Raw genomic sequence first — 57,671 nt, 5'->3', positions numbered from 1 at the left:
TCTCTGGAATCACCATATGTCAGCTCAGACGCCTGTCATCGGCAGAAACGACCCGATGCTTTTCAAGACTTTCATCAGCTGAGCTCAGTGAACGTCAGTTCTGCCCACACAGCTCCAATCAATCCATTGACCTCAACGCATGGGGTAGCCGATCATGAGATTTAATCTTCGCTCTATCTGCACTGGGATAGTGCAATCAATCTCTTGTCGGCGCTTTATTGAAGTAAGGCTTGATTTTTATTTCTTGTCTTGATGATGAATTATTCATGACTTGCTGGCCTTGCAGCAATTGATGTTTCGGTTCAAGCAGTCGGTCTCGTTGGCTGGACCGTTGGTCAAACTGGTTTCAGCCATGGTCACATGATTCTGTTGGATTGCATTGTTGTCTGAAGAATTGATGATCCAGTGTAGACAGGGTGGAAATTGATTGGATAATCAATCCATTCGTTGTTTTGCTTTGAAGAATCAGCCATCTGTCTCTCCGCCCATGCAGAAGCGGCTCGATACAATCGATTCCCTTATTCAGCAAGGCTACACGCTTAAAAGGAATAATTGGTTTGATATTCAATTCAAAAACAGTTCTGGAATCAGGGTGAATATATTTCTCCCCTGGAGATCGCCAAGTGGTTTTTCCTGGATTGCCTTCTGGTTTGCGGGTGTTGTTTGTTGTCAGATTCGTGAATGGTCCTATTTTTACTGGCTTGCGATCGTCACTTCTCTGGATGTTATTTTTGCCAGTCTGTTTAATAGTGATTCAAATAATTTCGCCGGTTTTGTGTTGAGCTTGATTTATGCCAGTTGGTTTCCTTATATGAGATATCTGGCAATTGAAGAAGAGAGGAAAGAGTTTCCAGTTTTGAATTCGTTTTTTATGGCCATAGGTTTGACCTTTATTGCAATCATTCCAGCTGCAATTCTTGCTGCGGTTTTGGGTGTTGAATAGTGATTAATGCCCTTTAGTTTGCAGCATAAAAAATACTCCTGATCCTGCAATCGTCTTCTGTTTGATTGTGTTTTTGATGGATCGAATGTTGTTCACAGTCAAAAAGATGAAGGATTCATGGTTTTTGCTTCTTCTGCCCTTGCGTAAAATCAGAATTCGGCCTTCTTCGGGTCCACTGCAGTATCTGTGTCTTTAAAGGTACGACCGGTTTCTTGATTGCTCTGATTGGCTTGGTTGCCAGGTAGGCAGTTGTTTGCGAATGGATCCAGTGAGGATCAATGCGAGCGATTGATCTTCCTCTAAAATCGAACGGATTGAAAGATCAAATTGTTTTGCAGATTCCCGTGTTGCTGCCGTTTGCGTTGATCCCTTTTCTTCTTGGTCACGGAGGGGGTGGTGGAGGCGCTGATTACTCCAGGCACGCTTATTCCGTTTGGGCTGAAGAGCATGCCGAGCATCGCTGTGACGCCTACAGGCAAGGTATGGACTGGGATGAAGCTTTTGCTTACGCCAATCAATCTTCAGGGCAGGCCTGGAGAGCAGTATTTGTGTCTTACCCTGAGAAGATGAAAGCTTACAATGCTGCAATCAAGCGAGATTGCAAGATTCTTCATGTGAAAAAATGGAATCAGAAAGTAATCAAATGACAAGTATTTTGCTCGTTTTTTGTTACTTGCTTCAGATTGAACTTAATCGTTTTAACTTTACAACCGCTCTATGTCGAGAACCCCAGAACTGATGTGGTGGCTGAGTCATTCTGTTCTGCTTATCTCACGGTAATCATGGCTTTAAAGACAGTTTTCCCGTGGTGAGCCGTTGAGGCCACGGTTGCTCTCAGCGCTGGTTTTTCCTCATCTGGTGTGGCATTCCAGGTTGGCCGTGATCAGAATCTTTGGAAAACAGAATCGGCGCGCTGATGTCTCCTTCGGTTGTTGGTTATACCCTCGATCGTCTTTCGGCTCTCGGCATAGGGCATGTCTTCGGAGTTCCCGGCGACTACTCCTTTCCACTCAACGATGCTGTGGAGGTGCACCCTCGTCTTCAGTGGGTTCCCTCATCCAATGAACTGAACGCGGCCTATGCCGCCGATGGCTATGCCCGTCGTAACGGGGCTGCGATTGTCTGCACCACCTATGGCGTCGGCGAACTCAGTGCACTCAACGGCCTGATGGGTTCGATGGCTGAACGTCTGCCTGTCTTTCACCTGGTGGGTTCACCCAGCATGCGCATTGTGCGTCAGGGTCTTGTCTGCCACCACACGCTCGGGGATCAGATCTATGACCGTTTTGAATTGATTTCCGCTGCTGCAAGTTGCGTCAGCGCAAGGCTGACGCCTGAGAATGCAGTGATCGAGCTGGAAAGAGTGATTGATAAGGCGCTTGAGGAATCCAGGCCGGCCTATCTGACTTTCCCGATGGATCTGGCTCTGATGCCGATCACCGGCAACCCGATCAATGGATCTCCCATCGGAGCCATCAAACAGCACGACAGCGTTGTGTCAGAGCTCGACGCTGTACTCGACCTGCTGGAGTCACGGATCAGAGCCGCCAACCAGCCAGTTGTTCTGCCAACAATCACTCTGCGCCGATTCGGCCTGGTTGACGCACTGCTGGAGTTTCTCGAGGTGACCGGTTTGTCGTACGCCACCACGCCAATGGACAAAGGCATTCTCAGCGAGGATCACCCCGCTTTTATGGGGATGTACAACGGAGGTCGATCCACTCCCGCTGCTCTGCAGGGCGTGATCGAGCAGTCCGATCTGCTCATCGATCTGGGTGGATTGGTGATGGATGACCTCAACACAGGTCTCTGGAGTGGTCAACTCGACAGCAGTCGCATGGTGGCTCTGCACGCAGACTGGGTACAGGCAGGTAACCAGGTTTTCACCAGTGTCAGCCTCAGCGATGTGCTTGCTGGGCTGACAGCGCGCTTTAAACAAGCACCGAAACAGCAATCACGTTGGGGCGATGAGCGGTTTGTTGAACCTGAGCCCCTGCTGCCGGTGACAGGGGACGCCGGGGATCCCACGAGTTCGGTAGGTTTTTATCCCCGTCTGCAGCGTTTCCTGCGGCCGACAGATCTGCTGGTGTCTGACACGGGCACCTGCCTGCTGAAGCTCAATGCGCTTCGATTGCCACCTGGAGTGGCAATGGAAAGCCAGACGCTCTGGGGTTCGATCGGCTGGGGTACACCTGCTGCTCTGGGATGCGCCCTTGCAGATAGCGATCGTCGTGTTGTGCTGGTTAGCGGTGATGGTGGTCATCAGCTCACCGCTCAGGAGATTGGTGTAATGGGATTCACTGGTGTTTCGCCAGTGGTGATTGTTTTGAACAACGGTCTGTACGGGGTGGAAGCGTTGATCAGTGAGTCGGGCCACGCTTACAACAACATCCCCGTCTGGCGATATGCAGACATTCCAAAAACGCTGGGTTGTGAGGGCTGGTGGTGTGGGAAGGCGTCTTCATTGGCAGAGCTTGACCGGGCGTTTGCTGCAATTAACGAGCATTCAGGTGCGGCATACCTCGAGATCCTGATACCACCAGAGGAAAGTCAACCTTTGGCGGAAGAGGTCATTGAAACAATGCATCAGACGCATACACCGAAATCAAACACGCCTGTTTGAAACATGCTGTGTTCGCTTCATGGGGGCTTATCACTTGCATCACCGCGGAATCCGTAGAAGCACGAACTCCACTCAGGTGGGGTGATCAGCTCTTGGGTTTAATGTCGACAGGAGATCAACCAAGGCGCAGTAGAGACTGCGCTGTGTCTCGACAGATCAGCTTTCGGGCCCGAGGATCGATCGGTGCTTGCTCAATCCAGCGTCCGGCCAGTTCGATGTCTTCGTAGGGGTAATCCGTGGAGAACATGATCCGTTCCGGCCCGAGCGTGTCGATCGAACACTGCAGAGAGCCGTCATTGCAGACCCCTGAAGTGGTGATGAAAAAATGTCGTTTGAAAACAGCGCTGGGTGTGGTGCTGATGTCGTTGCGATAGCGAGTTGTCGCATATCGACTGTCCAGTCTCCAGAGGTAAAAGGGCAGGTTCTCCCCCATATGCCCGAGGATCACTCTGGCGCTGGGATGTTTGTCGAAAATGCCCTTCACGATCAGCCGCAGCGCATGAGTGGCGGTGTCGATTGACCAGCCCCAGGTGGCCCCATCAAGTTCCTTCACCATGGACGATGGCTGGTCTGTCGGAAGCCCTGGGTGCAGATACAGCGGAATGTCGAGCTGTTCAAGTGTCATCCACAGCGGCTTCATTCTCTGGTGGTCGAGGTATTCGCCCTGAGTGCTGCCATTGACCAGAGCGCCAACGAATCCCAGCTCATTCAAGCAACGCCTCAGCTCTGCACAGGCGTTCTCCACATTGAGCAGGTTCAGCGCTGCAAATCCGCGGAAGCGACGAGGTTGCTGCTGGATCGCCAGGTGCAGAGCGTCATTGCAACGACTGGCCAAGGCCGAGGCTTCAACCGTGTTTTGTATTGTCTGAATTCCAGGTGCAGTCTGAGACAGCACGGCGATCTCGATCCCGGCTTTGTCCATATTGATTAGCCGTTGTTCAGCGAGATCGGGAAGCAGTTCTTCGATCCTGCTCAACTCCTGCGGATCGAAGTACTCCACGTCCTTTTCCGTGGGCAGCAGCTCCTGAATGGAGAAGTGTTCCTCAAGAGCGATCTTCCTTGTTGTGGTCTCTGAGACTGTGATTGAAGTCTGCGATTGTGGATGGCTCTCGTCCATGATCAGTTCCTCTGATTCCTCTCCACTTGCCGCCAGCCCATGGTTCGGTGCGGTGATGTCATGCTGATTTTTCTGGAGGATGTCCTGTTGATAGCAGCGTTGCCGATCAAGGAATTATCGAAGCAGACATTCAAAGAGTTCTATTGTTCTGTTGCAATCCTCCAGGTTCAACACGCCGTTTCGCCACTCACTTCTGGTTTGTTTCAAAGCAGCCTCCGCATGCCTGTAAATGGTTGGACAATGGAGTGTGAAATGAGTGGTAGTAAGAGGCATTCAATCTGATTATCAGCAATGGCCTGACTACTGATGCAGCTAATTTTGAGTACCCGTTTACAGCTGTTTCAAGAATTGTTTATCAGTTGTCTTTGAATTCCATTCATTGGACGTGAATTTGTGGTTGTTCACTTTTGCATCAGTCTTTATGCCTGCACTTATCAAGAAAACCTTCAAGAGGTGATTGCTTTCAATAGTTGTCTGTTTTGGAACTATCAGACTCCGTAGAACCCCTGTGTGTTGTTCATCACTGCAGAGGAGGCATCACCTGAAACTATTGCCAGGAGTTGGTCTTTATCGAAGTTAGTGCCGACCTAGACCGCTTCCACGAAGCCGTCTGTAAAGATGCCGAGACCGGATTGGCCGTGAGCAGAGGCTTGGTTGATGGTGATCTGGCTGGTGTCTGCACCCAGGATTTTGATCTGATCAAAGGCGTCTAATTCAGAAATAATGTCGGCCTTTTCACCGTTGGGATTGTTGCCGGATTTTCCATACCAGAAGTTTTCAAGCAACTGATCGGACTTAATCACAAGTAGATCTTTTTCGCCGTCGTTGTTCTCCAGATAGGTGTTCCAGCCGAAGTCACCCCATAGCTCGTCGCTGCCGGTTCCACCGGTAATCACATCACGACCGTTGCCGCCGCGGACACTGTCATTTCCAGCGCCTGCCTCAATGACATCCCATCCTGATAGGCCGAAAATCCTGTTTGCACCATCACCGCCTATCAGCAATGAGCCGGCTATTTCCACCTCTTGTGAAGCAGGCAGGACACCTGAGTCGAAGTCGAGAGGAGTGCCTCTGATTTCAGGTTCGTTGCTGTTGATGGTTGCATTGACTGTTAAGTCACGGCTCCAGCCCGGGACATCAACAAAGAATGTTTCTTTGGCTGGTTCGCTTCTTACGGCAGGGGCAGCAATTGGGGCAGTCGACCCGCCACCACTCCCACTACCACTACCACTACCACTACCACTACCACTACCGCCACCGCCACCATTGCTTCCAGAAGACGATGTTGGTCTGGGATTGGTAGGAGCTGTTGGTGCGGGAGTTGGCTGGCTGCTGAAATCGTTCTCTGATGCAGTGATTTCAAAGGTGTTGTTGGCACCGATGGAACCACCGTTGCCATCGACGACGGAATAGGAGAGAGAGACGGTGCCAGTGAAGTTGCTGTCAGGAGAGAAAGACCAGGTGCCGTCGTTGTTGTTGGAGAGAGAGCCGTTGGTTGCAGCAAGGTTTGAGATGAAGAGTGTGTCACCATCGGGATCAGAGAATCCTTGAAGGAGGGCGTCTGCTGTCAGGGTGACGATGGAATTTTCTGTTGAAGATGAGAGTGACGCTTGGGCTCCGCTGAGGATTGGGGCGTCATTCATGGCAGTGATTTCAAAGGAGTTGTTGGCACTGATGGAACCACCGTTGCCATCGACGACGGAATAGGAGAGAGAGACGGTGCCAGTGAAGTTGATGTCAGGAGAGAAAGACCAGGAACCGTCGTTGTTGTTGGAGAGAGAGCCGTTGGTTGCAGTGAGGTTTGAGATGGAAAGTGTGTCACCATCGGGATCAGAGAATCCTTGAACGAGGGCGTCTTCTGTCAGGGTGACTTTGGAATTTTCTGTAGAAGATGAGAGTGATGCCTGGACTCCGCTGAGAATTGGTGGTGAATTCTCAGTGCCCCAGATGATCTGAAGAGCGGCCAGATCAGCTTCTGAAAAGCTGTAGTCCCAGCCATCGGGGCTGATGTTGTACGACATCACTGTGTCGTCCGTTGACCACCTTGGATCTGTCGGTTGTTCGTTGGGGTGGGAAAGTCCTAAAGCATGTCCTATCTCGTGAATGATTGTGTTGGCATTGAACGGGTCACCAGCTCCGGAAGCGTCATTTCCAAGGGAGTCATCATCCGTGTCCCTCCAAAGCACATGCCAGCTCTGTCCCAGATTGATGACTTGTCCGACTATGTCTGTACCCCAGTAGTCCCATTCGTTGACTGAGAGGATCGTGAGGTGTGAATCTTCAAGGTTATCCGTGTTCGCAAAGTTAAGATCTATCAGCGGGTCTAATTCGATAAATACGTTGTTGATAAATGTTTCTGCGTCGCTTAAGTGGTCCCATGTCTGCAAAGTAGTACCAGTTCCCAGGTAGTTATCCACTGTTGAAACTTCATCGTAAATATAGTAGTAAAGAGTGTCTGAGTTTCCAAGATAGCTGTTGGTAATGTCTCCAAAGCTGTTGCTAACCAGTGCTGTTGGGTTGAGTGAATCTTTGGCCGAGCTTTTTCCATTGATCGATGGAGTTTGTTCTGTTCCGTTTGTGCTCTCTGTAGCGCTTCCTTTACAGGTTGCGCATTGGCATTTTTTTCGTGTGGAGTGTCGCTGCTGTCCGTGCTGTCTGAAGCTATGCCATTTGGCTCTGGTCTTGGCTCGTAGCCATGTGAACTGCCAGCGCCATTGCGCAGGATCGCTTCGCTGAGGCTGGAAATCTGTGCCATCAAGCCCTCGCTAACTGCGATTATTCCTGTATTAGCGCCGTTTTGGCCTGGAGAGCTCCTTTTGAGCTGAGATGTTTGATGTGTTTGTCCGTTTGTGCTGCCTTTAGAGAGTCTTGACTTCAAGTCTCAATCCACAACCCTGTAAGGCTGATCAGAGAGTTAGCACATTCCTCTAAATGGGTTTAGTAGTGTTTGCTTGTTTGAAGATAATTAAAGTTTTTCGAATTGATGTAGTCGTAAGCTATTTGGCGACAGGATTCACCTGCTTTTTTAAGAGTTGATAGCTTGGCTTAATTATTGCTCGAGGCTTTTATTGTCAATTATTATTGCACTTGATTTTAAAATACTACTCGCTAGCATTGAAAGCCGAATGGTTTTATTTCAGCATTCAATTTCATCAAGATCGAAATCATGGGCTTTGTTCCTGTAAGAGGTGATTTGAGTTGTCTTGACCAATCTGAGCACAACTGTTGGCATCCTGACGAAAGGCTGAAGCCGATCAGCTAGTGGTTGTTGCATGGTCCACCCCTGGAAAAATCATGGACACGAATCCTCAGAGGAGTCTTTGGTCAATGGATTGAAATAGATGAAACAATTGTGGTTCAGGTGGCCATCTCTCCGCTCAGCAGCACTTGATTGCAGTGGCTTCAAAGGAGTGATCCATGAGTTATCTCTGGTTTTTATGCAACTTTGCGTGATTGTGTGTTCTCTCTTCTGGAAGTCGCCGTCTCAATAAATATTCCTGGTCTTTTCAAAGGTCTGTCTTGAGGGCTCTGGCGTGATGATCAAGATGTCTGTCAATCACGCTCGACACAAAAAAATAGCTGTGGTCATAGCCCTCATGGATCACCATTTCGAGACTCTGCCCGCTTTTGAAACAGGCACGGCGAAGGTCTTCCGGACGCAATTGCTCTTTCAGGAAGGGATCAGCTGAGCCGATGTCCACCAGCAGACAGTCATCTCTGAGGTGACCGTCCTCAAGCAGTGCAACAGCATCCCATTGACGCCAGCTGAGCAGTTCTTCAGATGATGTTCCGAGCAGGTGGCCGAACGCTTTACGCCCCCATGGGCACTGACCTGGGTGTGCGATCGGAGCCACTGCAGACACCGACCGGTAGAGATGTGGGTGACGCAGACCCAGCACCAGGGCACCGTGGCCTCCCATGGAGTGGCCAGAGATACCCAGTCGCTGATCGTCAAGTGGAACCTCAGTGCAGAGCTGTTTGATCAGCTCTTCAACGACAAAGCTGTGCATCCTGTAGTGCGATGACCAGGGCTGCTTCACAGCGTCCACGTAGAACCCGGCACCGTGTCCGAAATCCCACTGACTCTCAGGATCGCTGGGGACGTCATCCCCGCGTGGGCTGGTATCCGGCATGACCAGAGCAATGCCGTGCGTTGACGCGTGTCGTTGCGCACCTGCTTTCTGCACGGCGTTTTCGTCGCTGCAGGTCAGCCCTGAAAGCCAGATCAGGACGGGGACGGGTTCCGGCTTCGGTCCCAGTGCCTGCTCCGGAAGAAAGACGCCAACCGTTGTGGAGCCTTTCAGCTGCTGGGATTCCAGTTTGTAGCGGCGTTGCTCTCCTGCGAAGCAACGGTGACAGCTGATCAACTCCATGGTTCTGGTCGTGGCGCTTAGAAATGAATGACGGATCGGATGCTCTCACCCCGATGCATCAGTTCGAAGGCCTGATTGATGTCGTTCAGTTTCATGGTGTGGGTAATGAAGCTGTCCAGGGGGATGTTTCCTTTCTGATAACTCTCGACATAGCCAGGGAGCTGGCTTCTGCCCCTGACTCCCCCGAAGGCAGAACCCCTCCAAACACGACCGGTGACCAGCTGAAACGGTCGCGTGCTGATTTCCTGGCCTGCCCCTGCAACGCCGATGATTGTCGATTCACCCCACCCCTTGTGACACGCCTCAAGGGCAGCACGCATGACATCGACGTTGCCAATGCATTCGAAGGAATAATCAACACCTCCATCGGTGATGTCGATCAGAACCTCCTGGATCGGTTCTGAATGGTCACGTGGGTTAATGCATTCCGTCGCCCCCAGCTGCCGGGCGATGCTGAACTTGTCCGGGTTGAGGTCGATGCCAATGATCCTTTCGGCACCGGCTTGAACGGCACCGATGATCACGGCGAGACCGATGCCGCCCAGTCCGAACACAGCCACTGAGCTTCCCTGCTGCACCTTGGCAGTGTTGTGTACTGCCCCGATTCCCGTTGTGACTCCGCAGCCCAGCAAGCAGACCTTTTCCAGCGGCGCATCCTGATTGATCTTCGCAACCGCTATCTCAGGAAGCACTGTGTATTCGGAAAACGTCGACGTGCCCATGTAGTGATGAATCATTGAACCGGCATGGGAGAACCGACTGCTGCCGTCGGGCATCATTCCCCTGCCCTGAGTGGCTCGGATCGCCTGACAGAGGTTGGTTTTGCCTGAGCGGCAGTAGCTGCATTCACCGCACTCCGGTGTGTACAGGGGAATCACGTGATCTCCGGGCGCGACTGAGGTCACGCCTTGCCCGATCTCCATGACCACAGCGCCGCCTTCATGGCCAAGCACGGCAGGAAACAGGCCCTCCGGATCCGCGCCTGACAGGGTGTAGGCATCGGTGTGACAGACCCCTGAAGCCACGATTTTCAGCAGCACTTCACCATGTTTCGGTGGTGCCACCTCGATTTCGGTGACATCGAGTGGTTGGCCGGGTGCCCATGCCACAGCAGCTCGGGAGCGAATCATGGGTTTCTGCTCGTGATCTCTTCATCATGAGCCTTGGCTTGTGTCCCGTGTTGCTGTGAGAAGAAGCACCGATGCCCACCAGCGTCCGCCGGGATGCTCTTGCACTGCTGTCGCAATGATGAATCGATTCGGGCGAGCTATACGGAGTTCTGGGAGCTGAGGTGATGCATCTCTCCTGCACAACTCATATTTTTTCAGTGCCCTATGGACAGCACCTCACCACCACAGCATCTGTTGCGTCATAACCGCAGAGAGTTGATCACTCTCGCTTTCGGAGCAGGGGTGCTGGCTCTGCTCAACTTCAGCGGCATGCTGCCGTTTCTGCTGGAGGGAAAAGCGGCGTGGATTGTTGCAGGCCTGGTTCTTCTCGGCGGAGTCGTTGTGCTGCTCTCACAGCAGGTCGCCAATCAAGCCGAACTGCTGGCAGAGGCCCTTGGCGAGCCGTACGGAACTCTTGTGCTCACGTTGTCGGTGATCGTGATCGAGCTGTCTCTGATAGGCAGCACAATGCTCGCCGGAGAAAAAAATCCCACCCTCGCAAGAGACTCGATGTTCTCGGTGCTGATGATTGCGCTCACCGGCATCACCGGACTGTGTATGACATTGACTTCATGGCTCTCCAAGCAGAGGCTTGGCTCGGACGGATATCTTTCTGAGGAAGACTTGTCTGGCCCGAACATGGCGGGCTCAATGGTTTTCTACAACCTCATCAGCACAATGAGCGTGTTGGTGCTGATCATTCCCAACTTCAGCACCGACACGGCGGAAGGCAACTTCAGTCTGCCAATCAATGTCGTGTTGACAGTGGTTTCGGTTGGGGTCTACTCCATTTTTCTTGCGAACCAGATGGGTCCTTACCGCTGCTTTTTCATGGACCCGAGTGATCGATTCACCCAACAAGATGATGACATCTCAGGAAGCGCAGTCATCCATCGGCCATGGCAGGCAACAGGTCTTTTGCTGTTGAGCCTCGCCGTGGTGGTGCTGATCGCCGAATCGATGGGGCTGATGATCGAACGGGGTGTCAATGAACTGAATCTTCCTGCTTCTCTGGGAGGAGTTCTTGTGGCAATGCTGATCCTGATGCCTGAGGTGCTTAATGCAATCCGTGCCACTCGCCGAGGGCAGCTGCAACGAGCTCTCAACACCCTGTTTGGATCCGTTCTGGCCACCATCAGCCTGACGGTGCCGGCTGTGTTGGTGATTGGAGAGATCACCGGGACCAAGGTGATTCTTGGACTTGAACCTGCAGCAATGGTTCTCCTGACGCTCACTCTTTTTCTGTTGCGTCCCCACCCCAAGGTGCTCGGCAGTGAAGGGTTGATGCTGTTGGTGGTGTTTCTGTTCTGGCTGGTCCTTGAACTGATCTGAACAACAGTTGGGTTTCTCTTGAATCCTGACAAATTCAGAAAGTAGGCTCATCATAAATCAAGATATGAATTCAAATTGTGACGCAATCTGTGCAATTACCGGCAGGAGCGATTGTTGTGACAGGAGCTTGCGGGGGTATTGGCAATGAACTTGTAAATATGTTTGCTGAAAAGGGTAGGGAGGTTGTGGCGATTAGTCGCCCAGGTAAAGAAGTTAAATTGCGCAAAAATAATGTCTCGCCTATTCATGCCCTTCATGCTGACCTTTGCGACAAGTCTTCAATTGCTGGCCTTGCAAGTCGGGTGAAATTGGTTCTCCAGGGAAGAAAAATCTCCGCTTTGGTCAATACTGCTGGAATCGTGACTCCATTGCAGCCATTGAAGGATTTTAACGCTGAAATGCTAATGGATAATTTCGCCGTCAATACAATTGCTCCAGCAATTTTAGCGTGTGGGTTGTCTGGGGAAATGGTTGATGGAGCACGTGTTCTGAATTTCTCTTCGCGAGCAGCCCTGCTCACCTTGCCTGGGCTCTCTGCGTATTGCATGAGCAAACATGCTTTGCGTTCGATAACCAGGTCTTTGCAATTGGAGTTGCCTGACCATATTGCGGTTGGCTCACTGATTCCCGGGGAGGTGGATACGGGAATGCAAGGGGATTTGCGAATGCCTGATGCTGAAGTGTTCCCTCTTGTCCAATTTTTCAAAAAGAATGTTGGAAGTTTGATTCCGGCTGCAGTTGCTGCAAATTTTATTTGCTGGGTTCTTTTTTGCACTGATTCAAAAGAGTTTGCGACAGATGATGCTTGGTATATCTATGACAGCAGTCATCATCAACAATGGATTTGCCAGGGTGATTCGTTCGACTATCCTGAGCCCTGAAGGATGGATTCGGTCTTCCAGGTATTGAATAATGTATTGACATAAGATCGATATGCGTTTCAAAAGCTGTTCCGTGTATGTCGATCAGTCGGTCCATCTTCTGCTGCAGATTGTCAGTGGCTCAGTGAAATGCAGGCTGGCTCTAGTGGACTTTGATGCCACTTTGGGCCTCTAATTGCAGCGACTTCAGAGAAGCGATCTCTCACTGTCTTCTGTTTTTCGCATCATTAGAATGGAGCTGTATGGTCGAAGTTTGCGTCACACTGTGATGCTTCTGGCTTTGCTTGATGTCTTAACAGCAGCTAAGTTAGCTGCTCAAGAATGGCAATCCAGCTGGTGGGTATTTTAAAAGTTTGTCAACTTCGGGTTTGACTTCGTTGCGGTAGATTGCCATTCAGGAGACGCAATAATGTCGGCTGTAATGGCTTTGGCCAATCGTTCTCCTGCGATAACGTCACTTGGATAGTGCATTCCGCAATAGACTCGGCTGTAGCCTCCCTGGCGGCCAATTTGTATCAGGCGTTCGCGCCGCTCAGGCATTAAATCAGCAAGTAGTAGTGCTGTAGATGCGTACCAAGTGGAATGACCGCTTGGAAAAGAAAAGCTGGATTCTAATGGCAAGCAGGGTTTGATATCACTATGAGAGATAAAAGGCCTTGGTCGCTTATATTTATCCTTCAGGTCATCTTTTACATTATTAACAATCTTCAGGAATGACATTAATCCTTTTCTCGGAATTGGAGCGGATTTAGTCGTATTCCCCCCTATTGCTGCGTCAAATTAGCCGACATAGCGATTCAGAAAAAGCCAAGAGTGATTAACAGCCTGTGGATAACAAGTGCGCTGGTCCCAACGTAAAATCACCAAGTCATCACGTTCAATGTTACCACCTGCTTTCGGGGCAGGCCCAACAATTGATAGATATCGATCGGCCGATAACTTCAAGCCATCTGCGGGATTGGCTGCAACAGGAACTGACCAGAGAACCAAGCTCAAAGGAATCGTAAGAGCTGAATCGAAACGCATCGTAAACACTGAATTACGACCACTCTGAACAATAAAACGATAAAAACTATGGTCTATAAAAAATGTTAAGCAGGTCGAAGGTCTTTTTAGTGGATCTTCGCATTTCACGGTCTTACCAAAATTCCAGTGAGAAACCCAACATTCACTGCCATTAGTGCATCAAGTTGCGGACTGATCTAGTTTCCCTGACCAGTTTTGCAATCTAGAGCCTCGAAATACTGTGAGATTGAGAGAGTAGCTCTCGAGTTGTTTTCGGTTTGTCGTGCAACTGTGCATGACTATGGGAATCGACTCTTTGTTTCTCAGCTCAGCGAACTGTTTAGATTTATATGAACCCCAACGTTGAGTGTCTGTCACGATTTTTGGCGCTGCAAAACTGAATGTGATCACTGGCAGGGTCATACAGGGTGTAATTGGCCCCAGATCCAACACCGATCACGCTGCGTCTTGGCACCGGCTGTTCGTGCAACTGTTCACGAGTGTGATCTTTCACTCTTGATCGAATCTGCCCTCCGGTGAGCTGCAGTCGGAATTGACGTCCACTGCGCGCAGTGAACAGTCGATTGACATCCAGGCGTGTGAGTCTGTCGAGAAGGATCAATGGTGAGGTCGTTTCATCGAGTTCGTCGCCCACATCCGCTGAACTGCCGTGGATCAGGCCGCAGTCCAGTTCAATCAAGCCGAATTGCAGCGAAGCAAGCCAGTTGAGGTGGTCTGTATTCACTGTTTGCAGCAACCGCTGAACCTCAGAGTCATCGGACTGTCGATGTAATTCTTCGGCTTTGGCTTCTCCGCGGTAGCCATGCAGCGATAACAGTTGCTCTTCCTGCCAGCCGTAAATGCAATGGGGTTGTAGATCACAGCGCTTGGGTTGGCGAAGTCGCTTCAACAGTCCATCACATTTGGGATGCGGGCCGATCATGTCGCCCAGGACAAACAGATGCGCCGTTCCGCGCTGCTTCTGCAGATCGGCCTGGATCTGCTCATAGAGATCGAGGTCTCCACCAAGACCACTGACCAGTGCCCAGCGTTCCATCAACGTTCACACACGTGGCTGGCATCTTCCGCAAGTTCTGCGTACTCGAAGCCATGGCTCAGGCGCCAGGCGAAAACCTCGGGTAGACCAGCTTCAACGATGGCTCGGCAGGTTTTGGCTACGTCGTATTCCACTTCTCGGACAGTGACCTCGCCGCTGTCGTCGTGATGGACCACATACGTTGCTTTGGTTGAACCATGCCTGGGTTCGCCGACTGAGCCGGCATTAACAATGCGGCGCATCGGCAGAATCATCTCCTGTTCGCAGTGGGAGTGATTGCCGTCCTTTTGCAACGACACACGGATAGCCCCATCGCTGAGCTCTCGCACGTAGGGCTGATGGGTGTGCCCGCAGAACAAGGTGTCCGCTCCTGCGGTTTCAACACGTTCAAGTGCTGCAAAGGCGTTCATGTCTGGAAGCAGGTATTCATGCTGACTGTTGGGGCTGCCGTGCACAAACAGCAACCGGTCTCGGCGGAGGGTCATGGGCAGACTCGCCAGGAAAGCCTTGTTGACATCTGTGATGCGCTCAGCGGCCCAGTGGTGAGCACGGTGACCACGACGCTCGGCCAGCTGAGATGGGTAACTGCATTCGCAGGCGTTGAGTCCGTCGATGATGTCTTCATCCCAGCAGCCCTGACAGGTGGGAATGGAGCGTTCACGCACCAGCTCAATGACTTCATTGGGCTGTGGGCCGTAGCCCACCAGATCACCCAAACAGGTGATGTTGTCGATGCCTTGTTGGTCGATGTCAGCCAGCACCGCTTCGCAGGCTGCGAGGTTGGCGTGCAGGCAGGAGATCACTGCGTGGCTCATGGTCATCGGTTGGATTGATGGGCGAGTTGTCTGTTTCTGAGGGGGGCCTGATGCAGTTCCAGGACGTCGTCTGTGAGCAGGCAGTCGACAATCGTTGACTGAATGCCGGCGGGGTTCAGTGCTCTGCCCTGAACCACAAGGTGTGATGTGCGGTTCGGCCTGCCTGCCGGCGCTTCCACCCTTTCCAAGGGAAGGAACTGAGAGCTCTGCTGGCTCATCATCCAGTTGCAGAGGAATGCTCGACCATCTGGGAGATTCATCAGCGCTTTGGCCCGATACACATCGCCGTAGGCGCCATTCACGAGTTCAAACCAGAAGCTGCTGAGGCTGTTGGGATCCCAAACACAACCTCGAAGATTGTGATCCCAGGATTCAAGACGTTTGAAATCCAAGACGTCCTGTCTCGGGAGTTCTGGATCCAGGCCGAAATGCAGTGCGCGATCCGGACTCAGATTGAAGCGCTCCAGTTTCTGGAGGATGAGTGAATCGATGCCGTCGGATTCGCTGTTTGCTGGCGGTTGGAACTGCTGAACCTCAACCAGCACCAGTAGGGGCCCTGTTGGCAGCGAAGTATTCGCCGATGTTGCAAGGTCTACCAGTTGAGGGATCTGGTCTTTCAGCCAGGTGCTGTCGATGCCTGCGTTATGGCCTTGTTCAAGACCCTCTTGCTGGGATCCGCTTAAGCGGAGATAGGCACAGCTGCCAGTGTGTTTCAGGAAGGTGTCGCGGATCCAATTGGTTTTTCCGCAGCCGGGAGGGCCTGTGATCAACCAGGTGTTCTGCATGGCCGGAGAGCCTCAGGCCTGGGTGAACACAGGCCTGGGAATGGGAATCATTCTCACTATGCCAGATCAAATGAAGCCTGCCATCGAATCAAGCGTCGTGGTCGTTCAGGGCTTTTGCGGTATCAGCGCCATGCCTGTCTCTGCCAAGGCCTCACCACACGGGCTGTGGTGAGGTTGTTTCTGTTGTCCTTGACCTTTTGCAGGGGCAGGCAGAGCCAGCTTCTTCAGGACCAATCATTCGAGATTTAATCCATAGATGTTTGCAAATTCATCCTGGAACGGAGACGTTTTCAGCAGCTCGCTGATTCCCAGTTCATCCTGCCAATCGGTGATCGATCTTTCCCATCCCTCTTCCCAGCGAGGCGAGAAAAGTTCAGGAACCCTCTGGCCAATTGCAATGCCAAAACCGATTGCATCCCAGATCAGCCTGCGCTCACTTGGTTCGTAGGCGCCGCGCAGCATCCACGATGAAAGAATTCCAATATGAAAGGGGCTTGATCCAGTGCTTGCATAAAACGCGGTTGCAGCAGCTTCACCGGCCACTGTGATCGGAAGTCCAAGAATCGTGTGGTGAATTTCATGCAACCGCGCAGCTCTGGTTTTCGCGAAGTCTTCATCGGTTTGAGGTTCTGGTATCTGCGATTGATCAACTAAAAAAGAAATCCCAAGCTTCTCCAGGCGACGATGCACGCACCAACCAAGGCTCCCTTTGGGCATCGCAGCCATTTGCTCAAGATCTGGCCATAAAGGTGAAGGTCGGTTGGCCAGTAGCCCCTGAACTTTTGGAGTGGCTAAAATCCGTTCAATACAGTCTTTCTCCAGTTTGGTATTGCCTGGAATTCCAAAATATCGGCCGTGTTGAAAGATTCTTTCAGGTTGCTTTGCTGTCTGCAGAATTGAAATTCCTAGCTTTGTGACACCCTTGGAAAATGATGAGCGTACGTAGTGCTTTTGGTCTGTAGTCATCCGTTGATGCAGCTCTGCAATCAATGTCGCTGGAATCCCGGAAGATTTCCCCCCCCGAAAGGGTGATTTGCTTCTGAGACTTTCCTGAGTCAACAGGGATCTGCTTGACCAGTCGTGAGGCGTCAGCCGTGGCGCCAAAGACGAAGCCCACACCTGCGGTGAACCCAAAGACGATCAAAGCTGTCCCTGGTGGCCGCTGCTGCCAATCTGGAGCCCCTAATTGCAAAGGCTCAAGGGGGTTGATCCCTTAGTTGTCCCTTGATTTTTGTGCAACTGGGCGTGATTGTGGGCAAGTGCTAATTCACAGACTGTATTGCTGTCAGTATTGTCCTCGTCATTACTTTTGAGGTCGGGGCAGATGCCATCGACCCGGCAATCTCAATGGCCGTTGTTTGTTGGCAACAGTAATGGCTCAGCTGTCGTGATTACTCTGACCCTGATGTGGGTGGTGTGTTCCACAACGCCTATGGCCATGGCTACGTTTGGCGCTTGTCATGTCAGCGCCATGAATACAAGGCCAAACAAAGTACCTTTTCACAGAATGAGGACTTGTTAGCGCTCTTAAGTCTTGCCCGGATTTGGATTATTCATTGATCAATCAAGACAATTGGTTGCTTTTGATTGTGATCAGCCAATGGGTGGAGTGATCCAATCCAGAGTTTAAGTTCACTCTTCGCCTTCAAGTGTGACAACCACCTTTCCGATCTTGCCGGTGAAGCGGAAGGGGACGTCGTAATCCTTTGTGAGGGGCAATCCGGCATCCCTACCAACATCCAGACCTTCGGTCATGGAGAAACGGGTCGGTACCGTTGCCGGAATATTTCCTTTTGCCACTTCCTCGCCGTTGAGGAGAAGGGTGACTGTTGCTCCTTTTCCAACTCCTCCTCCCTCGTAGTCGAAATCGGCCACGAGCGTGTGGTCACCTGCGGGGAGCACATTTTTGCCCTTGATCGTGTGCTTGTGCTCCGGGTAGTGAGAAAGCGAGTACTTGAAGGTTGGCTTGCCTTCGAGCAGCATTAAACCCCAACCGGCAAACCAACCGCCCTGGGTGATGATCATCCCCTCGGCACCACCTTCCGGGATGAAGAGTTTGGCAGTGATCTTGAATGAGGTGTTTTTCACGCTCACTGCTGCTCCTTCGGGGATGCGGAAGGTGCCGTCGTAGTACACGAACTCCTTCCTGCCACGGTTTGGTTCCGGACGGTTGGCTGGGTCGGCCCGCTCGATGTAGCGGTCGTCGAGTGGAAAGACTTGGTTCTTCTTTGCTTCCGATATAAAAATGGCACGAAGTTCCTCAAGCTTTTCGGGGTTCTCCTTGGCCAGATTCTTAGACTGACTGAAATCCTCTCTGAGGTTGTAGAGCTCCCACTCGTAGTCGTTGAACGGATCAGGATTGCTGGGGCCCCTGCCCTGCCAAGGCAGTCGCTTCGGAGTGCTGTTGGCTATCCAACCCTCATGGTAGATGCCCTGATTCGCAATCACCTCAAAATACTGGGTCTTATGTTGCTCTGGTGCATCAGGATTATTGAGCGTATAGAGCAGGCTCTTGCCGTTCATTGGCACCTGCTTGAAGCCATTGATTGTTTCTGGCTCGGGAAGGCTCGCAGCCTCAAGGATTGTGGGTACGATGTCATTAACATGACCGAATTGGCTGCGGACAGCACCAGGATCCTGAATTCGGTCGCCCCACATCAAGGCCATTCCAGTGCGTGATCCTCCCAAGTGGGAGGCAATTTTTTTGTCCCATTGGAAAGGCGTGTTCATCGCGTGCGCCCAGCTGTGGGAGTAGTGATTTTCGAACCACATGCCTCCGAATTCATCCAGATTTTCAAGCATGTACTCGGGCCGATCGGCCACCTTGTTGCCCATGGTGGCAATCTCACTCGTCATTCCGATGCCTGTGGGATCCTCCGCGCTTGAGCCATTGTCTCCCATGATGTAGATGACAAGGGTGTTCTCCAATTCGCCCATCTCTTCGATGGCATCAATTACACGACCCACCTGATAATCGGCATGCGCGAGCGCAGCCGCATAGGCCTCCATACCTCTCGCAGCAATCCGTTTCTCATCAGTATTGAGTTCGTCCCATTTCTGGTAATCATTTGTGAAGGGATTGAGTACGGCATCGGCAGGAATGATTCCCATCTCCTTTTGCTTGGCGAAGGTCATTTCTCGCTGACGATGCCAACCGTGGTCAAACTTCCCCTTGAACTTGTTTAACCATTCTTTCGGAGCGTGATGGGGGGCATGCGCAGTACCCGGTGTGTAATAAGCGAAGAAAGGCTTATTGGGCCAGACGGATTTCTGTGTCCTCATCCAGGCGATTGCACGGTCCGCCATCGCCTCATCAAGGTGGAAATCCTTCTTCCCTAGATAAGGCTCGATGGGCACCGTGTTCTCATAAATCGGCGATCGGTACTGGTGGGCATCGGCGCCAAGAAAACCGTAGAAATATTCGAAGCCCAAGCCTGTTGGCCAGAGGTGGAAGGGGCCTGCGGGCGAAGTCTGCCAATCCGGAACATTATGGTTCTTGCCAAACCAGGAAGTGCCGTAGCCGTTGGCGGTGAGAATCTCACCGATGGTGCCGACACTGCGGGAAACTAAACTGTGATATCCCGGATAGGGCGTCGAAAACTCCATGATGATGCCGGTGGAGGCGACATGGTGATTGCGTCCCGTGATCAGTGCTGCCCGCGTGGGGGAGCAGACCGCCGTGGTATGGAATGCGTTGTAACGCAATCCTTCTTTCGTAACCCTGTCGAGGGTGGGAGTTGGAATCGGGCCGCCAAAGCTTGAACTTGCACCGAATCCCACGTCATCCATCATCACCAGCAGCACGTTCGGAGCACCCTTTGGTGCTTCGATCTCCTTGGGCCAATCAATAGGATCGCTTCCACCTACAGACGGAGCAATCTTTCCGAGTTCTTGGTACGGCTCGATCGGCAAGTGGCGTCGGTCAGGCCACTCGGTAGACAGAGCTGGGGCACATGTTGCACACCCCGCGATGGAAAAGAAGGCAGCAAGGGCGTACAGCAGCCTCAACCGTTCAGATATGGCTCGATCTCTCATTTTGTTGTGTCCCTATCGCGACTGAATTGATTTGTTATAGATGTGGCGAATAATGTTTATGCGGTTTATTTCAACACTTTTATATCACCGAAAATTACATCCGAAACCGAAGATTCCCTTATGGCAGGACTTCCTGAGAGCGTTTTGCCTTAGCGGCATTCTCCAGATATCTGAGTGCTTCTGAGGGCATATCGGCTCAGGATCAAAGCTGACCTTGGTGGCCAATGGTGCCACTCAAAATTGGCTGATGGCAGTGGTTTTTGTGTAGTGGTCCCTGAGTTGTCTCTGATTTATCGTGCAACTGGACAGGACTATGGGCATTGACTTACTGGCTATCAGCTCAGCGCAATTCCGAGGTTTATCTGAACCCTGGCCCTGGTTGGTTCGGATCGCTCGGTAGAGGTTTGTCTTACCTGAGCGGCAATAGCTGCATTCAGCACACTCCGGGGTGTAAGTGGGAATCACATGATCTCCGCATTTCACCGAGGTAACGCCTTCTCCCACCTCAACCACCACGGCACCACCTTCATGTCCGAGGACGGCAGGAAACAGCTATTCGGGATCTGCACCAGACAGGGTGTATGCGTCTGTATGACAGACCCCCGTTGCCACAATTTTCAGCAGAACTTCCCCGTGCTGAGGTGAGGTCCCATCAATCTCAGTGATATCGAGAGGTTGGCCCGCAGCCCATGCCACAGCTGCTCGGGAGCGAATCATGGATTTAAGTTCAACGCTTCATTCATCATGTGCTTGTAAGTTCCACTGCGCATCCTTGAGATCGGGGCCTTGAATAACTTGATGGCCTGAAGGGAGGCGAGTGCAAACCCCCACACATAAATGCAGAGCTTCAGTAAGCCAATGACGATTCTGACTTTTCCTTCCATTGAAGGGTCTTCCAGCATCTGATCAAAGGTTCAAAGTCTTAGAAGGAGGCTCGTCTGGGTTGATCTATGGCTTTATCCGGAAGGTCAGCACAAATTTTCAACATGATCAGATCGCGCCTGACAGCACAGGTTGTTCTGGCTGAGCGTCAGTCGCGTTTCGGGATGAAATCGGATCGAGGCTGATCAGCAGTTTTGTTGCTGATCCGGTGGGTTGTGGAGGGATGGTCATGGTCACATTTCCCCCTTGATCCGGAAGGAAGTGAACACAGCCTTTAACTCCTTCAGGTGTTACAGCCCAGAGTCTGTAAAGCCTCCCTTTAGGTGCCTGCGGTAATCGATTCAATGTGAGGAGATTGCTTGCTTGTCCAGGACGAATGAGAACCTCACCATGAACGCTTTGCATGTTTCCTGCTGCCGTGGCATGAAGCTCAACTGCGCGATCACCAGGATGTCGAGCGATTGGGGCAATTGCGCCTCTCTGGTTTGCGATCTGAAGCTTGGATCGATAAAGCTCTCCACCTGTGAAAGCAAGACTTAAAAGTAAGACTCCGATGAACCAGCTCTGGGGATTGAAAGTCCTTTTTTGACGTGAGGAATGCAGTAATCGTTCTCTGACTGCAGCCGAAAGTGGCGGTGCAGAATGCGTCTCCATTCGGCTGTGAGCAGCTTTCAATTCTATTAACAGGTTTTCTTCCTCTGCTGAAATGGATTCATGCGCCAACAATTCTGTTTCCTCAGAACTGAGGTTTCCCAGAACTCTGCCAGCCAAGAGTTCATCTCGCTTAGTGAAGTCATCATTGGGTTGAGATGGTGAAGACATTGTTCAGCAATCCTCCTGTGAAGAAAGTGCGCTACGGAGTTTGAGTAATGCCCGACGACTGATCGTTTTGACAGTGCCCAGTGGGATTTGAAGTGAGGCTGCAATGTTGCTTTGACTGATGTCTTGGCGATAATTCATGGTGAGAATCTGCTGTTCACGTGGTGAGAGTTCTGCCAGAGCCTTTTCAAGCCGGAATCTGGCATCAATAGCTTGAAGATCAACAGGATCCTGTTGACCATGACCTGGCCTGAATCTTTCAAGGATTTGGCGACGATTGCGCCTCTTGTTAATCCTGTTGATACCCATCGATCGTGTCAGCATCAAAAGGTATTGACGAATTTCTCCGCGATTCGAATCGAAGCCACCACGCTGCAGCCTTAAAAACACATCATGAGTGAGATCTTCAGCCTCCTGTTTCTGGGAAAGGAGACTGAAGGCGAGTCGGTACACCGATGGTGCATGATCGTCGTAGAGGAGGGCCAGCTGCTCTGGGCTGACAACAACTGTTGAGCTCACATCTGACCCTGTAGCTGCAGATCCTGAATCCCCGTCAACAGATAGAACGCACCAAAAGCTAGAAGAACCATGGCACTGATCCCTGTGATCTGATCACCTCTTTCGAGGAGGTGGCGGCGAATACCACCGAGTTCAACACCTAAGCCTGCCAAAAGGATCACCATGCTGTATCCAATGGCGTACATGATCATTGCTACGACCGCAAGAGGGGGTGAGCCAGCAGCCGCTGCGCTGCTGAGTACAGCGGCAAGCACAGGACTTGCACAGGGGGATGTGACCAGTGCGAAGGTGAATCCAATCAACCAAGGTCCTTTCGGTAATTTGTTGACCCATCCTGGTGCTTTGATAACTCCCATATTGAGGCGATGCCAGGGAACGCGTGGTCCCCAACCTTTCAATTGCAGTGCCATGGCAATCACAATCACGCCAGCAGTGATGAACAATCCACCGCGATGATCAATGATCAATGTTCCTGCCAGAGATGTGAACAACCCAAGAATGCTGTAGGCCGTAATCACTCCAAGGCTGAACTCAATGACCTTGCCAGTGTTCGGACGTTGTTGATTCTGAGCCCCGAGATAAGAGAGCTGCACTGGAAGTAGGGCGAGGACGCACGGTGACACACTGGCTATCAATCCGCCTCCTAAAGCCAATACTGGCAACCCTAAAACAGCCCAGCCATGATTACCTGTCCATTGCGTAAGCCAGTTGGCATAGTTCTGACTGATTGATAGAACACCTGATTCAATTGCTCCTGCTGACGCGGCGATGACGGCTCCAGCCAAGGCGAGGAGTAACAATTGAGTGCGTCGAGAGCGCCAGAGGTTTTTCGTAGAAGATAACATTTTCTCTCAGCGATTAAGCATTGCACGTGTTGTTTTGATGGCCTTGAGGTAAGGATCAATTTTGGTTTGTGCACGAAACGTGTTGACTGCAGCACCGGTTTCTGGATTGAAGATGCTCACCAGACTGGTTTGACTCCGGTTGCTTTTGAAGAATTGGGATAAGCCGAGTTTCTCCGCCCGTGTTGCAGATTGCTTGGCGGCGGTTGGGTTTGAGACATCAAAACGCACCCAGTGCACTGAGTTTCCTTCCTTCTGGCGAAGAGAGTTCATCACTGGTTTGATGTTCTGGCAAGCGCTACACCAGGTCGCATAAACCTCAACCAGCACTGGTTTTCCTTGGAGAGATTTAGAGAGAGGGCTTGCTGCAATGGCTGGTTTTGTGAGAGAAAACGACAGTGGCGTCTCTAGTAGTGGTGCCAAAGACGCGACTACGGGTATCAAAGCAGCTCCAAGCAGATTGGAGAGCAGTGCATGCTGTTTCAAAGCGAGTTTTGAATCACTGAAGCTCCATACCGGCCAAGTCCTCAATCGGATTCAAAACCGGATCGATGTCATGCTGACGACAGCTCTACGAGCCCTATCGAGCCCCAGAACTTCTAGGTGCTGGCCTTGGATCAGTCTTTTGCAATGCAGGCTGATTCGGCCTGTATTGGATCGCTGATAGAAATGACCACAGCCGATCTGAATGGACCTGAATTGACTCAGCAGTTCAATTGGAAACCATCATCGAGCTCTGAGTTGATCGTGAACACTTCAAAACTCAATGTGATCACTGGCAGGGTCGTACAGGGTGTAATCAGCCCCGGATCCAACACCGATCACGCTGTGTCTTGGCACCGGCTGTTCGTGCAACTGTTCACGAGTGTGATCTTTCACTCTTGATCGAATCTGCCCTCCGGTGAGCTGCAGTCGGAACTGACGTCCACTGCGCGCAGTGAAAAGTCGATTGACATCCAGGCGAGTGAGTCTGTCGAGAAGAATCAATGGTGAGGTCGTTTCATCGAGTTCATCGCCCACATCCGCTGAACTGCCGTGGATCAGGCCGCAGTCCAGTTCAATCAAGCCAAATTGCAGCGACGCCAGCCAGTTGAGGTGGTCTGTGCTCACTGTTTGCAGTAACCGCTGAATCTCAGAGTCATCGGACTGTCGATGTAATTCTTCGGCTTTGGCTTCTCCGCGGTAGCCATGCAGCGATAACAGTTGCTCTTCCTGCCAGCTGTATGGGTTCCTTTCTCCCCCGATAGGGTCATCTAGGGCGGGTCTCGCCAGGAGCACTAGTCCTGAACTCCAAAGGAACAGCTGATTTGAGTGATGCCAGGCCATCTGAGTGCAACTGAGGGCATCTCGTCGGTGGACCAAAGCTGGCCCTGGTGGCCGCTGCTGCCACTAAGGAGCAAATGCTTGCAATCGGTTTAAGGGGGTAATCCCTGAGGTGTCTCTGATTTGTTGTGCAACTGGGCGTGATTGTGGGCAACTGCTGATTCAGCAACTGCATCCAGTTTTCGAATGGGGTGATTGTGCTGATCAATCAGTCCACACTGAAGAAGCAGGTATCCCAACATCGTTTTCCCCTACTGCCTCTCGACCTTCACTGTCATGATTGCACCGGGTGCTGGCACGTACGCACGAAGGACTCTATAGAAGTCTTTGCCAGTGGGAATTCCGTATGTAGTCCCATTAACTTATTCAATGGCTTACCAGTGGGTATGAGGTCATTATGGTCTTTGCTGTCGCTTCCGCTCTATTGCCTCACACTATTTATGAGTTGACCAACCTGGTGGAACATCGCGCCTTGAAGTCGGGAGCGTGTTTCAGCGTCAGCCGAAAGAGAGCCATTCTTCTGAGAGGGTGTTAAAGCCAAAAAAGATCAATTTATTTTATAATCTTGTCGCGAAAAATGCTAATAAAAAACCCACGGCATGGCGTGGGTTGGATGCATTGAGTTTGTAGCTGATGTTGATGAATTGTATGTTGTATTGAATCTATATTGTAGTGATGAAGATATCGTCAGAGACCACAGAGGATCCAGCAAATGTGAGGGAGGATTGACGCTCCACGCCATCAATGATTGTGGAGAAGGTGGCGACATTGTCAACAAGACTGACGCGAATGTTTTCTCCGAGAACAATGCGATCTGATGTGGATAAGTCCAAGACAGTGTCCGCAGATCCATCCAATTGGTCAGCTGTGTAGTAGAGAAGATCAAAACCCTCACCGGTGGTAATAATGTCACTGCCAGCGCCTGAACGGATCAAATCATCGCCATCTCCTGAATCAATGAAATCATCATTGGCACCGCCTCGTATGAAATCATTAAATTCACTACCCGTTATCTCATCAGCCCCCGCAGCAGAGTTGAAATACACACCATTAATTGAAGGACTGACTCCAGCTGGAGCACTCGAAGCGATGGAACCGCCCCCAGCTGTGGGTGTGTTGAGGTCAAGCGGAGTTGGCGATGCCTGAATTCGGTCAAAACTAATCTTGACCGAAGATTCATTGGTGACACCTCCTTCTACTTCAACAATGGGTTGGACCCCATCTGAGAAAGTTTCAGGAGAAACTGTGATGAATTGTTCGTCATCATCCTGAGGAGGGATGATAAGAAGTTCAAACGATCCATCAACATCAATTACGGCAAGGTTGTCACTATTGAATGGAGTCTCACCGTCAGCGTTATCCTGCACGGGAGAGTCAGGCAGATCGGGTGTAATTGGTTCGGGATCAGGATTTGGTGTTGGCTCAGTCTCAGGAGTTGGCTCTGGCTCAGTCGCCTCGCCATAGGTGAGATTGGGGGTCCAGCGGATGTCGGTGAGCGCATCACCGGCATAGATCTCGAGCTGATCGACGAGATTGGCCAGATCGGCGGCGGAGAAGCCGGCGGGTGTGTTGATGGTGAGGCTGCGCTGATCGTCGCTGAGGGTGATCCAATAAGGGGCTTTGCCGAGACGGAATCTCGTGGCATCGCCATCGGGGTCGTTGATCAGGGCGTCGATCGGGAGTGTGATCGCCTGCCGTGGACGGAGGACCAGAGGATCCAGTGCAGCTGGCTTGAGGTTTGGAGCAGCGTTGAGCAGCAGGTTGTGATCGGCGCGCAGTTGGGCCGCGATGGGCTGGTATGTGCTGCTGTCGATGGCGATGGGATCGTCCTGAGGGTTGATGGTGAGCAGCTCGAGGCTGTCGATGCTGATCTGGAAGTCGCCAATGATGATGTCTAGGTTGTCGGGATCGCTGGCGCTGTCAAGATCGATGACGAACTGGTTGGAGCTGCCATCGGCGATGGAGCGGGCCTGGTCGGTGAGGGGATCCGCGCTGCTGGTTGGGCTGCCGCCAAAGAGGATGTCACCACGGGCCGAGGAGAGGAGGATGTCGCTGTCAGTGCCGCCAAAGACGGTGTTGGCTGAACCGGTGGTGGAGTGCAGGCTGTCCTGACCGGCTGCAGCGTCGAGGCGATTGCCTGAGGCAGCGATCAGGGTGTTGTCTCCAGCGTTGGCGGTGAGGCTGAAGCCATTGAGGCGGGTGAGGGTGGTGGAAGCGGCGCTGCTGTCCGGGACGTTGAGGAGTGTGGGAGCGGAATCAGGGAGTAGTGCGGTTGCGCTGGCCAGATCCACGCCTTTCCAGTAGGGATCCCAATTGAGGCTGGTGATGGTGTCGATGTTGCTGTCGCTTTCGCCGCTAATGGTGGTCTCGCTTTGCTGGGTTTGCGGGCTGGTGGTGTCTGAGCTGGTGGTGTCTGAGCTGGTGGAGGAGGGAGGGGTCTTGTCCAGACTGGCCGTGCTGGTTTCGGTGTTGCTGTCGCTGTCACCGCTGATGGTGGTGTCTGAGCTGGTGGAGGAGGGAGGGGTCTTGTCCAGACTGGCCGTGCTGGTTTCGGTGTTGTTATCGCTGTCGCCGCTGATGGTGATGTCTGAGCTGGTGGAGGAGGGAGGGGTCTTGTCCAGACTGGCCGTGCTGGTTTCGGTGTTGCTGTCGCTGTCGCCGCTGATGGTGATGTCTGTTATGGGTGCGTCGTTATTGGTGGGCGTCCAAGCATCTTTCAGGGCACGCCAGTCGAGATCGGTGTAGATGTCTGGCCAGGGGCTGTTGGCGTCTGGCTTGGTGTAGGCCATGACGGTGTCAGCGGTGGTGGCACCGGATGTGGCGGTGCCATGGCTGTCGCCATCTGAGCCATCGAAGGGGTGCTCCATGCCAAGTGTATGGCCTATTTCATGCGCGACTACAAAAGAGAAGAGCTCTGAGTTGCTACTGAGCGTGTCGGCATTGAGAAGCATTTCGCTCCATTGTTCGCTGCCGTTGGTGTTGTTGAGAACGATGCCATGAACGGCGCCTCTGGAGCCGCTGTTGATGGCGGTGTCGTAGTAGATATCGAGGTTGGATGTGGTGCTGTCGTCTGTATAGGTGAGGTTGAAATCGAGTTGATCGGCAAGGGTGTCGAGCGTGCCTTTGATGACGGAAAGTTCAACGTCACTGAAGGGTTTAGTGGTGATGGATTTGTTGTCAGTTTCGTCATTGCCCGCTGCGATCGCTACGCCAGCTGCGCTGTTGTGGATATAAGCCTTGAGGCTGGGTCGAACAGCCGGATTGGCTGGATCAAAGAGAAAGGCGTTGTAGGCAAAGGCGAGCAGGCCGTTGCTGCCGGTGCTGATCAAATGATCGATGTGAAGGGTGGATGTGATGTCGCCGTCAGTAGCAGGGAGGTTGCTGCCGTTTGTGCTGTTGAGATCGAGAGCTGTGGAGGCTGGGCCGGCATTGATGTAGAGCTCAGGGTTGGTGAGCTGATCAATGGAGAGGTTTTGGACAACGGCGAGATCCACCGAACCAAGGGACTCGGAGTAGTGGCTGATGGTGGTGCGCATGGCGCCGCCGTCTGCGGTGGAGGAGAAATCGAGGTGTTCAGGTCCGCGTTGATAAAGCTGGAAGCGATCGAAGGAAGAATCGAAATCGGTGATCACCAGTGGCGCCGCCGGCGACGGGTGCTCCGGGCTCGTGAGCACAAAGATGTCGCTGTCGCTGCCGCCTTGAACGAGTGAATGCAAGCGGCCGTTGTCGGTTGATGCGGCGGTGGTGGCATTGATGATGGTGTCATCGCCGGAGCCGGTGATCAGGAGTTGACCGCCGGCATGGAGAGTGACGTTGTCATCGCCGCTGCCGGTGTCGGTGCGGGCGTAGTGGGCATGGAGAGCGATGGTGTCATCGCCGCTGCCGGCGTAGGCCAGATCGTTTTGGCCGGGGAAGAGGGTGTCGCCGCCGGAGCCGGAGAGTAGGAGGTTGGCGCCAAGGCCCGCCGCTGTTGCCGTGAGGATCGATCCGAGTTGATCGTCGGCAGCGCCGGTGGTGAGGATCTGGCGTGAGAAGGAGAGGCCGTTGGCATCGCCCTGGTCGCTCCAGATGTCGGGGTCACTGGTGCCGCGCAGGGGCAGATCGCGTGGATCGGTTGCGGGGTCGATCTCCTGGCGTCGCAGGGCGACCGACGCGTTGCCTGAGAGGAAGGAGAAAGTGCCGTTGGCCGCAATGGAATCGGCGGTGCTGAGGCTCCAGGTGTTGTCCTTTTGCAGGCCGGTGAGGCGCGAGGCGGCCGGCATCTCCAGCAAGGTCTCTGCAGTGATTCTGGAGAGGAGTAGCGCACCAACGAGATCGCCGGCTTGGGCGTGGAAGCTGGTTTGCCCCGGTGCAGCGAGGATCTGCTCGGCATCGAGGTTGACGATCAGATCGGAGAGGGGCTCGCTGGTGTTGGTGGCTCGGACCCAGACCAGCTCGGAGTTGTCGGGGATCTTGGCCTCAAGCCCCGAGAAACGTTGGGGATTCGTGCCCTCCAGGCCCGCTACCAGTAGCAGAGGCATGGAGGTAGCCTCCGCAGCGGCCTCGGCGGTGAGGGTTGGGAGCAGAGAGAAGGAGACCTCACCATTAACGGTCTGATCGCGGTCGTAGATCCCGCCATCGACGGTTGTGAAGGAGACGATCCGATCGCCGCGTTCGCTGAGGGCCTGCGGCAGATCCGTCGCAGGCGTCAAGGTGAAATCGCCTGAGCCTTGATCAGCATCCTCGAGGGTGATCCAGGCGCCGGCTTTGTTTTGAATCAGAGCGGTGCTTGCGCGTGCCGCATCGTCTGGCGCCAGCAGGGAGAAGAGCATGGGGGCATCGGCTTCTCCATTGGCATCGAGATCAAGGGATTGAGCCGTAATGTCGAGAGGATCGGTGTTGAACAGCGCCAGGTTCTGGTCTGCATCGGCCGGTAACTGGGCTGGGTCAACGGGTGTGGTGTCCTCGGCGATGAAGGCTGCCGTGGCGTTAAGTGCGCTCAGCGCATGGGTGCTGCTGCTGCGCGGGCCACTGGCCTGCTGGGGGAGGAGCGTGAGATCCAGCTGAACAGACTCCTGGAGGTTTTGCTGGAGCCAGGTGGAGGATTGTCGCTCCAACTCGCTTTGGGGGTTGAGCGGAACGGCAATGGTTTGCCGCAGTTCACCAGGCTGGAAGACCACCTCAGCGTGGAAGGGGGGAACGAGATCGGCGGTATCGCCGACGGTTTTGGCGATCAGGCGCGTGGTGCCTGTGGTGTCACCGCTGCGGGTGAAGGTGTAGGTGATCGAGGAGGCGTCACGGTTAACGGTGGGTGTGGAGGCGGCGATGGAGATGTCTTGATTGCTGCTGAGGAGCAGTTCGTCCGAGCTGAGTGTGGGCGTGCTGCTGAGCAGCGGTGGCTCTGTGGTGTCAGCGTCGGTGACCTGAGGTTGTGTGGGATCGGTAGGTGTGAGGTTGGTTGTGAGGCCGGGATCGATGGAAACGGAGATCCAGCCCGGCGCCATTAGGGTCTGGCCGCTTGCGGCTGAATAGAAGGAGATCCAGGAGGTGTCGGTGTCGTCGAGGTACTGGATGTCGGAGAGGCTGAATTCGGAGCTGAGGGTGACGCGGTCGTAGCGGGAGGCCACGGCGTCGGCCATCTCGGAGCGCAGCTCCTCAAGGAAGACCATGGCGTCTGTTGTGGCGCTGAGATCGGCAGTGAGCAGGGCCTGCTGATCGGCGGAGAGGGAGCCGGGCTGCTCACTGTTCTGCTCGCGCAGGGAGGTGATCCATTGCTGGCTGAGGTCCGCAATCGAGCTGTAGCTGTTCTCCACCAGGAGGGAGAGATCGATGAAGTTGCGGGCCTGAACGGTGAGGGGTGGCTCCTGGCGGCTGTCTGTGTTGGTTGTGTCGCCAGCGGGGAAATAGGCGGGGAAGAGAGTGGGGAACTCGGAGGCCAGGGTGTTCAGTTGCTGCTGGACGCTGTCCTCCAGGAAGATCTGCTCCAGCTCGGAGGGTGCAGCGCTGTCGCTGGTGTCGCTGGCGGTGCGGCGTTCGCTGAGCCACGAGTCGTAGGCATTGGATAGGGCGACTGGGGTGAGGAAGAGGTTGTTGGAGGTGTAAGAGGCGAAATCATCCGCCAGTTTGGAAATGATTGCGTTGAGCTGGGTTTCAACAACCGAGAGTGGTGTGGCTTGATCGGGGAACTGGAGGGCATAGAGGGCCTGATCGAGCTCTTGAAGCTGGAGGGATTGGTTGAGGTCCTTGAGCAGCGAGGTGTCGCTGATCACTCCGGCTGAGAGGGTGGCGTAGTTGGCGGAGGTGGTGGCGATGAGGGCTTGCTGCTCGGCGGTGAGTGCGGCGTCGGTGCGGTACTCCTGCAGGCGCTTGAGGATGGTTTGAGCGGGTGTGAGCGGGTGCTGATCACCATCGACAAACAGATTGCCCTCACTGGAGGTGATGGCGGCCAGAGCAGCGGCGTTCAGGATGAGGTTGTTGGCGCCGTAGTGCTCCAGAGACACCGATTCAATGTTGTGAATGCGGTTGGCGAGAGCGGCAAAATTCCAGGATTGATCGAGGCTTCCGCGCAGGGCGAGGGCGTCGGTGCCGGTGCCGCCATTGACGGAGCGGAACTGATCGCCCGTGACGTGGATCAGATCATTACCGGGTCCACCATTGATGACATCAAGGCCGCCGAGGCCCTGGATGATGTCGTCACCCGCAAAGCCAAAGATGTTGTCATTGACAACGGTGCCTGTGAGGCTGTCGGAGTAGGGAGTGCCGTCAATTTCAGTGGCATCAGGAATCACAAGGTCCTGATTGCCGTAGAGGATATAAGCGCTTTCTGTGGCGAGGTTTTCGCCTGGATTGGCCTCGGTGTTGATGTAGAGATCAGCGAGGCCATCGCCGTTGAAGTCGTTGGTGTTGCCGGTGCCATCGATGCCATCAATGGTGTAGCCGGGAATGCCAGTGAACGAATCCACGTGAACCCCTTCTGGAGCAAGCGTGAGATTGATGCCTTGGAAACTTGCAGAGTGGTTTGGATTTAACTTGTCAGAGTTATCAAGACTTAGTGAATCATAATACCGGCTGTTTGGATTGTAAAAAGTGTCATTCGTGAATCTGAATTTATCGCCGTCGCGAATCAGGATGCCGTCTTTGCCTGATACTTTGTCAATGTAGATATCGAATTTATAGCCGTCCCAAAAGCTGCCCTTGCGGTAGTCGCCCTCAGGAAGAGCCTCTCTATACTCGTAGATTGAATTCTGGGTGCCAGCCACTCCAAAGAAGCTGCCGAACCAGTTGTTGTAACTTCTGGCATCGCCGAGATCTCGGTTGCCGTAGAGAATAAAGGTTTTGCCCTTCTCGTCTAATTTGGAATCTGCAATGAGCAGGTCGTCAAAACCGTCGCCATTAAAATCGCTTCCGCCTTTGATTTGGATGTTTTCAAGGGAGGTGAAGTTGGCGTAGTCCTCGAGTGAGCCTTGCTCGGTTCTTTTTTGGTAATCAAGGAATGTCTCGGTTGAGCCAAGAATAATGGGGCTCAGGCTCCAGTAGCCAAGTGCATTGGAGCTGTTGCCCCAGATGATGTAGGGGGAGTTGAGATGAACTTCCTTGGTGGATTGGCCTTTAGCGCTGTCAGGCCAGTTGTTAATGTAGCTTTCTCCTGTGTTTTCGTAGAAGCGTCTTAGGTCGGCTTTTTTTAAGTTGTTGCTAGAAAGATCGAGATAGGCATCATCCTCTCCTCTGTACTCCCAGTTCCAGCCACTGCTGAGCTGGCCAAGGGCCACCATGTCCTCGTAGCCATCGCCATTGAGGTCGCCAACATTCTGGGCAGACGAAAGGTCTAAGCCATCAGGTCCGGAAATTGGCTTATCAATATTGAAACCGATGGCTGCTAAAGCATGGGCTCCAGGTGCATCGCCAGACCATGCGCGCGACTCCAGGGCAAGTTGATCATTGCTATCGACACGAATGGAATCAACTTGATAGCGCTTGCTAATTCCTTTGTTGATAATTTGAGGTCTGACGTCATTCGATCCTCCCGTCATCGTGTTGTAGCGCGAAGCGCTACCCATGTTCAGAGTCAATGATCCACCAGATGCACCATCGGGGTTGGGTTGATAGCGTGCGTAGAGGCCATATGTCATTAAATTTTGATACCAATGTGACCCATCTCCGTTGTAAGGGTAAGCAGAGGATTGCTTGGACTCGTTCATTTGTTTGCCCATACCGTCGTAATCCTCGCGGTTGGGCATATCCGCAATTTGGCGAATAGTGAATTGGTTGAACTGATCTAATTGCTGGCCATTCCAATAAACTTTGACGCTGTCAAAATATTCATTGACTTCAATGGCAAGCCCATCGAGGTTGCTTGCATTATCTGCTCCAAATTTAAATTGTTCGCTTCCCAGGTGGAACCAGGTAGCGTCAGCTCCAATGTCACCTTCTCTTCCCCGAATCACTGCTTCTCTAGGTTTTTTAGCCAGGAAGAAGCCAGCGGGTATTTTTATTTCAAAGGCTTGATTGCTTCTAACGTGGTTAAGAAGCTCTTTATCGCCGAGTGGAATACTGACGCTGCCGTTCTGCCGCGTTGCGTTAGCCACGTCTCTTCCAGGAGGACTGGTTAAGGCGAGCAAGGGCTGGTTGCCATAGCCAGCATTGGTCGTCGCTAAATAATAGTCGTTCTGAACAAGGTCTTTAGCCAATGAGGCATAGCCCCACAGGACGCTCCCCTCTGGTAAGGGCCCCTGGCTGGCATGCCATGACGTGCTCGCGTTGTTGACGTTGTTGAGATTGAGTCGCTGGCTTAAGGGCAACAGTCCGTAGCTATTGAGCTGGCTCAGGTCAAACAAAAGGGCATGGCTATCGGTTTTGCTTGATTCGGAGGATGTGAGCAACAGCTCTTGATGGCCATCAGCGTTGCGATCAATCAGTCGTGCTGAGTAGGTGCTGGGATCGATGACGGTTTGGTTTGTGGCATCCAGCAGCGTGATCGAATCGTGGCGGAAGATGGGGTACTGGCCGGCAACGAAGTTACGGAAGCTGGCACCGGTGCCCGGAGAGATCTCGTCGTCGAGGTATTGGCCGAGAGCCAGGAGGTTGTCGTAACTGGTGGCGTCAGGGTTGCTGCTGAGGTTGTTGAGTGGTGTGAGTTGCTCGGCAAGGGTTGCGGTGAAGCTTTCGATGCTGGCGCGATCGTCTGTGCTGAGTTCCGGCGTTTGGGAGAGCAGTTGTTCAACCCAGCGTGAGAAGAGGTTGCCGATATCGAGTGAGAGGTTGTCGGTGTTGGCGACGATGTTGACCAGGCTGCCGTCGGCAGTGCGTGCCAGGGAGAAACCGCTGATGGTTGCAGCAGCGGAGGGCAGGGAGCTGAGCAGTGGCGTGAGGGTTGTGCTGGGGGTGTCGTTTTTGAGAGAAAAGCCCTGGGGAAGCGCAGCCGGGGTAGCGATGGAGGCGTTGGCGGAGCCGAAGGTATAGAGCACCTCACCAGCGGCGCTGATGCCCTCGAGTTGGCCGGCGTTGCTGAGTTGCAGATAGCGGAAGGGACTGTCTGGACTGCTGAGCTGCTCGGGGGGTGTGAGCTTGATCAGGGAGCTGGTGTCTGCCGTGAAGGGCACCAGTTGCGATAGGGCAGGTGTCAGGAATTCGCGGTTGTCAAAAGCGATGCCGCTGGCGGAGGCGAGCAGGTTGGTGCCCGGTGTGCTGCCGAGTTGGCGTTGCGCGTCGATGAGATCGACGGAGAAGGGCTCGCCATTGGCATCGCGCAATGCGGCCAGGGAGAGGATGGTGCTGCTGTTGGACCCATTGCCGTCTGCGGTGGCCTTGGTGATGAGGAAGTTGCCGCCGGGCTGCATCGATGCGGTGAACTGGCCGTTGGGCGATTGCAGGGCCTCACCGGGATTGAGCGCTTGATCGGCTAGCAGGCGGTTGAGGGCTGGCTTGGAGGAGGTGGAGCGGGTTTGGAAGGTCTCGGGGACGGCGTATTGGGAGAAGGCGTTGTTGGAGAGCAGATCACCGCCGAGCAGCACCTGGCTGGAGGGGAGTGTGGTGCCTTGAACGGTGAGGGCTGAGGGAAGAGCGTTGTTGCTGTTGGTGGCACGGGAGAGGACCGCGCCGGGGAGCAGCAGCTGGCGCTCCCCGAGGACGGGATTGGTGGCTGGTGCCTGGTAGATCACCTGATTGCGCGGATCGCCGGTGATCAGCTCAGGCGCGCCCTCTGCATTGGTGGTGAACGCCGAGAGCTTGAGGGTGCCGTTGGGCTCGAGCGCCAGCAGGAGATCACCAGCAGTAGCGTCGTTGGCTGCAGTGAGTTGGAAGCTGTTGTCAGCACCGAGATAGCGGGTGGGTTGATTGTCTGAGACCAGAGCAAGGTTGCCGCCGCTTTGCAGCAGCAGCTGATCGGCGATCAGCGGCATGGCGGTGGTTTCAGGTGCCTGGGTGATCAGCGCGGCATTGGCGCTGCTGGCCTGGTCTGGCGAGAAGAAGATCGATTCATTGGGCAGGAGATATTGGCTGATGCCGATTTCAGCGGTGCCAAGCGGTGCGGTGTAGAGGGTCTGATTGAGAGGGTGAGCATCGCTGTCATCGAGGAGCTGGATGATGCCATCGGCGCCGGTGGTGTAGGCGGAACGGCTCAGGGTGCCGTTGGATGCGAGGGCGAGGAGGTAAGAGGAGTTGGTTGTTGTTGCAGTGTTGAGAGGATCCAGCGACCAGATGGCCTCGTTGTTGGTGTTGTAAGCAACGAGGTTGCCGTTCTCCTTCATGGTGAGGCGGCGGATGATGCCACCAGCGATGGGTTGATCCGGGCTCCAGAGAATGCTGCCGCCGGGAGCGGAGAGCTGAAGGGGGGGATTGGTGGTGAGGTAATGCGTTTGGCCGCTGCCGAGAGCAAGGGTTTCGCCGGGGAGCATGTAACGGGTTTGGCCGCTGCTGCTGTCTGATTCGGCCTGGTGAATGACCTGATTCAGTGGGTAGGTGGCATCGCTGTCATCGAGGAGCTCGATGGTGCCATCGGCGCCGGTGGTGTAGGCGGAACGGCGCAGGGTGCCGTTGGGTTCGAGGGCAAGGAGGTAGGAATAATCTCGCGGTAAATTATTATTGAGGTCGCCATCTTTCGTTGGGTTGTTGTTGTCTCCGAGGGCCCATGCAACGTGTTGAATTGTTTTGGTGTAGTCGGCTCCTGCTCGGGTGCTTGATGTCACGGTGAGGGTGATATTGCCATCGGCTTGCATGGCAAGCACTGGATCGCGATGGTTGAAGCTGCGGGATTGAAAGCTCAATTGCGGCTGCCAGATGGCTTCACTGCTGGCTTGATCGATCAGCTGCAGGAAGGCATTGCTTTGATCAGAGAGCTGCAGGGCAAAACCGGAGTCGGTGTTGCCGTTGGCCGAGAAGCCGAGTTCGTAGCCCGGTTGGATCAAGGTGGTGTCTTGTTCGGCGCTCCAGAGGAGGGCATTGCCCGGGCCTCTGAGGCTGAGAACTCCATCAGCATTCAGCTCGAGCGCGTAAGAGGGCGTTGACTCGGTATTGAGGATCAGATCGCCGATGCCATCGAGGTTGAGATCGCCGGCGCGATGGACCGAGCTGATGCGAGCGTCTGCAGAGGTGCCGAGTTGAACGCCGAATTGGTTGGTGAGGTTGAGGCCATCGGAGCCGCCGGTGCCGGCGTCACTTTGGTTGGGATTGGCCTGACTGTTGCCGCCGTAGGAGATGCCAAAGGCTGGGGACGAGGCGACGAGGCGATTGAAGGCATCGCTGAGGCCATCGCCGTTGATGTCACCAAGGAAGGCAAAGCTGCTGTTGGCTTCCTCGGAGTTGTTGGGCCTGCTGACCTCGTAGCCGTCAACGCCACCGAGATCCTGCAGATTGAAGCCACCGATCTGATTGAGGAACGGCTTACCGGCGACGACGTTGAGGGTGGATCCAGCCGATGAGGTGGGAAGGATCAGATCAGCGAGTGGATCGATCTGGGTGCCATAGGCTGAGTTGGGTGTGTGGAGATTGGCGGTGAGCAGCGAGGTGCCGAGCTGCTGGCCCTGGGCAGCTGAGTAGAGGGTGAGAACGCGCTCGACGTCCGGGACATCGAGGTTGATGGAATAGCTGGTGCTGCCTGAGGTGGCCGTGGTGCCAATGGCGGTAAAGCTTTCGGCATCGGAGGCGATGGTGGCGATATCGGGAGCGCCAAAGATGACGTTGACGCGTCCGGACTGGTTGTCAAAGAAGCGATCACCGATCACCAGATCAGCGCTGCCATCACCGTTGATGTCGCTGCCGAGGGAGAGGGCTGAGCCGTATTGCTGGGTATCCGCACCGCCTGAGATGCTGAGGGTGGCATCGAGTGCGGCGGAGCGAATGGTGCCGGCTGTTTCGATGGTGCCGTTATCGCGAGTTTGATCGGCGATGCCGTAATTGGTGGCGGTGGCCTGCTCAAACCAGGAGCGGATGGTGGCGCCATCGATCAGGTTGACCTGCCCGTTGCTCCAGCTGACGGAGGGCAGGGCGATGGCGAGATCATCGATGGAGTTGCCGGTGAGGGAGTCGCCTGTGGCCAGAGCCGAGCCCGCGGCGGCAGGGCCGCCAAAGCGGGTATCTCCGATGAGCAACACCTTCTTGGCTTGATCGGCGCTGCTGCTGCTGGCGAGACCGCCACCAAGGAGGAGCACACCACCGGAGTTTGCTTCCTCGGGGTCATCGAGGGTGTTGTCGTCGTCTAGATCGAGAACACCCTCCTCGCCAGCGGGCCACTGCAGACCGGGCGGGAGAGTGATGGCTTGATCGAGGACGGGCTCGATGGCATCGGCATTGATGCGGCCCTCGCTGGTGACCAGTTTGGGGTTGATGCCGGCGAGCAGCTCGGTCTGGGTGATCAGGCCGGGGATACCGATGACGAGATCAGCGACCTGATCACCGCTGAAATCTCCGTCTTTGGAGGTGATGGCGAGGGTCTGGCCAAAGCGGCGCGGTGTGACCTCAGCGCCGTAGTTGACATTGGCGAGGTACTCGAGGGCGCCAGTGATCAGGGGGGTGTCGACATCGATGATGTCTTGAGTTGCAATCTCTCGACGGAAGAGATCAGGGTTGTTGGCGGCAATGGTGTGAACAGCGCCAACGCTGTAGCCTTTTCCGTCCGGGCCGTTGGGGTTGTAGTCGGCATAGCCCTCAACAGCTTTGTCGACTGGCGCGTAGAAACCGGGTGCACCGATGGCGAGGGCGTTCGTGCCGCCGGCGCCGATGGCACCAAAGGCCAAAGCGGCGCCGAGTTCCGAGGAGCTGGCGCCCTGGATGACGCGGACGTGGTTGTGAAGTGGGGAGTCTGGTTTGTTGAGATCGCTGAGGTTGAGGCTTTGCTTGTTGAGCAGGGAGGTGGCGAGATGACGGCCCTCGATCAGGATCAGCTCGCCGTGGATGTTGGAGCCGTCGCTGTTTTGGGCCTGAGAGGCACCGATGATCAGCTCGGGGGTGCCATCACCGGTGAGATCGGCAAAGAGAACCGAGGAGCCAATGGATTGCAGATCGCGGCCCTCAATGATCAGGCCTGGTAGGTCGACGCTGTTGAGTGCAGCGCTGGGAGCGGCGATGAAGTCGTCGAGTTGCTGAAGCTTTTGCTCGATCTGATCGGATTTGGCGGAATTGTTTGGATCGCCGACCGGGAGGAGCCAGAGCACACCGCGGCTGGTGCCGTTGCCGCCGATGCCGTGTAGTGAGGGGTTGGCGATGGCGAGCAGATCAAGGCTGCTGTGGGTGGTGTTGACGCCGAGGTTGTTGAGGCCGGATAAGCGTGCATGGGCGATCGATTCGGCGTAGGTCTGTGGAAGCGGCGCCTGGGCGTTGGGATCGTCTGATGGAGCGGTGTCGGGGAGTGAGGGTTCAACGGCATTGGCGAGCAGGGCTTGGAAGCCGTTGCCGATCTCCATCAGCGAGCGCGGCAGCGTGCGGGTGACGTTGGCCTCGATGCGGTTTCGGTTGTAGTAGCTCGAGAGGATGGAGCTGGGGTGTGTGGTGGTGCTGCTGGTGAAGGCAACGGTGTTGGTTGGTGAGATCAGCTGACGCACCGCCATGACATCACTGCCGGTGGCCTGCTGGCTGGGGGAGCTGATGTAGAGATCGAGGGAGGTGGCGGTGAGGATGTCGCCGTCTTTTGCGTTTGCGACGGGAACAAAGAGCTGGAGTGTGGCGGTGTTGTTGAGAACGGTGTAATCAAGGTCGGTGCCGCTGCTGCCTTGATTGAGCAGGGCGTTGTCTGCCAGAAGGGCTAGAACCGAGCCGCGTTTGTCCTCAGGGATGGCCACGGTGTCGCCGCTTGCATCGCGTTGAAAGAGTCGTCCGGCGCCGAGGGAGAAGGTTTCGCCGTTGGAGAGGTTGATCCGAAGACCGCGGAGGCGGCTGGCTGGAGCAAGGTTATTGAGGGCGATGGTGGAGGTGAAATCAGCCTTGCCATCGGGCCGGAGGGTGGTGGAATCGCCGGCGGCGGCAGCATCCACGGGGCCCGGGTTGATGGCTGAGGGGATGGTGGAGGGGATGTAATCGATCTTGCGGAAGGTTTCGGCCTCAGCCCAGGCCCATTGATGATCGTTGGTGTTGAAGTTGCCAGTGGATTGGAAGGTGGCTTCTGTGGCGCTGTTGGGATTGACGTAGCGGCTGAGCTCAAGATCAGAGAAGGTGCGCGCCGTTGAGGTGAGCGGGTTGTCGTTGAGGATCAGCTCATCGAGGGACCCTGAGAAGCCGTAGCCGAGTTGATGGTCTGTTGAGAGGAAGGGGAAGACGGCGGGGTCTTGGGGATTGTCGATGGCCTGAGCCTGGAGCTCGCCACTGATCCAGAGACGTGCGGCAGAAGGGAGCACTGAGCGGGTGATGGCTTCACCGTTGTCGTCTGTGGTTGTGATTTCGACTGGATCGAAGCTGGCATCAGGTCCGTAGCTGATGGCGACCTGGCTCCATTGCTCGGGGGTGATCGCCGCGGAGAGGGTGAGGGGATCGCCGGAGGGGGTAAGCCCGTAATTGAAATCAACAAACTGATCACCGTTTTCGTCGATGCGCTGCCGCAGCGACCAGCCGGGGAGCTGCAGAGTGGTGATCGCGAGATCTGGCTTGCTGTCGAAGGTGATCAGCTCGGCGGTGGTTTTGTCGTCCGTGCTGTCGTCATTGGTGGCTGGATCACCCGGTGAGGCGGCATCAGCTTCAAAGAAGGTGGTCAGGACGGCCTCGTCGTTGCCTGAGGAGAGGGAGGTGAGGCGCGCGTCAGTATTAAGGGAAAAAGAGAGAACGGAATCGAGCAGAGTGTTGTTGAGCTCGATGGTTTTGCTGAGCGCTGCTTGATTGCCGCTGGCTTCTTTTTCAAAGGAGACGGAGGTTGCCTCAGAGAAGAACGCGAGATTGAAGGGTGAGAGGCCTCTGCCGAGGCCGGCGTCATCGATGTCGGCAAAGCTGTTGGCTGGGAGATAGACGGTGTAGCGGTAGCCGTTGACGGTATCGGTGAGGGGGGTACCGGCGTCATCGGTGCGGGGATCGCCTGCGTCATCGAGGCGAGCAACGGCTTCTGTGGCGGCAACGCGGCGCAGTTGAATGGGAAGCGAGAGCTGCTCGGCAGTGGGCAACACTGCATCGGGATTGAAGAGACCGCTATCGAGGATGGAGGCAATTTGCGGCGCGGCATCAGCAGAGCTGGGGCTTGCGGCGTCGGGTTTGACGTAGAGGATGGCGGAGAAGCCCGTGGCCGGATCGCGGTTTGGATCGAGCAGTTCATCGGTGCTGCGGCCGGGCAGCAGGGCGTATTCACCGCCTGAGAAGGCCAGGCCGGGGTTGAGATCACCGGTTTGATCGGGTTGAGGATCCTCGGCATCGAAGGGCCGCTGCAGGGCACCGGCGGCGGAAGCGATGGGCATGGAGGAGAGTTGGCCCAGCCAGCTGCTGGAGACGGCAGAGAGTTCATTGCCGCTGATGATGACCCCGTTAGCGATCAGGGCATCGGGTGCGATGTTGGCGATGGTGCCCTGGGAGGGCAGATCATCGAGGCGGTAGTAGGTATCGGGGTTTTGAGCAAGCGCAGCGGCCTGGAAGGGGCGCTGGGTGCGCAGGCTCCAGGAGAGAATCGGCTGATCGGAGATGTAAGTAAGCGAAAGATTGGTGATGGCATCGGCGGTGAGGTTTTCTGCGTTGATGCCATTGGTGACCGGGATGGCGCTGATCTCACCCCAGGAGACGCCATCAGCAGCTTTGCCGGTTGCGACCTGTCCGATGCGGACATGGATTTCAGCGTTGCTGCCGCCCTCTGGGGTGTGCACCCAGGCAGCGAGCAGTTGATTGTTCTTGCCGTAGAGGGGAGAGATTCCGGCGTCTTGAATGGCAAAGAAGGGCTGGAGGATGCCGCTGGAATTGCTGCCGCCCTTGCTGGGATCCGAGAGGAGCTGGGGATTAGAGAGCGTCCAGTTGTTATTGGAATCAGATTGGCGGTAGGAGAAATAGATCGAGGAGTCTTTCAGCAGCGCCTCAGGCAGCAGGTAGAGGTCGCGGGTGTTGGTGATGAAGTGTGTATTGGCGTTGGAGAAGAGCAGAGCGGAGGTTTGTTCTTGATCGGTGAAGAAGAGATTGGCGGAGGCTGAATCAAAGCTGTAGCCATCCACACCGGGGGTGTAGACGTCATCGGGGTCGATGAAGGAGATATTGCGCCAGCCTGAACTTTGGATGAAGTTGTGAACTTTCAGCGGAAGGTTGAGGCCGAGATTGTTGGTATTGGCGAGTGACTGGATGGTGTCTTTGTCAGTCGGGCCGCCCTGGGTGTAGGAGAGGATGGCATCGGAGGTGTATTGGCCATTGATGAATTGGCTTTGGTGGCCGCCGATGTTGACATCGGTTTCATCGACGTAATTGAGATCGAGGCTGGTGCGGGTGAGCAGGTTGAGTTCAAGACCTGAGCCGATGCCACCGATCTGGTTGGGAACCTCGATCAGCACTTCAGAGCTGGTGGAATCCGGGGAGCGGTTGGCGCCAAAGGAGCCGACCTGCTGTTGGAAGAGGGGCGTGGCGGAGGTGACGATGCCATCGGTGACGATGACGCGGATGAGGGCGTAGGCGCTGCTGGCGGAGCTGGCGGGTGTGCCATCGGGCGTGATCGCTGCAGTGAAGGCACCGGAATCACCGAGGAAATACCCAGAGCCGGCCTGGCCTTTGGGGATGGCGATGGCGGTGATGGTGCCATCGGCGTCGGTGGAGAGGGAGAGTGTGGCGTCGGAGCCGTCGGCTGAGCGGGCGGTGAAATCGGTGAGCTCGAGGGTGGCGGGCCAGCCGTTGGATTCAGCGGTGGTGTAGAGAACGGCCGAATCAATGGCGCCGGAGGGAGTGCTGTTGGTGTTGAGCAGCCGTCCGCGCACGGTGACGGTGGAGGAGCCGTCGGAGGAAGGAGCGGAGAGTAGGAAATCCTCAGTGGAGTTGGTGATGGAGCCGCCGCCATCTGTGATCACAAAGGCGGTGGGATAGGGGGCAACGGTTGGCGTGGCCTGATTGATGGTGGAGGAGGTGGTATCACCCAGGCGATAGGCACTGCCGAGATCGTCACGGAGGACAGGAGCGGCGGCATCGGTGCTGGCGATCATGCCGGTGGGCGGCACGACAAAGTCAGCAGCGGCGGGAGTGGTGGTGGAATAGCGGAGAGAAAGTGTGGGAAGGGAGAGATCTGATGAAGCCCCTGAAGTGATCAGGGATTGATCGATCTGGAAAGGGAGAGCAGAACCGGGCTTGAGCTGATAGAGATCAGCGAGATTGATGGAGACGCGATCGGAAGCAGCAGAAGAACTGGACTCAACAGGATTGAGGGAGATAGCGCTCAAGCCATCGGCGAGGGGGACTAGATTTGGCTGGAAGGACTCAGGATCAATGCCGGCAGTGATCAGCGCACGGGTATCGAGGAAGAGTCCGAGATCGGATGAATCGGAGGAGAGTGAGAGATAGAAGGAGCGGAGATTGCCGTTGTCATCCAGCAGCTGGGAGCGTTGCTGTTCTGTTAGATCAGCAGAGAGCAGAGGAATCGTGATAACTCCGTTGCTGCTGAGGGAGAGATTCGAAGCAACAGCTTGCGACTCCGTTAATGCCTGCTGGAGTGCTGATTGCGTTTGATATTCAATCTGGTCTCCCTGAAGGGTTACCAGTTGATTGCCACTGAGATCAGTTGAGTTTGCTGCCAGCAGGGGCGTTTGGTTATCCAAGCCGGCACCGAGGGCAGATCGCAATGATGCTGAGATTGCATCATTTTCAAATAATGAAAAATTGAAATCAGCTCCGCCTAGATTTACGTTCCATAATTTTTTTCTCTTTGAAATTGTCCCTAAGGAGTAGAACCAATCACCTCTAGAGGCGAATTGAGTCTCAATATCGCTCCCAAACAATTTGCCTCCATACAACGTGCGGGCCATGATTCCGCCACTGACAGCACCGTTCAATAATTGAGCCGAAGCAGATATCAGACTTTCAAACGCGTATCCAAATCCCGTTTTGGATTCTTGCCAATACTGGTCGTTATATGCAGACGAGGAAGCAGCAAATTCAGGCCTGGCTGCAAGAAAGTAAGGCCAATCTGCAAGTATTCCGGCCACGACGCTTGCAATTCTGAAAGCTCTGGAGGCTGCTTGGATTTTTGCGGTATTATTAGCAGAAGATTCAAGATTAGGACTATTTACATCGACTGTACCTAATCTTATAGCTGAGATTCCTTTTGTGGTTTGGCCGATTTTATCGACCATTCCAAAACCCATCTTTAAATAATATGCAATGTCGATAAAGTTTTTAACTTTCTCGCTTTGATTCGCGTAGGAATTTAAAATTGATGACGTTAGGTTTTCGTCCCACTTCCCCGCTATTAGTAAACGTTCAAGGCTTGGAATATCGCCATCCTCCTTAAGCTCAGAAAATTCGCTGATGGCCCCCAGCCTCAGCTTCCCAAGGATTTTCCCGTTGAAAGAGAGGATCGAAGCGCCACTGCCTTCGCTAAGCTCTTGCGATAAAAGACTAACTTCCCCTATATTATTACGTTGTGAATTGGTTATATAGTCGAGTGAAATTTCCTTTTCATAGCCAAGGGTTAATCCTATCCCGGCAAATCGTGTAATCGATGATGGGGCAGGAGAGGGTGATCTTCCTGCGGATGCCAGGGGCTGATATTCGTAAAATTGTGATTTATCGGCTTCAAATGAAATTGATCTAATTAGATTGAGTGGGAAAGGGGAGTTTGGAAAGACTCCTGTTGTTGATGATACTTTGAATCCGAGAAAAGCATTAGATCTGTCTGAGTCATTTCTTAGCGATACTTTTAAAGAGTGGCGACCTTTGTCAAATTTTTTATATTCTACTTTCTCAGTGGGTTCTACAAAGCTTTGGCGTTTAGCGTTAGCCATGTTCGCCATATTGGAGCCGTTGAAATTTGGAGATATATTGGAATTAATAATGCTCCCTCTCACGGAGCCTTGGCTGACGGTAAAAACAGTACTCTCAGAGTTTCCAGTCCATCGGGTATCGCGTTCGCTTGGTGTTTCTTCTCTTAATTTCATATCATAACGGTTTGGATTTTTAAAACTAGATTTAATTTTTCCAAAAAATGATTTGTTTGCTTGCGATTGCTGTTTTCTTATCCTATTTTGTTCGATGAGTGAGTTAAGAAGTCTTTTTTTTGAGACGCTTTGGATGTTTATCGATTTACCTCCCAACAAAAATGAAAGTGTGCTGTATGTTTTAAGCAAGCCTGAACTATCTGACGTTGGCCTTCTGATGCGTGATAACCCGAGATTTGCTTGTACGGTTAGTTCTGGAATGACGCCATTTAATTTATCTCTAATTGTTTTTACATTGATGGGTAATATGTCAAGCAAATTGACTCTTGCTGTTTGTTCTATTCCTCGAAAAAGCGTGTACGCGTTCGATGCGCTAGGAATCATGCCATCGCGGAGATCTGGTACATCGCCCGTAAACGGGTCTTCCGTAAAGCGGGTTTGAGCCGCTTGATCCATCGTGTTCACGGCTTCCACATTGCTGCTCGACAAGGCGCCATTTGCTGAAAAATTGCGGAAAATATTGGCGCCTTGCGTGCGTAGGGGAGCAAAGGTCTGGGCCGTGACGCGTTCGCGTCGATCGACGGCTTGATAGCTGAGTGGAGCGCGGCTTGTGGCAATGGGATTGCCGAATTGATTGAGTGGGCTGACGGCAATGGTGATGTCTGGTGCGTCGTCGCCGAGGTGATTGGGGCTATCGGCTGCGGGGATTAGTTCTGTTGGCACCAGCAGGGTGCTGGTGAGGGTGTTGGTGCGGCCGCTGGCGGTGTTGCTGATCAGCGAGGCGGAGATCTGCAGCTCGGAGAGGCCGTTGCTGCCGCGATCAAAGACAAAGTGGCCGTCTGCTGAGAGGCTGAGGGTGCCGATGCCCTGCAGGGTGGTGTCGTTCCCGATGGAGATTTCAATGCCGTTCACCCAGGCACGCACCAGTTCGCCGCCGATGGTGCTGGCGCTCTGGCCCGTGCTGGATTGGAGCAGGTTTTGCAGGGTGCCCTGGAATTGACTTCCGGAGAAGTTGCGGCGGTTCTGCAGGGTGGGCGCCTCATTGCGCTCGAGGCGCAGCTTGTAGTAATTGATATCGCTGTCTTGATAGGCCTCAGGGCCCAGGCCGGTGGGATCAGCGCTCACCGGATTGGTCACGGTCTGGCTGTTGACGGCGATCAAGACGTCGCCGCCGGCCTCGAGACCAACGCTGTGGTCCTTGACGGTGATGCCTTGGGGGAGGAGGCCCAGCTGGTCGGAGAAGAGCAGCTCGCCGTTATTGGAATAGCTCCCGATCACGCCGTAGAGGCTGGCTTCGTTGTCGATGCCGCTTTCCCAGCTGATCAGCACGGCCGGGATGTCGAGCCCCGACTGGGGATCACGGATGAGGTGGCCACTCGTGACGGTGACATTGCTGCCACCGGAGGCGTTGTTGATGGTTTGGGCGTCACCCCAGGCATCGGCCTTAGGGTCCCAAAGGGCGTAGTAGATCAGACCGTTCTCAGCCCATGCCGCGATGCCGTCCTGACCGCTGTTGCTGGCGGTATCGATAAAAGAGGCGTAGGAGGCCATGATCTGGGGCCAAGACAAAACGTTATTTGTGAAATAGCAAAGCCAGCTGGTTCTGGTCGGAGGATCTGAGCAAAAACACGATCTTTGCGAGCTCCACCGCTAGCTCGAATCAGCACCTTGATATTGACCAATACATCCGGAATATCAGGGTTGCGGCAGCTGATGACCCGGCATTGCTTTGCTGCATGGGCGATTGGACGTTGATATTGCGAACGTATTTTTGGCAGCAGCTTTGATATGTGGCGGAGCCTGCGTGATGTGAGGCCAGGCGGGATACCGCAACAGGATCTGCGTAAGGCCTTTGTTTGTCTCGATTGGGGATGTAGTGCCCCGAGCGTGGCCTATTTGTGTCTGCCGGACTCTGTTGGTGCACCGAAGGGCAGCATCCATTTACTGGATGAGTTCTATGTGGCGGCATCTACTGCGGGTGGCCAACGCGACTGGAACCGTGGCACTTACTTGAGCAATGCGGAACAAGCAACGGGAAGTATCGAGTGGATGAGCCGTTGGAACCTGCGGCCTGGGAGTACCAAGGTTGTGGCTGAGTGCAGCCTGGCTGTGGTGGCGTGTGATGCTTTTTTCGCCCGGGGTGCCTGGATCGACCCTGGCGTGAATCAACCATTCCGCTGCAGAATCATTGCATTGATAGGGAGCGTGGTGGCTGGAGCTGGTGTGATTCCTGCTGATCAGAGCTGGCCTTGGTGGCCGCTGCTGCCACTCAGGAGTGTCTGAGAGTTGTCTCTGATTTGTTGTGCAACTGGGCGTGATTGTGGGCAACCTTTGAGTTAATCAACTGCATCCAGTATTCGAATGGCGTGATTGTGCTGATCAATCAGTCCACACTGAAGAAGCAGGTATCCCAACATCGTTTTCCCCTACTGCCGCTCGACCTTCACTGTCATGATTGCACCGGGTGCTGGTACGTACGCACGAAGGACTCCATAGAAGTCTTTTCCAGTGGGGATTCCGTTTTTTCCACTTCCATCCGGACTGAGTGTGATGGTTGTTGTTCCGTCTTGGTTCGGCTCTGAGGAGAATGTGGTCCTGTCGTAGATCTTCAGATCGTTCGGGATCAGCAGCTTGTTATCGGTTCCATAGAGGGTCACCGAGAAGTAGCCGCCAGGGTTGTAGAGCCCTGCAGGCACAGTCACGACATACGTGGCATCACCGCGCAAAGGCGCACCAGTTTCGTCGACCAAGATGGTGCCGTAACGGACCGTGTCTGAAGGCGTTCCTAGCTGGCCCAACTTCACCCCGGCTGCGAGGTCGAGAAAGCTGACGTCTCCGCTGACCCGTCCGAAGGCGTCATCGGGGTTGATATAGGTGATCACCGTGTCGATCACGGCCTGGGCGTTCTTTTCCGTCTCTGGGCTGAATTGCTTGACTTCACGCTGCATGTCTCCCTTGCCGCCCTGCATCTGGAATTGGCTACGGGAGGCGATGACTGCGTCCAGGTTTTCGACAACGACCATTCTGGTCAGTACCAGACCTTGATCCGTTTCAAGCTCAACCACCTCAAAGTCGCCCTCGGGCATCGCTTGGCTGGGTCGTTTGAGCAGGATCGGCTTGGTTGGGTTGGTGATGACAGCCGGCACATTGTGCTTCATATCGAAGACCGATACCGACAGGAATTTGTCGTAAGTCGGCGTCGTCAGGATCGCCGGGCCATCTGAGATCGAAAACCAGTTGTAGCCGTAGTCGACAGTGGCTTGTGGCGTGACCACTGTGGTGTCGCTGGGATCCACCAAACCGGTGAACTTGAAGGTGCCCTTCTTGTTCTTCTCAAGCCAGGTGTTCATCATCTTGACCTGTTCCTGATTCGGAAACTCCCTCAGGTAGGACTCGACAGTTTCCTGTGCTGCTGCCATTGGGCTCAGAGTCAGCAGAGGCAGGAGGCAGAGGAAACGACGAAGGCGGTGAGACATCTCAGAAATTCTGAAAGGCGAACGTGGTCTTGAACCCTATAAGGGAGATTTTTGCAGGAATCCGAATAATGCAGGCTTGCTCAACACCTTTACTGGCTTTTAGCAGCGGATTGCATTTCGGGAACTTTCCAACTTCCATCAAAATAAGTCTTTTGCGGAGAGTAAATGCGCAGCGTTGCATTGGAGCCTGGGTAAATTTCTAAGAAATTTTCTTTGGCTGAATTCTTTCCGAAATTAAGCGTATAATTGCCATCTTTATCCTGCCTCGCAAAGGAGCTATTTACATTGTAATTCTCTCCTTGGGCGAATCCATCTTTGTCGTAGACAGTTACCGACCAAAAAGCATTGCTTGCCATAGGGACATCCTTCAGTACGAGTGTGAATTCTTCGTCAGAACCAGGAATGCTAATGGAAGGATAGACAGCTCCTTCTTTTGTCAGAGCCCCCCATCCGAAGGCAACTCCAATGTTTCTCATCTCCGAGCTGATTTCACCCTTGTCGCCAAAGATTTCTTCACTGCTAATACCTTTTGCTTCTTTTTCTTCTTGATAGTCAGATCGCATTGAAAGCATTTGGGTCCTATCCCAATCTTTGGTTTGCACGAATTTGCCGCGGTTCTTTTGGCGAATTGTTATTTCATCTTGAATGTCGGCAACCCGCTCAATATCGGCGGGATCCTGCATGTTTACTTGGGTGCGAATGATGATAAAGGCGAAGCGACTACCCACCATTTCTTCTGTTATCTCGTAGACGCCGGGCTTGCTGGTCACTAATGGAATCCAGTGATAAGCGCTGACGACTTCCAGGATTTGCAACCGATCAGAAGCAGGCAAGGTGATTGTTGCTGGACTTTTCAAGTCAACAACAGATGCTGAGTACAATGTATCGAAGTTGGGCCTCAATATAGTTCTATCTTTGGGATCCATTGCTTTTCGGAAATGCATGAACACACCCATCCCATCTGAACAGGTTGCCTTTGCAATTTTTTGAACATAATCACCGATAATTATTTCAGTTTCAGCAAATGCGTAATTGTCTGCATTGACGATGGCTTTCGTCGTTGAACTTTCTTTTTTAAGAGCAGGCTTGATGTCGTCGCACTCTGATGGCCTGCTGCTAGCAAAACCAGAAGTATTGGCACTCATCGCCAAGGTTGCTGCGATGACAGCCGCAAGACAAAAAGCAGGCTTGATCTGATTCACTATTTAAGCTTCAAAAGATGTTGTAAATTTAGCCAATATTTCGGGCTAAGCATTAATCTTAGAGAAATCAGAGCGCTCCCAACACCAGCTAGAGCAGTCATGAAGGGCGATCTGAGTGCAACTGAAGGCATCTCGTCGGTGGACCAAAGCTGGCCCTGGTGGCCGCTGCTGCCATTGTGAGCCCTTTTCCTGACTGGGATCTGTTGCCGGAATCCGTATAAAATCCGCAACGGGTTGTGCAGTCGGCCCCTAATTCGTGCTCTCCAGGTGTCGCCTCAGGATCGGCGCCAGGTCGTGCGGGTGGGTCACCAGCAACTCAAGAGCGACCTTCGCCAGCTCCGTGGGGGTCACCCCTACGAGGGCGGCCATCTCCACAGCTTGGCGGTGCAGATCAACATCGGCGGGGTTGTTCAGGTTGAACGACAGCGGCAGGCGCTTGCGGCGCTGGGATCGCATCCTGTCCATGGTTCGTCAGAGGCTGCAGGAGTGTGCCGAGGGTTACCCGTGAGAACCCTTGCGCCCAGTGATCTGCCCACCTGTCGACGTTCGGCAGACCAATGGCGCACTGATACAAACCCCGATGACTGAAGCCCCATACGATCCGGCCGAGGTTCGGATTTTTCCGGTTGCGAAGTGGATCACCACAGCAGTGGGATCCATGCAGCCGACGCCCTACGACCTGCTGCTCACGCGTGAAATCGTGATGCTTGCCGTTGCTGAGCGCCGCCTATGGGTGGGCACCTTCAGCGAGGCAGTCGACGCAGAGGAGGGCCACACTCGCACCTGCCTGCATCAGTTGGTGCTGGCCGGGTACGTCAAGAGCGTGGCGGGAACATCAACCCGCGGCCATGAATTTTTCGAGCTGACGGCAACGCCGAAGCTCATGGACCTGCTGCGGATTCACAAGTTGGAGGCCTACGAACGCCGGCAGCGCTTCGCGAACAGTCGGACGCACGGCTGAACGACCACTCGCATCCTGTAGGGCCACCCTCCGCGCGGAGCCGTATCGGAGTCGCATAACGACGCCTCGCATCCTGTGGTGTCTCCAGACAAAAAAAGGGCTGACCCCGAGAAGGTCAACCCGCCGTTGTTTTTGCAACCTCGCCTCCATTTTACCGATGCCCACGAACGACAACGCCGGCACACATCGCCACCGGCTGCAGCCATGACCCGCGGTTTCGATCCCACACGCCCGGGCGTTGATGAGCAGTTTCAGGCCTTCACCTGGAGAGAGGTGCAGACCCTGAACACACGCGGCCAGGTTCTCTGGCTCGTCAAGTGGCACCTGCACAAATCTGGCCAGTGCTTCGCCAGTCACGAGACCATGGCGGCATCACTCAACCTCAAGCCGTCCCGGGTTAAGGCGGCACTGAGTGAGCTGGTCTCCGCTGGCCTGCTGATCCGCACCCGTCGGCCTGGCTTCACTTCTCTGCTCACACTCCCTGAGGTGTCCGGGGAACCCGAACCCGGTACGAAAAACGACCTGGGACCCGGTATGAAAAACCGACCGGGACCCGGTACGAAAAACGACCCCTATAAGAAAGAGTTAATTAAGAACCCTTCACTCAATCAAAATCATGTTGAGGGACGGTCGGAGACCATTCACGCCCACGACGTGCTGACGCACAAGGAACAACAGCAAGCCCGTGCACTGGAGCAAGCGGCAACAGAACACCGCGAACGCTGCACAAGGTTGGCCCGTCAGATCGTGCGCACCGTTCCTCGCCGCATGTGGGCCGATGGTGTCCCTGAGCATCTCACCGATGGATCGCGTGCAGCCGGTCACCTTGTCGACACGATCGCTGAGCTCCTGCCGAACCGCTTCAACGGCCTTGATGAGGAAGTGCACCGATTGCTCACCGTCTGGAGCCGTTGGCTCTGGCTTCACAACCGCTGGCTGGACAATCCCGCTCGGATCAAGTCTCATGCACTGATCGCCGCGGTGTTGCGTCGACCGGTCGGCTCTGAGTTGCACCTGGGTGAGCTCTGCAAGCTGTATGGCGGCCAGACAAAAGACATCGACGCCATGCACTGGTGTGATGACTACGGCCCAGAAGTGCCCATCTCGTGGGCTCTGGATCCTGACGACTTCCAACGCTTCGAGGTTGAAGACATCTCATCTCACCAGGCAGAAACCTGGCGGGCGTTCTACGTGAAGGCCGAATCGGAACGACTGGAGGCAATCGAGTTCTGATGAGATGGACCACAGGCGTACAACGTGGAGCGGTTACAAGGCCAACCGCATCGGTGCCATGGAGCGCAGACGTCTGGACACCCTCCGACGCCTCTGGCTCGACTCCGGCGGCTATCCGCTGCGTTGGTGGCTTCCTGCTGCTCCACCTGTGCCCTCTGCTGCACAGACGTTCTGCGTTGAGATCGCCCCCCTTTTCTGATCTGCCCTCTGTAAGCCCTCGGAAGGCCTCTCAAAGCGACTTCACGTCACATACACCTGGGCCACCCTCAAGCCCCCTCGCAGCCCCTGCTAGCCCCCTCTCATGAGTACTCTGCATCTCTCATCCGTCTCCGGTTTGCTGATTGACGGTCAATGGGTCCGCCCTCGCCCCGGTTCAGTGCGTCTCGTGCCTGCCCTGATCGTTGACGACTGCACCCCCGGCGCTGAGCAGATCTGCACCCTGCCAGGCATCCAACAGGAGCTCATGACCGACAACGTCGGTATCAGCCAGACCGGCGTCGACAATCCACAGATGCTCACCTGGATGCACGACAGCTCATCCCGTCGTTTCTTCTGTGATCCGTCAGAGGTGAAGGCCTATCAAGTCGAGGAGACAGAGAGCATCACGCCAACCCCCCGCTCAGTTATCGACTTGTCAGCCGATCACACCCACCTGCTGGATGGTTGATATAGGCATCCTGTCCCCCGTGGCGACAGAGGACTAAGACACCCACAGACGACAGGGTGAAGCCTCCCATTTCCTCAGTTCTTCAGGCTGAGGGGGCCCCTTTGTCTGTATCTGGAGGGTTCCGGTTGTTCTGACCGCTTCAGGCATCGTTTCTGCACCCATCGGTCAGTAACTGGCAGAAAGTGTCAACCGAGATCCCTTGCGCCCCGTTAGGCCAGGAACTCTGAGGCTGAACACTACGTGTGAGATTGGACGCGATGGACGCTCAGCACCCTGCTTTAGTGCGTTTGGAGGGCGAAAAACACGCCTATCACCGGGCTTTCCTGGAGTGGGTCGAGTGCCAGGGCCAGACGGAAACGGCAAGGCGTTGCGGGATGCCTCTCGGCACTGTTCGATGGTTGCGCAAGCGCTGGCAGTGGGACACGAGAGCAGAGGTGTGGTTTAACGCTCAGGCAGAGGAAGCGGCGAAACAACAGACCCAGATGATGCAGCTCACTAAGGAGGGGGAGAGCCTGCTAGTGGAGGCCAGGGAGCGAGCCCACCGGCTGAACAGACTCAGCAGCTCGAGCATGGCCCTCTGTGAGCAGCTCATCGACAAGGCGAATAAGGGGGAGAATGTATCAACAGCAGGCATCGCTCAGCTCATGGCCGTGAGCCTTCGGTGCGTTGATACCTGCCGCTCTGAGGTGGGATATAGCGAAGCAATGCAGAGCATGCTTGAGAGCCTCGAGCAACAGATCGACGACGACGACAAGGGCAACAGATGGTCAGGGCATCGCTCCTGATGGGCTTGTGCTGCCACTGTGAGGCAAGCTGCAGGGCGGGATCTGGCTGGTCTCATCCTTAAGGGTATCCGTGTGGGCCCTGCCGCCCTCCCGGCAGATCCCAGCAGATCGCAGTCACTGACAGGGATTCACCGAGCAGTCAGGCAGGGCTCTCACTCTTCAGCAGTCGATCTTCACGCTTCTGCAGCCCTTTGCAGACCTTGATGACCGGCTGCTTTCGAAGCAGTTGCTCTCTCCTCAGCATCCAGCCGATCGAGCACCATCGCGCTGAGAAGTCGCTTGCTCGTCGAGGCCATGTGGGCCAGCAGCAGGCGCAGCAACAATGCGACCCCTTCTGGATCACTCGACCCCATGATCGATTGCCACGATCTCTCCAGTTGATCCAGATCCGCTAGAGCCTTGAGGGCTACAAGCTCAACGCACGGGATCTGGTCTGAAAGCATGGTCTAGTTATGCACGAGCGTGGGCCTTTTTTTCTTGTTTAGCCTCTTGTAAAATCTTTATTCCACCCCTCACGATCACGGCGGAGATAATTGCTCCCACAATCAGATCGGGGAATCTATTCCCCACTACCCACACTAGGAATCCAGACAAGATAACGCCTAAATTAGCGATGACATCGTTTGTGGAGAAAATCCATGATGCGCGCATGTGTACACCTGAGTTACGATGGCCTGATATAAGTATTAGACAGTAAATGTTAGCGACGAGAGCTACAACGCCTATCCCCATAATCCGAAGGCTGTCCGGTTCGCTTCCTAATAAAAGTCGACGCAGTACTTCTAACAACACACCAGTGCCAAGAATGATCTGTAGTATTCCGCTGAGACGAGCAGATTTAATTTGTTTTTTGAATCCTCTTCCCACGGCATACAACGATAATCCATAAACTGCGGCATCGGCGAGCATATCGAGAGAATCAGAAATGAGGCCGGTAGATTCTGCCAACCAGCCCATGACAAATTCTACTAGGAACATAACGACGTTAATTACTAGCAAGAATATGAGCGTCTTTCGCTCTAGCTTTTCAACTTGTTCCGTGCCGCATCCGCAATTAGACATGATTTTCTTTATTGCATGGTGCTTGTCGCATAATGCCCGGTTCACGCTCCGATTTGGTGACTCGAAGCGGCGGAAATCGATCGCGGTGCAGCCGATTGTTAACACCGTAATTATGAGATCCGAAGTGACAAGACCTGTCTGTACCCCTCTTGGCCCTCCACATCAGCCAACCCCTGCAGACATGTCATCTCAACTACTAGCCGCAAACGCAAAGGTCTGCTGCCGCATCGGGCGCAGATACCTACAAGGGCGCTGGTGAGGGCTGCGCCGTGCACACCGTGTGGCTATCTCAATGCAGGGATACTCATCACACACCAGCTCAACGCATATGACCGAAAAGAGCGTGAATCATAAAGCTTCTCCAGACGGCAGAGATGTGTCGGTGGATCATGAATGGGGAACGCTGAAGGAAGTGGTTGTTGGATTGACCAACGTTCGAGTTCCCAGCAAAGTTCCGAACACAAGTAAAAATTATTTACCAGAATCATCCATAGAGTTCATAGAAAAAAATAGAGGTCAGTGGTTGCAAGAATGCGAACCAGACTTAAATCAGCAATCAATCGATCAAATAAACTCAATTATATCAATACTGCGGGATCGAGGCATCATCGTACATCAGGTTGAGAAGCTTTCCGACGCTGAAACAAATTATTTGGCTGCCGATAGTGATGCAGTAATGCAAACTTTTCCGCGCGATCCAATTCTCGTGATTGGAAATAAGGTGATTGAGACTTCAATGCTTGAGCCCTATCGACGAAAAGAGCGATTTGCGATTCGAAGGACAATTGAGAAACGATTGCAAAAAGTGGGTCTTTTCTGGTATCCATGCCACAGCCTGACCCTTATCAATCCAGATCAGTTGGCGACTATGGACCTGGACCATACCTTGAAGGAGGGGATGTTATGTTGGTCGGGAAAGATATTTATGTAGGACATACAGGCAATGCAACAAACCTCGCTGGAATACGCTGGCTAAGTGATTACTTGGGCCAGGAATACAGAGTTCATGCAGTACCATTAAGACGTCGTTTTCTACATCTTGATACTACGCTTGCTTTACCAAGGCCTGGTCTAGCCATTGTATGTCAGGAAGCATTTGCTGAAGGTCTTCCTAAATTCCTCAATGGATGGAAACTTATCAATGTTTCAGCAGATGATGCTGAAAAGAAATTGGGATGCAATGGTCTTGTTCTCAGCAAAGACAGCATTATTATCGGCGCCAATCTACCTGGCTTGAAAAAAGAACTTGAAGCTGAAGGTCTTGAGGTGATCACGACTCCGATTGACGCCCTGAGCTGGCAAGGTGGAGGTTTTCGTTGTTGGCATCATCCCCTTATTCGATTGGGGTAAAAATTGGAATGTCAATCGGGCACCAGTCGCCCGGAAAGGTTTGCATCACTACCGCGCCAAAGCTCCACTGGAAACTTGTAGACAACCAGGGAAAGCCATTCAAGTACAACGGGAAGACTGACCTCATCCCTGGCTGCCCGATGACCCAAGACGAGGCAGCGGAATTCGCAGTGATGCAATGTGATGCGTCATCTCAGAACATCATCAGCGCAGTTCCATGCGATCCGCCCGAGTAATTCGCTGATAACAACAACTCCCCGCGAGATAAGTAAAAGATCTCCCGACTAGATTTTCTTACATGCACGTAAGCCTTGATTCGTAGCAGCGGCTCAGGTGTTCACGGTCGCGGCGGGTCTGCTGTTCGTTGTTGAAAAATTCGATCATGGCCATGGCGCGGCGCCTCTCATCAGTGAGCCGATGGATGACAGCTCTGCTGGATTCGGTGACCTGGCAGATAGCCCCTATTTCCCCCGTTATGGCGCAGGTGTTTGTTATGCCAGTACAAGCAGCAGGCGCACCACAAAGTGACGCGAAGCTAGATCAACAATTGCCCCCGAAAAGATCGGGGGTTTTTATTGAAAGCTGGTTGCTACTGATCTAGCTGGTGCAGATCACTCTTCAGCTTCTTCCTCTTCACCTCCGACGGGAATCAGGCGAATGGCTTTCTTCCCGAGCTTGATCTCAAATTCATCACCAACGTTGAGATCAAGCATGGCTGTGTAGGCCTTGCCCACCAGCAGAACGCCAAGAGGCTCCGCTCCAGGGGCCTCACCTACCGCTCCGTTGCCTTAGCTCTCAAGGTTTCACCCAGTACGGCCCGGCGCTACTGCCTGGCCTGACCACTGACCGGGCCCCATAGCGGGGCCAGCCGTACCCATAGCGAGACAGCACAACTACGCCTCATAGCTTGTGGGACATGCTCCCCAGCCATGGCTCAGGCCTCCTGGATCAAGACCACCGAGATGGCCACCGCACTGGGCTGCCACCGCCGCACACTGGGCCGCCTGAAATCCGCCGGGTTCCTGATCGAGGGGCAGCACTTCCGCAAGACGAACCCGGAGAGCCCACGGGGTGATTTCGTCTGGCACCGGTCCCGGGTGATGCTGCGAATGGGCGCCCTCTGAGCCGCAGGCCAGCACCCTGTAACGGGTACGGATCACGTCAACGTCCCGATGACCAGAGGGCCCCGCCCACTCCACTGCCGGCCGAAAAAATCACCCCTTGTATCAAGTGCTGTACCGCACTGCACACCGATGGCCAACGCCACCGACAACACCGCCACCACTCCCACCACTGGCGCCGAACTGATCAACCTGCAGGCCCGGGTCGATCAATCCAAGAGTGATCTGCTCATGGCCCGGCTTGAAATGCAGATGGCCCGGGGGGAACTGCGCGAACGCCTCGAACTGACCCAGGGCGATTCCGACCTGATCAACGACATGCTCAACGACCTGACGCTGGAGGTCCTGAACAGCACTGTGGGCACCGCTGAGGATCGGCTGGCCCTGCTGATCGACCGGCTCACGCAGATGGCTGCAACCGGTTGGCTGGAGCATGGCGACCTCGAGCTGATCCGCCCTGAGTGACCGCACAAGGGGGGCCACAAAACGGCCCCTCATAGCCTGTGCCATCGCTGCGCCCTCCCCTTCGGAACCATTCCGCGTCACTCACCACCACTGCCCATGACGACCCACACCACCACGACCACCTGGCTCCGCACAACTGAGCTGTGCCGTGAGCTGGGTCTGCACCGCAACACGATTCACAACCTTGTGAAGGCGGGCGTTTTCATTGACGGGATGCACCGCCGGAAGATCAACCCTCAGAGCCGGGTCGGTCGGTTCCTCTACAACCGGGATGCGTGCCTGTTCGCCCTCGGCAGGGCCTGAAATCCGGAACCTTAAGGACGCCACAGGGACTTGGCGGAGTGGGCTCACCGTTAGGTGGGCCTTTCTGGTGGCAACTAATGCCCCCGTGTCATCTCACCAGGCTCTCAAGTTCAACCTGTCGACATTCATGGAGAGGGCGACGATGCTGTGAGCAAGTTGATCGAGGGCCTGCGCCGTGCTGACCCTGTACTGGTGGCCGCCTGATGTGCCATGCCTCTCCTGAGTCGTTGCGGTCCCACGCCCTGGAGCTGTTGGCCGAGCTGATCGAGGAACGGGCCGAGCGGGGCGAGATGACCACCGCCGAGATTGCGGCGCTCGATGCTGCCGCTCAGATTGTCGATGAGCTGATCAGTCGCTGATCTCTGCCACGCGTTCGCAGCTTCGGGCATGAGGGAAGGCACGACAAAACGCCTCCCGCTCCTCTCTCGCCTGTTGGCGTCTGTATCTCCGGGATTGCGCCGAATCCAGCGGATCCAGATCAGGCCACAACGTGCGCTCTCTGTGCATGGGTGTGAGTTGTAAGGGGGTGGCATGGGCCCGGGCAGCAGACCAGGCACCTGGCCCATATCGGCGTCAGGGTTCCGACGGGTTACCCATCAACTCAACGCGGATCAGCTCCGCGAGCTGTTCTGCAGCAGCGAACGCCAGGGCGTTGTCATCCGACTGCAACTGATCGAGCAACAGCGCAGCACGGGGCTGCACATCTGCAGGCAACCGCTCGACAACGTCGGCGATTCGTTGGCGTCTCGTGAGCACCATCAGACGCGGCCTCCCTGCTGATTCTTCGGGAGCTTCGGCGGGCCCTTCCGCTGCCTGCGGGCCTTGGGTCCCTTGGTGCCGTGATAGTCCCCGGGCTTGCCTGGATTCTCGACGCCCTTCCCGTAGATCTGCGCGGGGCCGTGGTCTCCGTCGGCTGGATCGAAACTGATTTCTCTGGCCATCGGTCGCCGTCGCGGTGTGTCGTCTCAGGTTTCCGCCTGGCTGCGGCGGGGTTCACACGGGCAACCCGGAACCCTTGGGACGATTCACG

At 54.4% G+C, this 57,671-nt stretch carries 45 protein-coding genes and 2 pseudogenes; 18 read left to right on the top strand and 29 right to left on the bottom strand.

The annotated features are described in order from the left end of the window. Positions 1 to 487 precede the first annotated feature (487 nt). The 3 genes from SIB73_RS05905 (at position 488) to SIB73_RS05895 (ending at position 3,566) form a co-directional block, all read left to right on the top strand. The gene (locus SIB73_RS05905) at positions 488 to 943 is read left to right on the top strand and encodes a hypothetical protein (RefSeq protein WP_413402152.1); all 456 of its coding nucleotides are present in this window, start codon (positions 488 to 490) and stop codon (positions 941 to 943) included. A 314-nt stretch (positions 944 to 1,257) separates the two neighbouring features. Beyond that, positions 1,258 to 1,590, top strand: a complete 333-nt coding sequence (locus SIB73_RS05900; RefSeq protein ID WP_413439743.1) for a hypothetical protein — start codon at positions 1,258 to 1,260, stop codon at positions 1,588 to 1,590. A gap of 269 nt (positions 1,591 to 1,859) precedes the next feature. Continuing rightward, on the top strand, positions 1,860 to 3,566 hold the full coding sequence (locus tag SIB73_RS05895) for an alpha-keto acid decarboxylase family protein (RefSeq protein ID WP_413402156.1): 1,707 nt from the start codon (positions 1,860 to 1,862) through the stop codon (positions 3,564 to 3,566). A gap of 115 nt (positions 3,567 to 3,681) precedes the next feature. On the opposite strand, the gene SIB73_RS05890 is transcribed toward SIB73_RS05895, so the two are convergent. From SIB73_RS05890 to SIB73_RS05875, 4 genes are all read right to left on the bottom strand, one after another. Then, positions 3,682 to 4,683 carry an amidohydrolase family protein gene (locus tag SIB73_RS05890; protein ID WP_413402158.1) on the bottom strand — a complete coding sequence of 334 codons (1,002 nt, stop codon included), beginning with the start codon at positions 4,681 to 4,683 and terminating at the stop codon, positions 3,682 to 3,684. Between the two features lie 587 nt (positions 4,684 to 5,270). Continuing rightward, complete coding sequence (locus tag SIB73_RS05885; RefSeq protein ID WP_413402160.1) at positions 5,271 to 7,100, bottom strand: cadherin-like domain-containing protein; 1,830 nt, start codon at positions 7,098 to 7,100, stop codon at positions 5,271 to 5,273. 1,089 nt (positions 7,101 to 8,189) lie between these two features. Further along, the gene (fghA, locus tag SIB73_RS05880; protein ID WP_413402162.1) at positions 8,190 to 9,056 is read right to left on the bottom strand and encodes an S-formylglutathione hydrolase; all 867 of its coding nucleotides are present in this window, start codon (positions 9,054 to 9,056) and stop codon (positions 8,190 to 8,192) included. A 17-nt stretch (positions 9,057 to 9,073) separates the two neighbouring features. Next, complete coding sequence (locus tag SIB73_RS05875; protein WP_413402164.1) at positions 9,074 to 10,186, bottom strand: S-(hydroxymethyl)glutathione dehydrogenase/class III alcohol dehydrogenase; 1,113 nt, start codon at positions 10,184 to 10,186, stop codon at positions 9,074 to 9,076. A 204-nt stretch (positions 10,187 to 10,390) separates the two neighbouring features. On the opposite strand from SIB73_RS05875, the gene SIB73_RS05870 reads away from it, so the two are divergent. Beyond that, entirely contained in the window at positions 10,391 to 11,557 is a 1,167-nt protein-coding gene (locus tag SIB73_RS05870; protein ID WP_413402166.1) for a calcium:proton antiporter, read from the top strand. Between the two features lie 77 nt (positions 11,558 to 11,634). Then, entirely contained in the window at positions 11,635 to 12,438 is an 804-nt protein-coding gene (locus tag SIB73_RS05865; protein ID WP_413402168.1) for an SDR family NAD(P)-dependent oxidoreductase, read from the top strand. Between the two features lie 345 nt (positions 12,439 to 12,783). Here SIB73_RS05865 and SIB73_RS05860 read toward each other — a convergent pair whose 3' ends face one another. The 4 genes from SIB73_RS05860 to SIB73_RS05845 all read right to left on the bottom strand — a co-directional run bounded on the left by SIB73_RS05860 (position 12,784) and on the right by SIB73_RS05845 (position 16,100). Further along, on the bottom strand, positions 12,784 to 13,158 hold the full coding sequence (locus SIB73_RS05860; protein WP_413402170.1) for a phosphatase PAP2 family protein: 375 nt from the start codon (positions 13,156 to 13,158) through the stop codon (positions 12,784 to 12,786). Between the two features lie 631 nt (positions 13,159 to 13,789). Beyond that, a complete protein-coding gene (locus tag SIB73_RS05855) occupies positions 13,790 to 14,500 on the bottom strand; it encodes a phosphoesterase (RefSeq protein WP_413402172.1) in 711 nt (236 codons plus the stop codon). Beyond that, positions 14,500 to 15,315 (bottom strand): metallophosphoesterase family protein, encoded by an 816-nt coding sequence (locus SIB73_RS05850; protein ID WP_413406379.1) that lies wholly within the window; start codon positions 15,313 to 15,315, stop codon positions 14,500 to 14,502. Before SIB73_RS05850 ends, SIB73_RS05855 begins: the two co-directional genes overlap by 1 nt. Before the next feature lie 2 nt (positions 15,316 to 15,317). Further along, positions 15,318 to 16,100, bottom strand: a complete 783-nt coding sequence (locus SIB73_RS05845) for a GTP-binding protein (protein WP_413402174.1) — start codon at positions 16,098 to 16,100, stop codon at positions 15,318 to 15,320. Here SIB73_RS05845 and SIB73_RS05840 point away from each other — a divergent pair. Next, the gene (locus SIB73_RS05840; RefSeq protein ID WP_413402176.1) at positions 16,099 to 16,272 is read left to right on the top strand and encodes a hypothetical protein; all 174 of its coding nucleotides are present in this window, start codon (positions 16,099 to 16,101) and stop codon (positions 16,270 to 16,272) included. The genes SIB73_RS05845 and SIB73_RS05840 overlap by 2 nt on opposite strands. 62 nt (positions 16,273 to 16,334) lie before the next feature. On the opposite strand, the gene SIB73_RS05835 is transcribed toward SIB73_RS05840, so the two are convergent. The 10 genes and pseudogenes from SIB73_RS05835 to SIB73_RS05790 all read right to left on the bottom strand — a co-directional run bounded on the left by SIB73_RS05835 (position 16,335) and on the right by SIB73_RS05790 (position 42,678). Then, on the bottom strand, positions 16,335 to 17,159 hold the full coding sequence (locus SIB73_RS05835) for a Coq4 family protein (RefSeq protein ID WP_413402178.1): 825 nt from the start codon (positions 17,157 to 17,159) through the stop codon (positions 16,335 to 16,337). 573 nt (positions 17,160 to 17,732) lie between these two features. Next, positions 17,733 to 20,012: an arylsulfatase gene (locus SIB73_RS05830; RefSeq protein ID WP_413402179.1), complete on the bottom strand. Its 2,280-nt coding sequence runs from the start codon at positions 20,010 to 20,012 to the stop codon at positions 17,733 to 17,735. Positions 20,013 to 20,501: 489 nt separating this feature from the next. Further along, positions 20,502 to 20,852, bottom strand: a pseudogene (locus SIB73_RS05825) (alcohol dehydrogenase catalytic domain-containing protein); the annotation flags it as partial. Then, positions 20,849 to 21,037: a hypothetical protein gene (locus SIB73_RS05820; RefSeq protein ID WP_413402181.1), complete on the bottom strand. Its 189-nt coding sequence runs from the start codon at positions 21,035 to 21,037 to the stop codon at positions 20,849 to 20,851. The gene SIB73_RS05820 and the pseudogene SIB73_RS05825, both read right to left, overlap by 4 nt. Before the next feature lie 88 nt (positions 21,038 to 21,125). Further along, the gene (locus SIB73_RS05815; RefSeq protein ID WP_413402183.1) at positions 21,126 to 21,839 is read right to left on the bottom strand and encodes an anti-sigma factor; all 714 of its coding nucleotides are present in this window, start codon (positions 21,837 to 21,839) and stop codon (positions 21,126 to 21,128) included. Positions 21,840 to 21,842: 3 nt separating this feature from the next. Next, the gene (locus SIB73_RS05810; RefSeq protein ID WP_413402185.1) at positions 21,843 to 22,355 is read right to left on the bottom strand and encodes a sigma-70 family RNA polymerase sigma factor; all 513 of its coding nucleotides are present in this window, start codon (positions 22,353 to 22,355) and stop codon (positions 21,843 to 21,845) included. Continuing rightward, a complete protein-coding gene (locus SIB73_RS05805) occupies positions 22,352 to 23,200 on the bottom strand; it encodes a cytochrome c biogenesis CcdA family protein (protein ID WP_413402186.1) in 849 nt (282 codons plus the stop codon). The genes SIB73_RS05810 and SIB73_RS05805 overlap by 4 nt, the downstream gene beginning before the upstream one ends. Before the next feature lie 6 nt (positions 23,201 to 23,206). After that, the gene (locus SIB73_RS05800) at positions 23,207 to 23,728 is read right to left on the bottom strand and encodes a thioredoxin domain-containing protein (protein WP_413402188.1); all 522 of its coding nucleotides are present in this window, start codon (positions 23,726 to 23,728) and stop codon (positions 23,207 to 23,209) included. Positions 23,729 to 23,953: 225 nt separating this feature from the next. Beyond that, positions 23,954 to 24,523: a phosphoesterase gene (locus tag SIB73_RS05795; RefSeq protein ID WP_413402189.1), complete on the bottom strand. Its 570-nt coding sequence runs from the start codon at positions 24,521 to 24,523 to the stop codon at positions 23,954 to 23,956. 659 nt (positions 24,524 to 25,182) lie between these two features. After that, positions 25,183 to 42,678, bottom strand: coding sequence for a hypothetical protein (locus tag SIB73_RS05790; protein ID WP_413402192.1), 17,496 nt, complete (start codon positions 42,676 to 42,678; stop codon positions 25,183 to 25,185). Between the two features lie 2,080 nt (positions 42,679 to 44,758). Between SIB73_RS05790 and SIB73_RS05785 the strand changes: the two genes are divergently transcribed. From SIB73_RS05785 to SIB73_RS05775, 3 genes are all read left to right on the top strand, one after another. Then, positions 44,759 to 45,016, top strand: coding sequence for a hypothetical protein (locus SIB73_RS05785; RefSeq protein ID WP_413439742.1), 258 nt, complete (start codon positions 44,759 to 44,761; stop codon positions 45,014 to 45,016). Then, entirely contained in the window at positions 45,013 to 45,636 is a 624-nt protein-coding gene (locus SIB73_RS05780; RefSeq protein ID WP_413402196.1) for a hypothetical protein, read from the top strand. Before SIB73_RS05785 ends, SIB73_RS05780 begins: the two co-directional genes overlap by 4 nt. A 168-nt stretch (positions 45,637 to 45,804) precedes the next feature. Continuing rightward, the gene (locus SIB73_RS05775) at positions 45,805 to 46,299 is read left to right on the top strand and encodes a hypothetical protein (protein WP_413402198.1); all 495 of its coding nucleotides are present in this window, start codon (positions 45,805 to 45,807) and stop codon (positions 46,297 to 46,299) included. 143 nt (positions 46,300 to 46,442) lie between these two features. Here the strand turns inward: SIB73_RS05775 and SIB73_RS05770 are convergent, their stop codons facing one another. From SIB73_RS05770 to SIB73_RS05760, 3 genes are all read right to left on the bottom strand, one after another. Further along, a complete protein-coding gene (locus SIB73_RS05770; RefSeq protein WP_413402200.1) occupies positions 46,443 to 47,435 on the bottom strand; it encodes a DUF1214 domain-containing protein in 993 nt (330 codons plus the stop codon). 146 nt (positions 47,436 to 47,581) lie between these two features. Further along, the gene (locus SIB73_RS05765) at positions 47,582 to 48,694 is read right to left on the bottom strand and encodes a DUF1254 domain-containing protein (protein WP_413402202.1); all 1,113 of its coding nucleotides are present in this window, start codon (positions 48,692 to 48,694) and stop codon (positions 47,582 to 47,584) included. Positions 48,695 to 48,943: 249 nt separating this feature from the next. Beyond that, complete coding sequence (locus SIB73_RS05760) at positions 48,944 to 49,159, bottom strand: hypothetical protein (protein ID WP_413402204.1); 216 nt, start codon at positions 49,157 to 49,159, stop codon at positions 48,944 to 48,946. A 115-nt stretch (positions 49,160 to 49,274) separates the two neighbouring features. Here SIB73_RS05760 and SIB73_RS05755 point away from each other — a divergent pair, with 115 nt between their 5' ends. From SIB73_RS05755 to SIB73_RS05735, 5 genes are all read left to right on the top strand, one after another. Further along, positions 49,275 to 49,655, top strand: coding sequence for a hypothetical protein (locus SIB73_RS05755; RefSeq protein WP_413402206.1), 381 nt, complete (start codon positions 49,275 to 49,277; stop codon positions 49,653 to 49,655). A 204-nt stretch (positions 49,656 to 49,859) separates the two neighbouring features. Beyond that, a complete protein-coding gene (locus tag SIB73_RS05750) occupies positions 49,860 to 50,888 on the top strand; it encodes a helix-turn-helix domain-containing protein (RefSeq protein WP_413402209.1) in 1,029 nt (342 codons plus the stop codon). A 4-nt stretch (positions 50,889 to 50,892) separates the two neighbouring features. Then, positions 50,893 to 51,087, top strand: a complete 195-nt coding sequence (locus SIB73_RS05745; protein WP_413402212.1) for a hypothetical protein — start codon at positions 50,893 to 50,895, stop codon at positions 51,085 to 51,087. A 102-nt stretch (positions 51,088 to 51,189) separates the two neighbouring features. After that, complete coding sequence (locus tag SIB73_RS05740; RefSeq protein ID WP_413402213.1) at positions 51,190 to 51,555, top strand: hypothetical protein; 366 nt, start codon at positions 51,190 to 51,192, stop codon at positions 51,553 to 51,555. A gap of 257 nt (positions 51,556 to 51,812) precedes the next feature. Beyond that, on the top strand, positions 51,813 to 52,340 hold the full coding sequence (locus tag SIB73_RS05735) for a hypothetical protein (RefSeq protein ID WP_413402215.1): 528 nt from the start codon (positions 51,813 to 51,815) through the stop codon (positions 52,338 to 52,340). Between the two features lie 173 nt (positions 52,341 to 52,513). Here the strand turns inward: SIB73_RS05735 and SIB73_RS05730 are convergent, their stop codons facing one another. Further along, a complete protein-coding gene (locus SIB73_RS05730) occupies positions 52,514 to 52,783 on the bottom strand; it encodes a hypothetical protein (RefSeq protein ID WP_413402216.1) in 270 nt (89 codons plus the stop codon). 7 nt (positions 52,784 to 52,790) lie between these two features. After that, positions 52,791 to 53,507, bottom strand: coding sequence for a cation transporter (locus SIB73_RS05725; RefSeq protein WP_413402218.1), 717 nt, complete (start codon positions 53,505 to 53,507; stop codon positions 52,791 to 52,793). 223 nt (positions 53,508 to 53,730) lie between these two features. Here SIB73_RS05725 and SIB73_RS05720 point away from each other — a divergent pair, with 223 nt between their 5' ends. Both SIB73_RS05720 and SIB73_RS05715 read left to right on the top strand, forming a co-directional pair. Beyond that, positions 53,731 to 54,333, top strand: a complete 603-nt coding sequence (locus SIB73_RS05720; protein WP_413402221.1) for a hypothetical protein — start codon at positions 53,731 to 53,733, stop codon at positions 54,331 to 54,333. Next, entirely contained in the window at positions 54,306 to 54,752 is a 447-nt protein-coding gene (locus tag SIB73_RS05715; RefSeq protein ID WP_413402223.1) for a dimethylarginine dimethylaminohydrolase family protein, read from the top strand. The genes SIB73_RS05720 and SIB73_RS05715 overlap by 28 nt, the downstream gene beginning before the upstream one ends. An 11-nt stretch (positions 54,753 to 54,763) precedes the next feature. On the opposite strand, the gene SIB73_RS05710 is transcribed toward SIB73_RS05715, so the two are convergent. Further along, positions 54,764 to 54,901 carry a hypothetical protein gene (locus tag SIB73_RS05710; protein ID WP_413402226.1) on the bottom strand — a complete coding sequence of 46 codons (138 nt, stop codon included), beginning with the start codon at positions 54,899 to 54,901 and terminating at the stop codon, positions 54,764 to 54,766. Between the two features lie 184 nt (positions 54,902 to 55,085). Here SIB73_RS05710 and SIB73_RS05705 point away from each other — a divergent pair, with 184 nt between their 5' ends. Further along, positions 55,086 to 55,280 (top strand): hypothetical protein, encoded by a 195-nt coding sequence (locus SIB73_RS05705; protein ID WP_413402229.1) that lies wholly within the window; start codon positions 55,086 to 55,088, stop codon positions 55,278 to 55,280. Between the two features lie 83 nt (positions 55,281 to 55,363). Here SIB73_RS05705 and SIB73_RS05700 read toward each other — a convergent pair. Then, positions 55,364 to 55,498 (bottom strand): annotated as a pseudogene (locus tag SIB73_RS05700) (AbrB-like transcriptional regulator); the annotation flags it as partial. Between the two features lie 147 nt (positions 55,499 to 55,645). Beyond that, positions 55,646 to 55,912: a hypothetical protein gene (locus SIB73_RS05695; RefSeq protein WP_413402231.1), complete on the bottom strand. Its 267-nt coding sequence runs from the start codon at positions 55,910 to 55,912 to the stop codon at positions 55,646 to 55,648. Positions 55,913 to 56,005: 93 nt separating this feature from the next. On the opposite strand from SIB73_RS05695, the gene SIB73_RS05690 reads away from it, so the two are divergent. Further along, entirely contained in the window at positions 56,006 to 56,338 is a 333-nt protein-coding gene (locus SIB73_RS05690) for a hypothetical protein (protein WP_413402232.1), read from the top strand. 81 nt (positions 56,339 to 56,419) lie between these two features. On the opposite strand, the gene SIB73_RS05685 is transcribed toward SIB73_RS05690, so the two are convergent. The 3 genes from SIB73_RS05685 to SIB73_RS05675 form a co-directional block, all read right to left on the bottom strand. Then, the gene (locus SIB73_RS05685; protein ID WP_413402234.1) at positions 56,420 to 56,665 is read right to left on the bottom strand and encodes a hypothetical protein; all 246 of its coding nucleotides are present in this window, start codon (positions 56,663 to 56,665) and stop codon (positions 56,420 to 56,422) included. 101 nt (positions 56,666 to 56,766) lie between these two features. Then, a complete protein-coding gene (locus SIB73_RS05680; protein WP_413402235.1) occupies positions 56,767 to 57,207 on the bottom strand; it encodes a hypothetical protein in 441 nt (146 codons plus the stop codon). Positions 57,208 to 57,214: 7 nt separating this feature from the next. Further along, positions 57,215 to 57,400 (bottom strand): hypothetical protein, encoded by a 186-nt coding sequence (locus tag SIB73_RS05675; RefSeq protein WP_413402237.1) that lies wholly within the window; start codon positions 57,398 to 57,400, stop codon positions 57,215 to 57,217. Positions 57,401 to 57,671 lie beyond the last annotated feature (271 nt).

Source organism: Synechococcus sp. MIT S9509 (genome assembly GCF_047303035.1).
Taxonomy (GTDB): domain Bacteria; phylum Cyanobacteriota; class Cyanobacteriia; order PCC-6307; family Cyanobiaceae; genus Synechococcus_C.
The sequence above is the reverse complement of the archived record's forward strand: the minus strand, read 5'-3'. Positions and strand labels throughout refer to the sequence as shown.

Excerpts from the sequence above, each read along its gene's own strand:
- SIB73_RS05905 (WP_413402152.1), top strand. The coding sequence starts at position 488 with ATGCAGAAGCGGCTCGATACAATCGATTCCCTTATTCAGCAAGGCTAC.
- SIB73_RS05895 (WP_413402156.1), top strand. The coding sequence starts at position 1,860 with ATGTCTCCTTCGGTTGTTGGTTATACCCTCGATCGTCTTTCGGCTCTC.
- SIB73_RS05890 (WP_413402158.1), bottom strand. The coding sequence starts at position 4,683 with ATGGACGAGAGCCATCCACAATCGCAGACTTCAATCACAGTCTCAGAG.
- fghA (WP_413402162.1), bottom strand. The coding sequence starts at position 9,056 with ATGGAGTTGATCAGCTGTCACCGTTGCTTCGCAGGAGAGCAACGCCGC.
- SIB73_RS05875 (WP_413402164.1), bottom strand. The coding sequence starts at position 10,186 with ATGATTCGCTCCCGAGCTGCTGTGGCATGGGCACCCGGCCAACCACTC.
- SIB73_RS05870 (WP_413402166.1), top strand. The coding sequence starts at position 10,391 with ATGGACAGCACCTCACCACCACAGCATCTGTTGCGTCATAACCGCAGA.
- SIB73_RS05860 (WP_413402170.1), bottom strand. The coding sequence starts at position 13,158 with ATGTCATTCCTGAAGATTGTTAATAATGTAAAAGATGACCTGAAGGAT.
- SIB73_RS05855 (WP_413402172.1), bottom strand. The coding sequence starts at position 14,500 with ATGGAACGCTGGGCACTGGTCAGTGGTCTTGGTGGAGACCTCGATCTC.
- SIB73_RS05850 (WP_413406379.1), bottom strand. The coding sequence starts at position 15,315 with ATGAGCCACGCAGTGATCTCCTGCCTGCACGCCAACCTCGCAGCCTGC.
- SIB73_RS05840 (WP_413402176.1), top strand. The coding sequence starts at position 16,099 with ATGGCCGGAGAGCCTCAGGCCTGGGTGAACACAGGCCTGGGAATGGGA.
- SIB73_RS05845 (WP_413402174.1), bottom strand. The coding sequence starts at position 16,100 with ATGCAGAACACCTGGTTGATCACAGGCCCTCCCGGCTGCGGAAAAACC.
- SIB73_RS05820 (WP_413402181.1), bottom strand. The coding sequence starts at position 21,037 with ATGCTGGAAGACCCTTCAATGGAAGGAAAAGTCAGAATCGTCATTGGC.
- SIB73_RS05815 (WP_413402183.1), bottom strand. The coding sequence starts at position 21,839 with ATGTCTTCACCATCTCAACCCAATGATGACTTCACTAAGCGAGATGAA.
- SIB73_RS05805 (WP_413402186.1), bottom strand. The coding sequence starts at position 23,200 with ATGTTATCTTCTACGAAAAACCTCTGGCGCTCTCGACGCACTCAATTG.
- SIB73_RS05795 (WP_413402189.1), bottom strand. The coding sequence starts at position 24,523 with ATGGCCTGGCATCACTCAAATCAGCTGTTCCTTTGGAGTTCAGGACTA.
- SIB73_RS05775 (WP_413402198.1), top strand. The coding sequence starts at position 45,805 with ATGTGGCGGAGCCTGCGTGATGTGAGGCCAGGCGGGATACCGCAACAG.
- SIB73_RS05770 (WP_413402200.1), bottom strand. The coding sequence starts at position 47,435 with ATGGCAGCAGCACAGGAAACTGTCGAGTCCTACCTGAGGGAGTTTCCG.
- SIB73_RS05760 (WP_413402204.1), bottom strand. The coding sequence starts at position 49,159 with ATGGACAGGATGCGATCCCAGCGCCGCAAGCGCCTGCCGCTGTCGTTC.
- SIB73_RS05755 (WP_413402206.1), top strand. The coding sequence starts at position 49,275 with ATGACTGAAGCCCCATACGATCCGGCCGAGGTTCGGATTTTTCCGGTT.
- SIB73_RS05750 (WP_413402209.1), top strand. The coding sequence starts at position 49,860 with ATGACCCGCGGTTTCGATCCCACACGCCCGGGCGTTGATGAGCAGTTT.
- SIB73_RS05745 (WP_413402212.1), top strand. The coding sequence starts at position 50,893 with ATGGACCACAGGCGTACAACGTGGAGCGGTTACAAGGCCAACCGCATC.
- SIB73_RS05740 (WP_413402213.1), top strand. The coding sequence starts at position 51,190 with ATGAGTACTCTGCATCTCTCATCCGTCTCCGGTTTGCTGATTGACGGT.
- SIB73_RS05735 (WP_413402215.1), top strand. The coding sequence starts at position 51,813 with ATGGACGCTCAGCACCCTGCTTTAGTGCGTTTGGAGGGCGAAAAACAC.
- SIB73_RS05730 (WP_413402216.1), bottom strand. The coding sequence starts at position 52,783 with ATGCTTTCAGACCAGATCCCGTGCGTTGAGCTTGTAGCCCTCAAGGCT.
- SIB73_RS05720 (WP_413402221.1), top strand. The coding sequence starts at position 53,731 with ATGACCGAAAAGAGCGTGAATCATAAAGCTTCTCCAGACGGCAGAGAT.
- SIB73_RS05715 (WP_413402223.1), top strand. The coding sequence starts at position 54,306 with ATGTTGGTCGGGAAAGATATTTATGTAGGACATACAGGCAATGCAACA.
- SIB73_RS05690 (WP_413402232.1), top strand. The coding sequence starts at position 56,006 with ATGGCCAACGCCACCGACAACACCGCCACCACTCCCACCACTGGCGCC.
- SIB73_RS05680 (WP_413402235.1), bottom strand. The coding sequence starts at position 57,207 with ATGGGCCAGGTGCCTGGTCTGCTGCCCGGGCCCATGCCACCCCCTTAC.
- SIB73_RS05675 (WP_413402237.1), bottom strand. The coding sequence starts at position 57,400 with ATGGTGCTCACGAGACGCCAACGAATCGCCGACGTTGTCGAGCGGTTG.